Source organism: Bradyrhizobium sp. ARR65, from assembly GCF_000472385.1.
GTDB lineage: Bacteria > Pseudomonadota > Alphaproteobacteria > Rhizobiales > Xanthobacteraceae > Bradyrhizobium.
In genome coordinates this window covers 1-56,325 of the sequence record NZ_AWZU01000008.1, presented here as the reverse complement: position 1 = coordinate 56,325, position 56,325 = coordinate 1, and the positions used below count along the sequence as shown (strand labels likewise).

Here is a 56,325-nt window from a genome sequence, read left to right as displayed (position 1 = left end):
TTACACGATACTTTGGCTCATTTTCGATCGGGCCAGCTTGAATTGGCACGGGATCGTGAGCCTCGCGACGCTGCTCATGACACTGTTTATTCAGCGCTCCGAGCATCGGGACACGCAGGCAATTCACGCCAAGCTGGACGAGCTGCTACGGGTGAATGGCGAGGCTCGAAATCAGCTCGCCAACCTTGATGATAAGGAGCCAGAGCAGGTGGAGGCATTCCGCACCAACGCCAGAGCGGACGATCGAGGTTAGAGCCGCTACTCAATCGCGCCGGTACCGCCTTGAGAAAGGACCTTTAAAGGCACGCGAAACGCCGACGCTCAGCTCCGGCCAACAGACTTCTACCTGGTTGAAAAGTGAGGTCGCCAAGGAGGCGAGAAGGAACGGCCTTATTCCTTCCGGATGATTTCAAAGGTCGCACGCGCGACCATAATGGTGACGGTTTCGTTCCGGACCTCAATCTCAATAGTGCCGTCCATGCCGCGCCGCGTAAAATCGCGGGCGGCCTCACCTAAAGATTGAAAAACTTCATTGCGAGCTGCGTCCAGATTCGGCAGTTCCGCGCCAACCTCGTCGGTGGTGAGACGCTGTCTTCACGATAATCAAAATAATACCTCGGCATCCGTACAAAAAGCTGCGCCGGATAGATCGTTCCTCAAGCCCGACCTCAGCCATCGCGAAACGTTCGCCTCCGCGAGCCAGGCGGCGGTATCACGACCATCATCTGCCAGCCGGATAGCGAAGCGGTGATCGATAATTCGGCGACGGTCTATTTCGCGTTGCGGCGCGCTCAGGGCATGGCGTGCGGCTCATGGGATTCGCGGGCCAAACTCGCTGGTCTAAGCTGCGGGGCGCCAGCGTTGAGAAGCTGCGAACGGCGATAAGAAGTGAGCAGGCGCGAACGGCTTTTGCAGCAGGGCCGCGGGCTCCAGCCGTCATGTAGATGATCGCAAGAGTGGGATCCATCTCCCGTGCCCGACGCGTCGCCAGCCAGCCAGTCATTCCGGCTCTGAGCTTGATATCGAGGACGAGCGCCCGATACTGCTCGCCAGCTTGGAGTAACGTCAGCGCCTCTTCGGCGGGGGCCACTACAACAGATCCACAGCCGCCCCTACCACGGCATCCTCTACGATCGCCTGGATCTCGGCACGTATTAGCGGCAGCTCAGGTAATATGCTCATGCCGGAACGGCCCCAGCCCCTTGGGCAATGGGGTGGGGAGTACTGGGGCCGCCCCCTCCTTCACGTTCAACAAACAATGATCCTACCAATCGAGTTCCACAGTCGGTGGGTGCTGTTGGCCGGTGGCCTCTACACGCCTAGACGGCTAACGGGCTCGCCCAAGGAACGAAATTAACACCCGTTCATTTAGATGAACGCCGTAGTTAATCCTCCTTCGCTACGGCAGCCCCGAAGCAGCCCAGTTCCAGCGCTGGGCTGTTTTCGTTTGGGAGCTAAGTTCAAGCCTGCGCGTTCTGCTGAATGGATGATCGAGAGAGCTCGTATGGACTGGGTGGAACGATTTTTCATCGGCATGGCCGTGGTTGGCGTTGGTGCGTTGGCCACCACATTGGCTCTGATGTAATCACCGCACGCACTTTTCCTGAACTAAGCCTGCCGCAGATCGAAGGTTCTTTGAGAGTCAGAATTCGAAAAACTCAACGTAAGCAGATCGGCTACATCTCGCTGAGCGGATCTCAACGAGGCGTGTCTCTACTTCGCTAATGCGACCAAGACCGCACTAAACAGTCTAGCCCTGGCTGGCTGTGGGCAGCGAATGCTCGAGGAAGAAGCGCAGCATTTCCCTTGTTGCATCCGGTCCTCGCGGATCGGTATACGAGCCCGCAGGGCTGCCTCCCGACCATGCGTGTCCCGCTCCGTGAATGTTCCAGTGCTCAAATATTCCGCGCCCGCTCGCGTCGATGTGGATCGTGCGGGTATAGGCATGCCCTCCGGGTACTCGCCCGCGATGCACCTTCTTTTTTGTGCTCGTCGTTCTCAACGATTGCTCAAGGATTTGATCGCTGTTGTTTGGATGCACGGTAGCGTCGCGATCGCCGTGGAAAACGATGGTAGGGACAGGCCGCCCGTCAGCTAGCGTTGCGTTGCCATCCGACCCGCGACCTTGTCGCATGGCGACAAACGCGGACGGCAGGTCAATCGCGGCCCCGCAGGCGAGGCCAGAATGCACGCCAATTGCTGCGTACAGATCGCTGTAAGTTGTGCCCATGATAGCCGCCGCCGCCGCTCCGGCCGACAGTCCACCAACATAGACGCGCTTTGGATCAACCGAATAGTTGCGCATGATTTGGCGCGTGATCCCCGCGATAAGCGAAGGCTCGCCTCTGCCCCGCTGCTGGTCGGCTGTGCGAAACCAGTTCCAGCATTTCGCCTGGTTTGCCTTGCGGTGCTGTGCGGGATAGACCACAAAGCAGGTTTGCTCTTCTGCGATGAAGTTCATCCTCGTTCCGGCGGCGAAATCTTCCGGCGATTGGGTGCAGCCGTGTAGCATCACGACCAAAGGAAGCGGTTGGCCCTGATAGCGGCTTGGGATGAAGAGCCGGTAGGCACGGCTTCCCGCCGGATTACTGTAGGTATCTTCGATGAAGCTTGCGCCCTCCGGCACCATGTCCGACGTGGTCGGCGGGGCGCGCTTACTCACACCTCGCAGTCGGAGCCTGGAGCGCTCGTTTGTGCGATCCAGGAGGTCGCGGAACATATGCGATTGAGCCGACGCCGCGCGCCCTGGGTGCCGACCATCCGTCTCCTCAGTAGGATTGGCCTTCGCGTCAATGATTGGCGGCTCTCGTCCTGCAGGGGCGAGGGGGTGCAATGTCGCGTCTGGCGCGCTGTCACCGCGAAGCATGCGCTGAAGGAGCACGGTGGCCTCCACCAGTCGGCCGGCGCGTGTGAGACGAGTGGCTTCGCGCATTATGTCTTGGTTCAGCATATTGTTTGTCTCCAAATCTTTCGTTTGCTCTGAAGCTAATGAGGCGCTGTGCGAGAAAAACGCGATCCAATTCCGCTGCGCCCGTCACCGGGTCCTATCGGCCAGTGCAGCCTTGACGGCGGGAGTTGCATGCAAAGCGCCCAGCACGCTGACGGAAGCAATTGTGGCGCGAGCAAGCTCGGGCGTGACGTCTTGGGCGATGCTGGCAAGTCCCAGGACGTTGATGTGCAGCATCTCACCGGTGCGCCGCGCCGCTTCGAGATCCTCGCGGCTGAAATTCCGCAGACCGAGATCCAGGCCTTTTCGGGCTGCGGACTGTTTGACTACATCCGCGTGACGTTCGAGCTGGTTACGGATTGCCGTTCGAATGAAATCGGTACGGTTCGAGTAGAACCCTTCCTGCACCATTAAATCGACGTGCCCAAGGTCGACATAGCCAAGATTAATCGTGATTTTTTCGCTGTCGGTCGGCTTTGGTCGGAGTTCTCGGATATTGCTGCTCATCCTATTCACCATCCGGTCACCATCTGGATGGATGTTATATGGATGGCAAATGGTGCCGCGTCAAGCATGCGCTCCTACCAAGCTCGCTCCCAGCCCAGAACCGGGTCAGACCATACCCGGCCGTCACGGATCATCGGCAATAAGCCCACCGTCCTCAGACAGCCCATATTACCGGTTTGAGTGCTGAGCAGCCGTCTTGGGCCTGACAGGCGACATCGGCCGGCTTGGCCTCAGGCGCGAACTGAAGCGGGGTCTCAATGCGCGAAGATCACCAAGGCGATCGCCTCGCTGAGCGCGGCTAAACCCCACCAGTAAGAGTACTGGATAAGAGGATCGCGCGTCATGGAGGGACGCGTGAACCGGGGTCACTTGCGTTGACTCTTCCCCCCGCCGTTTTCTTGTTGCTCTAGCTTTGACGCACGCTCAAGCCAATCATTTGCCGTCTGGATCAATCTGGCGCGCTCTTCTTTTCCCATGAGCCGGGCGACGCTCATGCAGTGCGCCGCATTGGCGCGCAGAGCGACGGCGCGTTCGTCCACCGGATCATCATCATCCGACGTTGCAGCCTCGCCGCAGCCGCTTCGGCGGACAACATAGGCCGACCGCGTCTTCCCTTAGCGGGCGGCCTTATTCAGTCGCTCCAAAGGACCTTGGCGCAGTTGGGACATTGATAAATCCGGACTTGTCGCGAAAGCCGAAGGTCCTGAACAGTCGTTCTAAAGGTCGCAGGAAGCTCGCAGTCATCACAGCGGGGACGCGCGGCAAAGGTTTCGTCCGACGGGATCTGGATGTGCATTCGGCAAGTATGCCCACCAATCAGACGAGCGGCTATAAGCTACGATAATGGACGCCGCGAATTGAACTTCTTTGTGGGCGCGAGAACACCGGCGGGATCACTCTTGGTGGACAATGTCCCTGCCGTGGAATGCTCTTCATGCTTGCCCTCGATGATCTCGACTGTAGATCACTAGTCAACTGAAAGCGGTGAACAAACCGAGGCAGCCTTAGCGGCGTCTGCAGTTCCTTGGACGCAAGGCCCGATTGCGCTGATCTGAAATCGCGCGCTCCTTTATTTATGCAGCCGGCAGCGCGATCGGTCTCTCAGCCACCGACGCCTGTAGGCCGACGCCGCGCCCTGTTCGCGCTGTCGCCGGCGCAGCGCGAGCTTGAAATCCAGGGGCGTTCAGGCCCCGTTCAGTTGGGCTGATATTCCATACCAATTATGAAAGACATGCAGGCGCAGTTGGAAATTTTGCACGTGCAGATCACCGAATGCCAGCGCCTCCGGCGGGAGGCAAAGAGCAGGATAAAGCGGGACATCTTTGCGCGCCTGGTAGCTCACTACACGCTTCTTGCAGGCGAGCTGGAGCGAGCGATAGAGGAGCAATCCAAAGAGAAGAATAAAGAATAAGAGCCCCAACAACGCTTGCCTACGCGGCCTGCCGCTTCGCCTCAGCCTCGAGCACGCGCTGCACGACGGATGTACCGACTCTGAGCGTCTTGCCGATCTTGAGTATGCCTATGCCCTCGTCATGGAGTTCGCGTATGTGCGCTTCCACCGCCAGCTTGACCGGACGGCGGCCGAGCCTGGAGCCGCGTGCTTTGGCCCGAAGGCCAGCGTTGACGCGCTCTCGGATCATGCCGCGTTCAAACTCGGCGAACACGCCGCACATCTGAAACATACCCTGGCCGGATGGCGTGCTCGTATCAAGCGCCTGCTGATAAAAGTAGAGATCGCAGCCGAGGGCCTGGAGCTCGGTGAGGAAGTCGACGAGGTCTTGCAGGCTGTGGCCAAGGCGGTCGACCGACCAGGCGGCAATCACGTTGACCTTGCGCGCCGTGGCGTCCTTCAGCAGGCGGTCGAAACCATGGCGTTTGCCCCGTCCCTTAGCGCCGATGATGCCCGCGTCCTCATAGAAGCGGACAATCTGCCACCTGGAGCGCGCTGCAACGGCCTTCCAGCTCGCGCCGCTGCTTATCGGTGGTCTGGCAGCCGGTGGAAACACGCAGATATCCTTCGGAAGTCTGCAATCGTCTTGTGATCGGGAGCGAGCCGACCCAGCAGCTAAGTGACCTCGACATTGCGCCCGGCCTCTCGCTCGAGCCGCCGGCTCGACTGGATAACCGTAGATGTAAAGCTTCAGCAGAAGCGAGAGATAATGCGAGGGCCGACCAGTTGCCAGCTCAACCCTTCGAAGCTGATGTCAGCCAGATCGAGCACATCGACAAACGCATCGATCACGCGAACAGCGTTGCTCTCGTCAATGAAATCATCGAGGCATTCGGGCAATAGCGTCCGTTGCCCTCGATCCGGCGCCTCAATAATTCCCCCGCAGAATCACGCAAGAATCATAGCCGCGGTTTGCCGATCTTGCTCTCCGACTTGTCAACGTTGCTGACGGTAATCCACCGGAATTGCTGTTCCACGAACGCTTTGATGGAGTCTTGCGCGAACCAGCGAAGGCGCTCGGAACGTCGCAAACCGTGATACTCGGGTCGAGTTCTCCGCGGATCAGAAATATCGTTTCAAAGCAGTCGATATCGCTCGGACCACGGAGGAGAGTGCATGCACCGAAAGGTCGTGAATGCTCTGACGGTCGGGAGATCCGTCGCCAAGCGGATGACAATGAGCCTGGCTTTGGCCACCGCGCTTTCATTTGCGCTCCCATCGCAAGCTACATTGTCCGCCGACAGCGCCGATAAGCCGGCCTGGGCGTATCCGATCACTCCTCCGGATTTCAAGCTTCCGCCAGACGACGGCAAGGTCCATCATGTGCCGGACAGTTCGGCTGCTTTCACGACAACTCAATTGCGGGATCGTTTCTTCGCCAAGGACTGGCATCCTGACGATCATCCCCCGATGCCGGACATCGTCGCATTTGGCAGGAAGCCCGATGTACTGGCGTGTGGTCACTGCCATCGCGTGGATGGATCCGGCGGCCCCGAAAACTCGAGCCTCGCCGGGCTTCCTGCGGCTTACATCGCGCAGCAGGTGGCCGACTTCAGGGATGGAGCGCGAAAGAGCTCGGTTCCCCAGCGGATCCCGGTGGCGTTAATGCTTTCGGTTTCCCGTGCCGTAACCGATGCCGAGGTGGCGCAAGCGGCGCAATATTTCTCCTCCTTGAAGCTCAAAAAACGCATCAAGGTGATCGAGACTGACACTGTGCCCAAAACCTACGTGGCGTGGCTGATTTATGCTGCTTCGAAAGGCGAAGGGCGGGAGCCGATCCGCGGACGTATCGTCGAGGTGCCCGATGATCTCGACCAGTTCGAGGCATATGATAGTCGCGCCGAATTTACGGCGTACGTTCCAGTCGGCAGCGTTGCAAGAGGAGAGGCGCTGGTCACGACGGGTGGTGCCGGCAAGACTGTCCAGTGCGGAATATGCCACGGTCACGATCTCAGGGGCCTTGGCCCCATACCGGGCATCGCCGGCCGCTCCCCAAGCTACATCGCTCGGCAACTTTACGATTTCAAACATGGCGCGCGCGCAGGGCCCTGGAGCGCCCTGATGGCCGGGGTCATCGCTAATTTGGACGAGGAGGACCGCGTGTCGCTCGCCGCCTATCTCGCTTCTCAAGTGCCGTAGGGTCGAATGAGGTAAGCCAGCAAAATCTTGAGGTGGTTCACGATGCTTCACGTGGCGCTCCTATCGCACGGACTCTCGGTTGGAAATCTCGAAGATGAGACGACGTGAGTTCACCATTCTCTTGGCAGCGTGGTCGTGCAGTCACTATAGGCCTCAGGCAGGCACGCTTAAGCGCGGTGGATTCCTGCGCGTCGAACCACCTCCAAAAAAGTGATCGCGGCCTTCGGGAAGGGTTGCGCAATCGAGGTCTCATCGAGGGAAAGAACTATCCGGTAGAGCTAGCGTAGTGAGGCCATGCCCTAGACTAGCTCAAAAAGCCCGCACGGTCTCTCCGTGTCTGTTGATCGCGACTGGTCAATAGCTCGATCAGCATCGCTGCTTGCGCCGGATTGTCGGCCTGCTTCGCGATGGCCGCCGTATAGGTCGTGGCGAGATCGCAACCCGGTGGCAGTGAGCCTGAGAGCGCAACGCCCGGCGTGCTGATAATCTCCGTTGACTGCGTGCAGCCGATCGGTCTTGCGGCCTCGGACGCCGCAAGATGCCGCATCGCAGTTGCGCCATTAGGATAGACCTGCAGCCTGGCCACCACGGCATCCGCGATGTCGAGTTGCTGCAGCAGCTTGGCGACGTGAATTCCAGCCGTCGAGGCCTCGGTGTCGGGCACGAAGATCGCATCCGCTGCCAGGAACGCCGCGCGCAGATCAGAGGCGTTGCTGATCGACACTTTTGGATCACCGTTGCGCACCGCGAGCGTCGTCTCGACCTTGCCGATATCCGCAATGGAAGAGGCCACCAGCAGCTTGTCCTCCGCCAAGCTCGCCACAAGCGCTGCGGTGAGAATGACGAGATCGGTTGGCGTGCCATTGCGCAACTTGTCGGCCATGCTGCCGACGGCGCCGAACTCGCCGGCGATATCGAGGCCAGTTCGTGCTTTGAATTCGGAGCCGAGGCTCGCGACCAGGCCCTGTGCCGCACCGCCGCTCAAAATCTTCAGACTGCTCATGAGGAAAGATCCATAGCCTTGATCAAACCGTCCCGGGTAATCGGAAGCTGGCGCACCCGCACGCCGAGACAATCGAACACAGCATTGGCAATCGCGGCCGTTACCGGCCCGTGCGCGGCCTCGCCAGCGCCGACGGGATCCATCTCCGGCCGCTGGATGACTTCGACGTCCACGGCCGGCACTTCAGAAAAGCGCAGGATGGGATAATCCGCCCAACTGGTGCTGGTAATGCGTGTCGCCTCGAAGCGGACGCGCTCTCTCAGCGTCCAGCTCGTCGCCTGGATCGCTCCGCCCTCGATCTGGTTGATGACGCCGTCCGGATTGATGGCTTCGCCCACATCGACAGCGACGGTCAGCTTCTTCACGCGAATGTCTTGCTCACCCTCGATCTCGGCGATCACGGCGCAATAAGCACCGGTGTTCTTGTAGCGCGCAAAGCCGATGCCGTGGCCGATTCCAGCCTGAGGTGCGGGCTTCCAGGTGGCGCGGCGGGCAACGGAGCGGATCACGGCTCTTGCGCGCTCGTCCCTCAGATGCCGGAGCCGGAAGGCGAGGGGGTCTTCGCCGCGCTCCGCGGCGATTTCGTTGATAAACGACTCGATCGCGAACACATTGCCGTGCGCACCCAACGTGCGTAGTGCCGAGGTGCGGACAGGCATGGTCAGCAGGCGATGGCTCTCGATGATCCAGGACGGGAAATCGTAAAGCGGCACCGAGTTGCGATCGCCCCCGCCGCCATTGACCTGGGGGGGATTGGTGGAGACCATGCGTGGGAAGGGGTGGGCGAGCTCGGTCGCAGCCAGCAGCGCCGGTTGCGACGCGCGCCCCGGCCGCGCCGCATGCCCGTTGCTCCAGATCGCATGACGCCAGTTCACGACTTCGCCTTGCGCGTCAAGATCGGCCTCGAGCTCGATCGCCATCGCCGCTCCGAACGGCGCATGCGTCATCTCGTCCGCGCGCGACCATTGCACGCGCACCGGCTTGCCGCCAGCGATCTTCGCAAGCAGCACCGCATCGAGCGCGACATCGTCGGCGCCGTTATGACCGTAACAGCCGGCGCCTTCGAGATGCTCCACCGTGATGTTCTCGGCAGGCAGTTTCAGCACCAGCGCGAGATCGGCGCGCAAGAGATAGACCCCTTGGCTGTGCGTCCAGACCCGCACGCGGTCGGCGGTCCATTGCGCGATCGCACAGGACGGCGCGATCGAGGCGTGCGCAATATAGGGGCGAGTATATCGGGCACGGATCGTGCGTGCTTTGCGTCCCGGCGCGGAGGCAGTCTTGTGGTCGACGATGGTCGACTCCACCGGCTGCGCCTTCAAAAAATTCGCCAGATCGTCCTCATCGGGCAGAGCCTCGCCTCCCGACCATGCCGCAGCCTTGCGCAACAGGGCCAGAGCCGCTTCGGCAGCGCGCTCGGTTTCACCGACCACGCCGACAAAACTGCCGTCGCGGCAGATCGCGATTACGCCGGTAACGGCACGTGCGGCGTTTTCGTCCAGTCTGGTAAGTTTGGCGCCCGGTCTTTCCGGCCGCAGCACCCGGCCATGGACAAGGCCAGGCAGAGCAAGATCCTGGATGAACCGGGGCTGCGCAAACACCTTGTCCGGAATATCAAGCCGCTGCACCGAGCGACCGGCTAGCGCACGCCGGACAGCCGGTTTCGGCAAGCCACCCGCCGCATCCCGATCGAGCGAGATGTCGCCGGCGAGCTCCCAATAACTGGTCGTGACATTTCCAGGCCCGGAGATCGTGCCGTCCTCGATCGCGAGCGCATCTTCATCCACTCCGAGACGGTCCGCCGCAGCGACCAAGAAGATCTGCCTGATTTCGGCGCAGGCGAGCCGTAGCGCGCGCCCCGATTGTTGGATCGACAGACTGCCCGAGGTGACGCCCTCGTTCGGACTCGTTGACGTGGTCGCGCGGATCATCCGGACGCGGCCGATATCGACATCGAGTTCGTCGGCGGCGATCTGCGCCAACGCCGTGACGATGCCTTGCCCGATCTCGACCTTACCGGAGGAGACCATCACCTGTCCGTCGGGGGCGAACCTGACCCAGGACGACAGCTTTGGGTTCGCGGCGAGGCTGACCGGCAGGATCGGAGGAGAGGGCGCTCCAGTCATGGAACGGTCATTTCGTTCGCGGCGGCCAGCACCGCTCGGACCATGCGGTTATGCGCGCCGCAGCGGCAGAGATTGCGGTCGAGCGCCGCACGCACCTCCGCCTCGGTTGGTTCCGGTTTTTGCATCAGAAGCGCGGCCGCGCTCATCAACACGCCTGAGACGCAATACCCGCATTGCATCGCCTGCTCGGCGATGAAGGCGCGCTGCAGGGGATGCGGATGCTCCGGACTGCCTAATCCCTCCAGCGTCGTGACGTCCTTGTCCGCGACCGACCACACCGGCGTATCGCATGAGGTTACGGCGTGATCGGCGACGATGACGCGGCAGGCGCCGCATTCGCCTGAGCCGCAGCCGAAATGTGGGCCAATGAGCCCAAATTGTCCGCGCAGGATGTCGAGCAGAGTAGAAGTGGGATCGGCGTCGATTTCTCTCGCAGTACCGTTGAGGCGAAAGCGGATGCTCGGCATGGGACCTCGGCTCTTACGGTTTTTCGAATTTCTTGACGACGTCAGCCCACTTCACAATGTCCTCACGGAGGAATCTATCGAATTCTTCCGGCGACATCGACATCGGAACGGCGCCCTGCTGGGTCCACAATCTGACGATGTCGGGGCGCTTCACGATCGCATTAACCGCGGTGTTGAGCTTCTCGATAATCGGCTTTGGCGTGCCGGCTGGCGCCATCAGGCCGAGCCAGATGGTCGCCTCATAGCCGGGGACGCCGGCTTCGCTTGCCATCGGCACGTCGGGCAGGACGCTCGAGCGTATCTTGCCCGTGGTTGCGAGCGCGCGCACCTGCTTCTCCGCAATATTGGGCGCCATCGTCGGCACTGCGTCGATCATCATCTGCTCTTGTCCGCCGATCACGCCGCTGCGCGCCTCGCCGCTGTTGCGGTAAGGCACATGCACGACGTCGATGCCGGCCATGGTTTTGAACAGCTCGCCGGCCATATGGTAGGGCGTGCCCTGGCCCGAGGAGGCGTAGTTCAGCTTGCCCGGCTGCGATTTCGCAAGTGCAATGAATTCCTGCAGCGTCCTGGCGGGGACGGAAGGATGCACGACGATGACGAGGTCGGAATAATTGACCGGTGCGATCGGCACGAGATCGCGCATCAGGTCATACTTGCGCTGCACCAATGGCAGCAGCGATTCATTCGCAGTCTGGGTGTTGGACATCATGAGCAGCGTATAGCCGTCGGCTGAGGACTTGGCGGCCTCCTGCGTGCCAATCACGCCGCCGGCGCCGGCGCGGTTTTCGACCACGAAGGCCTGGCCAAGACTTTGCTGCAGGATATTACCGAGCAGGCGCGCGGCGACATCGGCGGGCCCGCCGGGGCCGAAGGGGACGATGATCTTGACCGGCCGGCTCGGATAATCATCCGCATAGGATGGCGCGCTCATGACGGGAGCTGCAAACAGCAATGCGAGCAGCGCCAGCACAACCCGCGGGCCCGTCATTTCGGCCTCCCAACAATCGTTGTTCGTTACCCAGCAATCTAGCTGCAATGCAAACAGGCTGTCGACGGTAGACTGGCTGGACCGCGCGGGAATAAAGGCTAATTTGTAATGCCGCGGAGATCGCCGACCGCTGAAGGGAAACGCCCATGAAGACCCCTAAGGTCTCGCGTCGCGACATGCTCAAGTGTACGGGTGCCGCGCTGCTGGGGACGACCTTCTCGACCCGCGTGTTGGCAAACGCGCCGCCACCGCAGGCTGTCACGCCGGCGCTGATCGATGCGGCGAAGAAGGAAGGCCAGGTGGTCTACTATACATCGACCGACCTGCCGGTCGCAGAAAAGATCGCCAAGGCCTTCGAGGCAAAATATTCAGGCATTTCGGTGCGCGTCGAGCGCACCGGCGCGGAGCGGGTGTTTCAGCGCATCGGTCAGGAATATTCCAGCAACATTCACGCGGTTGACGTGGTCAATTCATCCGATGCCGCGCATTTTATCGTCTGGAAGCGGGACGGCATCCTGTTGCCTTACGTCCCCGAGGATGTCGCGAGATTTCCGGCCGAGCATCGCGACGTCGACGGCCAATATGCGAGCTTCCGTGTCTGGCTCTCGATCATCGCCTACAACAGCGAGCTGGTGAAGGCGGAAGAGGCGCCGAGGAGCTTTGCCGATCTGCTCGATCCCAAATGGAAGGGCAAGATCGTGAAGGCGCATCCCGGCTATAGCGGCACCATCATGACCGCCACGTACCAGATGCAGCGCGATCTCGGCTGGGGCTATTTCGAGCAGCTTGCCAAGCAGAACGTCATGCAGGTGCAATCCTCTGCCGATCCGCCGAAGAAACTCGATCTCGGCGAGCGCGCCGTGATGGCTGACGGCAACGAGTACAACATCTTCGAGCTGAAGGAGAGAGGCCGCCCGGTCGAGCCGGTCTATGCAACCGACGGCTCGCCGCTGATCGTGGGTCCCAACGCCGTCTTCAAATCCTCGCCCAACCCGAATGCGGCCAAGCTGTTCCAGTCTTTCTGCCTCGGCCGTGAGGCGCAGCAGCTCATCGTCGATGTCGGCGGCCTGCGCTCGGTTCATCCGGATACGCAGGATAAGCCCGGCCGCAAGTCGCTGAAGGAGATCAAGACCATGAAGGACGACCCGGATGCGGTGGTGAGGGAAGGCGAGGCGATCAGGGCGCACTATACGAAGATCTTCCACGTCTGATCGGTTGGGACAGGAGAGCCCGACTCGGCTGAGATTCGGCCAAGAGTTAGGTCCGCTGCTGGACTGGGAACTGCGGGTTTTTCCACAAATGGCGAGAGCAGAAGGATTCTAAGATCCCTGGTTCGCTGAGCACCGAGGCGAGCAGAAGGGAGGTGAGGGAACATGCCGTCTGCCGGTCCGGTTGGGAGATGTGGCAAGCGCCTGAAAGATTGGACGGGACCGTAGCTCGAGCGCCTTTACATCGGGAACATCAAAACTTGGCCCATGCGACCTCGACGAAAGCTGATTTGCAAGCCAAAAGGCCGAGGCTCGAGGTCGTAGTAGGTCCGCCGCACATCGTCATCAACCAGGGGCATACAGACCTTGTCACCGAGATTGCGTTCTGGAACCGCAATTGCTGCCAGAGATGGAACACCAGGCCAAATGTGTAAAGCGCGCCGCCTATGATGACGAGCCTCAGCTCCCCTGGCGGAAATAATCCCTTCGCTCCCTCATACAGCAGGAGACCACTCCAACCCATCAGAAGACAGAAGCCGATTGAGGTGCGCTCGAAACGGCCGGGGCAGAGGAGCTTTATCAGGATCCCGAGGACGGCAACGCTCCACATGCCGATCAAAAATAGGACGGTAAGAGAACTGTTCCCCAGATCCACGACGAATGGCGTGTAGGTCGCAGCGATGAGGAGAAAAATCGCCGAATGATCAAACCGCCTCTGCAGCCATTTGGTACGGGACACCGGCTACAAATTAAAGGCGGCCGACAGAGAGAGCATCGACAACAGACCCCAGACATATATCACTACGGCGATGATGCTCAGCAGGGTCGCTGAAACCAGGCTGAGGACGATAAGCACGGGGCCGGCGATAAATCCGAGGCACGCGCCGGTGAGATGGACGATACCATCAGCGATTACCTCGAGCGGATCGTAGTCCCAATCGATTGCACCCGGCTCTGCCGCCGTATGGCGGGGGGCCGGGGCCGTGAAATCACTGCTCATATGCTAGAAAGGCGAATGAGCCTTGAACGTTCCACGCTCCGGAAGCAGCAATCGCGCGGGAATAAACAACGTTAAGCTTCGACGCTCGTCAGCATCGAACTGCCGATGTCGTAGGATTTTGTTGAGGGCGAGGGGATCAAGGCGCGCTATGGGAAGATCTTCCACGTCTGATCGTCGTGATTGTCCTCCTGGCAGGCGCCGCGGCTCGTCACCTCGTTCATGGCGCGTCCGCCTCATCATAGGCGAGCAGTGCCGCCTCGAAGAGGCTCGCCGACAGCGCGCATGCATGCATGGCAAGGCCCAAGTAAACCATGGTCGCAGGAATCATGATTTCGAGCAGTGGAAAGCCCGACAGGGGCCGGCGCCGGTAACACTCGTGACCGCAATACCGCCTTCGCGTGGCGACGTCTCGCAAATAGGTTGTTTGAAGCGGATGCCCGCACCTGTCGCAGGCGCAATTTGCGTTGGGCGCTCTGTGGTTGACTAGCACGTATTTCACGACGTCAACTGCTCGGCTCGGCGCGTTTTTCAAGGGCTCGTGCGGGCAGGATCGGGCCGTCCTGCAGGAGGGCCGCGCTGCTCTGGCGCAGAAGCGCGTAGCAGCGGTGATCACAGAACGGGAATCGAGTTCTGATCTCGCGCAGATAGCTCGTTCCGATCGGCGAAAGGCACAGCATACAGAACGTTCGCGGGTGAGGCGTCCTGCCGTTCACGCAGATGAAGTTCATGTCGCGCCTCCCAGGGCAAAGCAGTAAACGATGTCGGGTTGCCCGTACGCGCTCGGCGGCGGAGCGCAGAGGTGATTTCGCCCATCGGGGTTATCCCTGTTCCGCTCGACCTTCTGCGCGGGGATAAGAATGTATTTGCCGTCCTCCCTGCGCTTTGCGTAGATTTTGCCGTCCACATATCTGATCTCGGTCGGATAGCAGTCGGCGTCGTTGCAGCAGCTCAGCGCTGGGTTATCCGGCATGTGCCAGCCCGAATAGAACTTTTGGTGCAGGGCCTGGTCCTGGGGCGGATGATGGCGATGCGCGGCCTCCTCCCCGGTTTCCTCTCGGACCTCCTGCGCCTGGACCGGGACGGCCAAGGAACCGCAGAACCAACTGCACATCATCAAGGTGTAGAGCAGCCTCATGCGGTGCCCCGCCGTCAGACCATTGACGCGGCAAACTCGCTACGAAGATTGCGGCCGTCCTCCTCGTAGGCCTGAAACCGGAACAGCCAGCGCCGATCGCGCTCGCGGCGGGCCCTGAACTGGTCGAGGCATCGGCTGGAGCAGAGCGCCGTGCGCCAGGAGTAGTGGCGGATCAGACCAAACTTACCGCCGCAGATGGCGCAGCGCTCCGATCCGTGGTGGTGAGGACATTCCGAGCTGCTATGCATGTTGGCTCCTGTTGACCTCGCGGGGACGGAAGCTCGGGACCGGCTGTCGCGGTCGCATGGCGCACGCAGAAGAAGCGTTACCTCCGGTTCGTAGCGGGATGTCACGTCTTCCGGCGCTCATGGCGGCAGCGAATGTAGAGCGTCACCCTCTGGGCCGCTTTTCTGCAAGCGACGGGCCCGATTGGCGATCACACTAGCGGGCGCCAAACCGTCTGCTCAATCCTACGGAGGTTGGCGCCTCCCATCGAAAGGCATAAAGGGGCTATACCAAGGTTTGGCAGCCATCACGCGCGCCTGAGGCAGTATTCCTAGTCGCATCGGTTGTGAATGCGGTGCAATGCCAACCTGACGTAAGTAGGGGTTGCGGCGCGCCGACCCGAGCGTTTCGGTTGCCGGAAACGAATTGTAGCGCCTTTCGCAAAGTGCTCTACTTCCTGCACCGGACAGCGCCGGATGGTCTGCTATGAAGCTCAGTCAGGCCACAAGTGTCGGGAATTCGGCCGCGCAATTGCTCTTGGGCAGCGCTGCGCTGGCGGTGGTGACGCTAGGCGTGTTTTCGCTTGGCCTCGCTCCGACCGCCTTGGCCTATCTTCTCGTGATCATGGCTATCTCCGTCATCGCCAGCTTTGCGGTGTGTTCCATCCTGTCCCTGTTCGCCACCCTGGCGCTGACCTTGCTTTTCGCTCCGGAAATCGTTCGGTTGCGGATCGACGATCCACGGCAGATCGCGGCAGTGGTAGCTTTCTTCCTCGCTGCCCTGATGGCGAGCGGCGTGATCGCTCATCTACGCAACGAGAAGAAGAGCGCGCTGGAGTCCGCAGCCAAACGGCGCGAGGGCGAGGCCGATTTGCGCCATGCGGTGAAGCAATGGCAGGAGGTGTTCGAGCACAATCCAGTGATGTATTTCATGGTGGACGCCTCGGGAACGGTCCTGAATGTGAATAGCTTCGGCGCGGCGCAACTCGGCTATTCGGCCGCGGAACTCACGGGTCAATCGGTGCTGAACGTCTTTCTTGCTGAAGATCGCGACTTTATCCGCAAACAAATGGGCGTCTGCCTCGAGTCGGTCGGTCGGTCCCATACCTGGGAGGTTTGCAAGATCAGGAAGGATGGCTCGGTGCTTTGGGTCCGGGAAAATGCGAAGGCGATGCTTCGACCCGACGGCAAGCCGATCGTGCTGGTGGCCTGCGAAGACGTCACTGAGCGCAAGCAGGCCGAAAAAAAGCTCCGCGAGAGCGAGCAGCGCTTCCGCGACTATGCCGAGACCGCTTCCGACTGGTTCTGGGAGACCGGACCCGATCATCGGATAACCCACATCTCCGAGCATCCCGAAGCCAAAGGCATGGCGCCTTCCGGTGTCATCGGGCTGATGCGCTGGGACATCGCGCCAGACCTCGAGCTCGAGCCGGAAAAGTGGCGGGAACATCGCGCGATCCTCGATGCTCACCTTCCGTTCCGCGATTTTGTGTATCGGACCAAGGATCGCAACGGTGTCTCGCTTTACGTTCGCACCAGCGGCAAGCCGTTCTTCGACGCGGACGGCAAATTCCAGGGCTATCGCGGCGTCTCGACGGATATCAGCGCGGCAATGCGCGCCGAGCAGGCCGAGCAGGCATTGCGCAAAGCGCAGGCCGAGCTGGCCCATGTCACGCGGGTAACCACGCTCGGCGAGCTGACTGCTTCGATCGCCCACGAGATCAACCAGCCGCTCGCAGCGGTGATCGCCAATGCCGATGCTTGCATAAGCTGGCTGGAACGCGATCCTCCGGATCTCGCCGCCGCGCGCACATCAGTGGAATGGATCGTCGAGGACGGCAACCGCGCGAGTGAAGTGATCCGGCACCTCAGAGCGCTGGCCAGAAAGACGGACATCGAGAAGGTCTCGCTCGATCTTAATCAGGTCATCGGGGGAGCGATGGCGCTGGTTCAGCGCGAGTTCGTGAGCCATGCGGTCGCGGCGCGAACCGAGCTTTCCCCGGCTCTCCCCAGAATCATCGGCGATCGCATTCAGCTCCAGCAGGTGATCATCAACCTCGTGATGAATGCAATCGAGGCCATGGATGCGGCAACTGATCGGCCGCGTGAGCTCGTCATCCGCTCGAGCGGGGACGAACGGGGCGTGCTGGTCAGCATCGCAGATTGCGGGATCGGGATTGATCCCGGCCTTGCCGAGTCCATCTTCAACCCGTTTTTCACGACCAAGCCTGGCGGCATGGGCATGGGCCTGTCGATCTGCCGCTCGATCGTCGAAGCCCATGGCGGCAAGCTGTCGGCTCGCGGCAATGAGCGCGGCGGCGCCACCTTCGACATCACGCTCCCGCTGCATCAAGAGGATGCGCCGTGAGCGAGCGCCCTAAGTCATCACGTGATCCGGCTGCCGGTGATGATCCCGTCGTGTTCATCGTCGATGATGACCCCTCGATGCGTCGTTCGCTCACCAATCTCCTGCGAACGGTGGGATTGCGGGTGGAGGCGCTCGGCTCGGCTCAGGAGATGTTGCGGTGCGAGCTTCCGGACCAGCCGAGCTGCATGGTGCTGGATATACGCCTGCCGGGGCTGAGCGGGCTTGATCTGCAGGTCGATCTTGCAAAAGCCAACGTTCACATTCCCATCATCTTCATTACCGGCCACGGTGACATCCCTATGACGGTCCGCGCGATGAAGGGCGGCGCCGTCGACTTCCTCACTAAGCCGTTTCGCGACCAGGATCTGCTCGATGCGGTGGCCGCCGCGATCGAACGCGATCGCAAGCGCCGCGACTCCGAGAAATCGCTCGCCGATATGCGCGCGCGTTTCGAGACTCTGACCCCGCGCGAGCGCGAGGTTTTGGCGCTGGTCGCCTCCGGGCTGATGAACAAGCAAGTGGCGGCCGAGCTTGGGCTCGCGGAGATCACGGTCAAACTTTATCGCGGGCAGATCATGAGGAAGATGCGTGCGAGGTCGCTTGCCGATCTCGTCAGAATGGCCGAGACGCTTGGCATTCGTCCGGCCAAGCCCGGCGTACAAACCTAAGTATGGTTTTACAATTGGTCGCGGTGGGCTCAGTTTCCTGCTGGGTTGCGGCGCTTGGCGCAAGGGCTTCCCAGCTCAGGAGCAGTCGTCTTGTCAGCGCCTCCGGTGATCTCGGTAATCGACGACGATGCCGCCGTGCGTGCCGCGACCAGGAATCTGCTGATCGCGCGTGGCTACGTTGTCCATGCCTTTGCCTCTGGCGAGGACTTCCTGCTCTCGCCCGAGCTGAGAGATATTTCCTGCGTGATTGCGGATATCCAGATGCCCGGCATGAGCGGGCTCGACCTGATGGCCCACATGCGCGGAAATGGCAACCACACTCCCTTCATCTTCATGACCGCCTTTCCCGATGACCGGGTTCGCGCACGCGCTCTAAAGGAGGGCGCGATCGGTTTTCTCGCCAAGCCGTTTGCACCGCTCGCGTTGCTGAGCTGCCTTGATCAAGCAATGAAGAGCGAAGGCGGAGGGACGTGAGGGGTGGGCAATATTGGTGCGCCCGTTTCCTTCTGCGTCGAGCGCACGCACGATTCATCTTAAGACGCGGAGGCTGGCGCGTGCCCTCGATACGCTCAGTTCAGTGACTGCTCAGGCGGATCTACTTCGCCTGCGTCGCTTCCATTCATGACTTTGCGCGGGGCAAGTTGCGGTGTGTGCTGGCGCACCTCGCGTGCGGCCGACCGGGCGGGCGTGGCGCGCCCGATCCTTGGTTTCAAATCGGCGAGATCGATGAATGCGTCGGCCTGCCGCCGCAATTCGTCCGCGACCATCGGCGGCTGACTGGCAGTCGTGGAGACAACCGTAACGCGGACGCCGCGACGCTGCAGGGCTTCGACCAGGGAGCGGAAGTCCCCGTCGCCCGAGAACAGCACGATCTCGTCGACACGCTCGGCGAGCTCCATCGCATTCACGGCAAGTTCGATTCCCATGCTGCCTTTCAGCTTGCGCCGGCCGGTCGCGTCGACGAACTCCTTCGCCGCCTTGGTGACGACGGTGTAACCGTTGTAATCGAGCCAGTCGATCAGAGGGCGGATCGATGAATATTCCTGATCCTCGATGATCGTCGTATAAAAGAACGCGCGCAGCATCGCGCCGCGGTTCTGGAATTCGCTAAGCAGCCGCTTGAAGTCGATGTCAAACCCCAGCGCCCGAGAGGTCGCATAGAGATTGGTGCCGTCGATAAAGAGCGCGATCCGGTTGAACGCTGACATTGCGGCGTTGATCTCCAAATCGGGATGCGCGAGCGAAAATGGTCTCTCTGCTCACGTCGCGCTTTCCGGTCGGAAGACACCGAGCTGGAGAGAAGCTGAAGAAAGCCGCATCGACGACCCAGGAGGAAGAGGTCGCCGATGCGACGGTACGTCGATCAAGTTCCATCTTCCCAACGCACCGAATGCCCAAGCCGTAAGCCGGGCGGCCGCCGCGCTCAACTGTACGAACGTAAATGGCCGCCATCGAAACGGTTGGATGGACTATACGAAGGTTTGCCGGTCGGTCCGTCCCGCAGCAGGACCGAGGCCAATTGCCGCCATTGTCCCCTGTCACTAAGTCATGAGCTGACGGGCTTGGCATTGGGCTGTCACCGCGAGCCGCGAGGGCCGATCATGGAAGACATGAAAGTCACAGCCACCGGATACGACTTTCGGCCTGCGCATGCCGCCATGCAGCGGTACGTTGACGGCAATCTTCTTGCTGGATTCTCTTCCGCGATACTCGTCGGGAGAGATCTGGTCGATGTGACATGCATCGGATGGGCCGACAAGGAAGCGCTGATGCCATTGCGGCTCGACCACATCTTCCGCGTCTTTTCAAACACAAAGCTGGTGACGTCCTGTGCCGCGCTTCTCCTGTTCGAACAAGGCCGCTTCCAACTGGATGATCCGATCGAGGAGTTTATTCCGCAGCTAGCGAACCGCCGTGTGCTGCGCTCCGGAGCGACGTCGCTGGATCAGACCGAACCGGCCGTCAGGCCGATCACCATTCGCCATCTGATGAGTCACAGTGCGGGGTTGAGCTACGGACTTTTTGACCCGGGCACGTTGATTTTCAACGCCTACAACGAGCGAAAAGTGATCAATCCCGCCAGCACGCTTGCGGAGATGGTGGATGCGCTAGCCGACCTGCCGCTGCTCTATCATCCCGGAACGTCATGGGAGTACTCGGTGGCTACTGACGTCTTGGCGCGTCTTATCGAAGTGATAAGCGGCCAGCGCTTCGATACGTTCATTCAGTTGCGAATTCTTGGGCCCCTTGGCATGGCGGACACCGGATTTGTAGCGTCGGACCCCGATCGCCTCGTCGCCTACTACAAAGGTGCGGACCTGCTCGATCCCACGAAGCCGGGACTGACGCGCGCGGACGACGCGCCATATCCGGGGGCCTATTTGCGTCCTTTCCCGAGGCAAAGCGGCGGTAGCGGGCTGGTCTCGACCTTGCCCGACATGGTCGCGCTCATCCGAAGCCTGCTTACGGGCGGCTCGAGCTTGCTCAAGCCGCACACGATCGAGCTGATGATGGCCAACCAGTTACCCGAAGGGGTGTGGATGCGCTTTCCTCCTTACGGAGAACTGCAAGGCAAGGGGTACGCCCTCGCAGGCGCGGTGATCATGGAGCCTTCCGACTATGACCATCGGGACGCGAGAGGTGAGCTCTTCTGGGGTGGACGTGGAGGCACCCAATGGTGGATTTCGCCCAACGCGAACACCGCGGGCGTCATCATGGCCCAGCGCGAGATGGGGCATCCATTCGTGATTGAGTTCAAACGGCTCGCCTACGAAGCGGTAAAGCGGAAGAGCTGACAAGAATGGCCTCGCATGACGATGGCAAGCCTGGGTGACTTCGAGCGCCGTGGCGGATTGGCCATCCACCGCCAACGGGCTATGATCAAACTGGACTGGACGAGTCCGTCTGCCTGAACTTCAAAAAATCAAATGGAGGAATGGTAATGTCGGTCCCTTGCAAGTTCGAACGCAGCCTCCTCAGCCACGAGGAATATGAGACGGTTCGCCTGACGCACCATCCCGCCATCTACGACGTCGAGGTGGCAGAGCTTGAGGCCATGCGACAGAGGTTGCGCAAGATGCGTGATAAGGAGCGAACGCTTAGCCGACAAAAGCGGCGAGAGGGGCGCGGAAAAGCCGAGGCTCGCGGAACAAGCTTTCCAGGAAATGCCGAGCATGCATCAGAGCGGAAGCAAGTCTTCGCCGCGGCGCTGAAGCGGGTGAACACGGAGCTCAGGCGTCTTCACAACCTGGCAGCTCGGACCGCACATGTCGAAGCGGCTCGAAAGGCTCTTATGCTGCATCGAGCCGCGAACTTCGTGACTTATCCTCCTGCTGGAGCTACCGCAGACGAAGGCATGGTGCCGAAGGCGAGCAAACGCCGAAGAAAGATCATTACAGGCGCAACAATTGGACGAGTGTCGCAGGCGACGAAAGTCGCTCAGGCGGTGCGAGATGCGCGAGGTGTATGAGCCTGGCATGACCGACGCACCCTGACGAGCGACCGTGTAAGCACAACATTTCCCAAAACAACATTTCCCAAAATGGGCTAGACGCATTGAATATCGCCTCCAGGCCCATAGCGAATGAAAACCACCGCTCATCTCGGCGTCGGCCGTGTGGCGTAGGATGCCTTTAGCGCCGCCATCGGGACACCGTCCTCGCTCTTTCCAGACTGCCGGCATGATCAACGTGCAAATCGCGTGAAGACCAGATCGTGATCTCTGACGTGCGCCTCATGGCAGGGAAGGCAGGTGCGATGTTGCATCTCATCCACGGGCATGCCGTCGACGAAGCGGCCAAATCCCCAGCCGCCGGTCGCTGCGTACTTGTTGGCATCCTTGACCATGACCTGCACAGTCGTCGCGGCGCCGGTAACGAATGCGCCGTCCAGCCCCTCCACCGGCACATGCTTCCAGGCGAGCTTCACCAGGATCGTGCCGTCGGGAAACGGCAGCGTTCCCTGCTGATAGGCCTTCACGGCAACATTATTGCCGAGAACGCCTCTCAGCTCGTCCAGCCCCTCTTCATGGGCGACGGCGATCATTTTCCAGTCGCGGTATCCATCCGGAATGGTGACGCCAAAGATCGGCGAGGCGGCGCGAGCAGTTTGGCCCCGCACCAGCGAGGGACCGAATTGCGCGATCATGAGGAGCAGTACGACGATGAGCACGCCGATCACGGTGATCCTGCGCATGGCAATCCTCGTCAGGCCAGCGCAGCGGCGTCGATGACGGCTTCGGCGAAGGCTTGCGGGGCCTCCTGCGGTAGATTGTGACCGATGCCGCCCTTGATCTCGCGGTGCTCATACTTGCCTGTAAACTTCTTGGCATAGGCTGCCGGCGGCGGATGCGGCGCGCCGTTGGCGTCGCCTTCCAGCGTGATCGTCGGCACGGCGATGAGGGGGGTGGCCGCGATGATCTTGTCGAGGTCGGCATAGCGCGCCTCGCCTTCGGCAAGCGCCAGCCGCCAGCGGTAGTTGTGGATCACGATCGCGACATGGTCGGGATTCTCGAAGGACTTGGCGCTGCGGTCGAAGGTCGCGTCATCGAACTTCCACTGCGGCGAGGCGAGCTGCCAGATCAGTTTTGAGAAGTCGTGGCGGTATTTCTCATAGCCTTGCCGGCCTCGCTCGGTCGCGAAATAGAACTGGTACCACCATTGCAGTTCGGCGGATGGCGGCAACGGGAGCTTGCCGGACTCCTGGCTCGAGATCAGATAACCACTGACCGAGACCATCGCCTTGCAGCGCTCAGGGTATGCCGCGGCGATGATATTCGCCGTGCGCGCGCCCCAGTCGAAGCCGGCAAGCGTCGCCGGTTCGATTTTGAGTGCGTCCATCAGCGCGATAATGTCTGCCGCGATCGCTGCGGGCTGGCCGTTCCGGAACGCATCGTTCGAGAGGAAGCGTGTCGTGCCGTAGCCGCGCAGATAAGGCACGATGACGCGATAGCCGGCCTGTGCGAGCATCGGCGTGACATCGACGAAGCTGTAGATGTCATAGGGCCAGCCATGCAGCAGAATGACGGCGGGCCCATTGGCCGGACCAGCCTCGGCATAGCCGACGTTCAACAGCCCGGCATCAACCTGCTTGAGCGGAGCGAAGGAGGTATTGGTTCCCGGCTTGACCGGGGGCAGCGCCGGTTTCGCCTTCGTTTGCGCGCTCGCAGAGCCGATTGCTCCAAGCTGAGCAGCGGCGAATGTTGCCGCGGCGATGCCAAGAAAATCCCGCCGGCGATGATTGATGTCCTCGGACATGTCGATCTCCCTCTTTGACTCTCCCGGCGCGCTCATGCTCGTCACTTCAGCCGGGACGGGAAAACCATAACTTCACGCCGCGTCTTGCGCTTTCAGAATGCATGGATTTGTGCTTCAGAACACTATGATTTCTGCGGCAGGGGGGCTGTGCTAGGTTGCCAATTCGGTTGGGATGGGCCCGGCAGGATTGACGATTTGCTCTATGTTTTCAGTGACTTCGTGCTTGATTCCGGCCGGCGCGAGCTGCGCCGCGGGCAGGATCAGATTGCCCTCGAGCCGCAGGTCTTCGATCTCCTGGAATTTCTCATTCGTGCGCGCGACCGCGTGGTCAGCCGCGACGAACTTCTGGACGCCATCTGGCATGGGCGCACGGTCTCGGACGCCACCCTCTCCAGTCGCGTCAACGCGGCACGCACGGCGGTCGGCGACAATGGCGAGGCGCAGCGGCTGATCCGCACGCTGCCTCGCAAGGGCATCCGCTTCGTCGGTGAGGTGCATGAGGCTCCGGACTCGCCGTCTGCGGCGCCGGTCGGAGAACCAGCCAGCCCGGCCAAACCGGAGGAGCCGTCGATCGCGGTCCTGCCTTTCACCAACATGAGTGGCGATCCCGAACAGGATTTCTTTGCCGACGGAATGTCGGAAGACATCATCACCGCACTGTCCCGCTGCAGCGGGCTGTTCGTCATCGCCCGCAATTCCTCTTTCCTCTATAGGGGTAAACCCGTCGACATCCGCGAGGTCGGACGCGAGCTCGGGGTTGCTTATGTGCTCGAAGGGAGTGTCCGCCGCGGCGGCAACCGCCTACGGATCACGGGACAACTGATCGATGCAGGCTCGGGCCGGCACCTCTGGGCCGACCGTTTCGAAGGCGATCTGAGCGACGTCTTCGACCTGCAAGACCGCATCACTGAACGCGTGGTCGCCGCGATCGAGCCGACCGTGCAATTCGCCGAGGTCGAGCGTCAGAAGTCGAGCAAGCCGAGCCGGCTCGACGCCTATGATCTTCTGCTGCGTGCCTATGGGTTCGAGCACGCCTTCACCGCCGAGAGCACGGCGGCTGCGCTTGCCTGTCTCGACCAGGCGATTGCGATCGATCCATCCTACGCGCCGGCGATCGCGATGGCGGCCTATTGCCATGCGCTGCGCCATTTTCAGGGCTGGATCACGCCCGATGGTGCACACAGCGCGGAAGGCGTCAGGCTGGCCTGGCGCGCGGTCGAGCTTGCGCCCAATGACGCCCAGGTGCTGTGGATGGCTGCGTTCGCGATCTGGAACATGTCGCGGGAGAAGCGCGACGCCGCGCCCGAATGGTTCGCTCGCTCACTCCTGATCAATCCAAATTCGGTGATGGCGCTTTCGCTCGGCGGCTGGATCGAGATCATGCGCGGCAATCGGAAAGACGGCCGCTCGATGATCGAACGCGCCCGACGCCTCAACCCGCGCGACCCGCGCGGCTGGTTCATCTCGGGCGCCATGGCGATCGCTGCGATCGCCGATGAGGATTATCCGGAGGCCATTCGCTGGGCCGAAAAGGCGCTGACGCAGAACCGGCGTTTTGCCGTCGCCTTGCGGGTGCTCATCGTCGCGCTCGTCAGGCTCGGTCACAAGGATCGCGCAGGCGTAATCGCACGAGAGTTGCTCGACGTCGAACCGGAGTTGACGATCTCCGGTTTCTTCCAACGCATCCCTTTCCCGCGCGACACGATGGCGACAACCTATGCCGAGGCCCTTCGAGCCGCCGGCGTGCCGGAGTGATCACGCGGTGAATGTGTACAGAGAGATCGTTGTGTACAGGGTGATCGTTTTGAACTTCCAGCGCAAGCTGTGCTGAAGCAGAAGCACATCGCTTAACAAGCTACCAGCAAGGAAAGTTCCATGCATTGTTGCATGCGCAGGCGGGCGACCAGGAGGAACGCTGCCCCGAATGCAGTCGTTGTACTGCAAAGGAGTGACGACCATGCAACATTACCGGGCGTTCACGTTGGACGCTGCAACTCTGCGCGAAGATCTTGCCATCATGGAAAAGCAAATTCAGCTCAAGCCCAACGACAACGATCTTATCAACAGATACCTGACATATGCTCGCAAGGTTCGTGAAATTGAATATCGCGAGAACGGTTATGTCAGTTCACGGAACGAGTCGTCGGGGAGCGCAAGCTTGGAACAGACAAGACGATTGCCGGAGGATTGGCCATGCTGTTAGCTTATTTGCCCGCACTAATATTCGAAGCATTTTTGGAAATGCTGAATGAGCCTCCACGACGTGCAGATGCTCAGAGCAAATCTGATCATCCAGAAGCCGACCATCGCCAGGGTGGCTGAAGATGGTCATCATGGTCGGTTCGTCTCCCGGGCGAATCACTTTGGCTGGTTTTCCAAGGACGCTTTGCCCTCGCGTAAGCCGGATGTGCTCAATCCCGTTGCTGCGATAAAGGCCGCCTCAATTGGCGGCCTTTTTAAACTTCGAATGTCACCTATTGCGCGCCCTGAGCTGAACAACGCAAGTCTGCTGGGACGTCGGCTGTCGGGGTTAAATCGGACCTAGCTTGGACTGGCGACGACTTCCGAGTATGATCCAAAGCGGTCACTTGATTTAAAGACCATTTGGTCTATATCTCTCTAATGAGCAACCGAACCTCAATGCCGTTGCCCCGCGGTCGCCCGCGGAGTTTCGATGCGGAAGCCGCTGTCGAACGCGCGATGGGTGTGTTCTGGTCGCGTGGCTATCATGCCACGGCGCTGCCAGACCTTCTTCGTGCGACGAAGCTCTCGCGCGGCAGCCTTTATGCTGCTTTCGGTGACAAGCACTCGCTCTTCCTGCGCGCGCTCGATCGTTACATTGCCGATGCCGTGACGCGGATGGATATCGAGCTTGACCCTCGCAAGGAGCCGGTGGACGGCCTGAGGGCCTACCTTGCTGGATATGTTGACCGTACGAGCGGCGCCCACGGTCGGCTCGGATGTCTGGTGATTGCCACAACCATGGAACTGGCCGGGCGTGACGCTGATGTTAATCGTCGCATCGCGAGCTTTTTCAAAGTCATGGAGGCGCGGGTGGCGGATGCACTTTCCCGTGCGAAGGCGGCGGGCAAGTTAGCCGACGGTGTCGACCCTGCAAATGCTGCCCGCATTCTCGTCTGTTTCGTTGAGGGGCTGCGAGTGATCAGCAAAACGGCGCCGACTGGAACCATAACCCAAGCCGCGGCCGACGCTCTGCTCGATCGTTTCATCAGGTAAGCAAACCCGGGCCCGTCCTCACGATCGGCGCGCCGATATCTGGACCAATCGGTCTTTAAAGGAGAATACGATGTCCGCGATCCAGATTGTTTGCGCGGTGGCCGTTCCTTTGCTCTGGGGTTATCAGTTCGTGGTGATCAAAGTGGGCATTACGGAGTTTCCGCCGTTCTTCTTCCTTGCGCTGCGTTTCCTGGCCACCGCGCTCCTGCTTATTCCGTTCGTCAAAAAGCCCACGCGTGAACAGTTGCGTCCTATCGCAGCTATCTCGCTTTTTCTTGGTGGACTGAACTTCGGGCTCTTCTACGTTGGTCTCGGGCGTGGCTCGGGAAGCACGACGGCTGTCGCATATCTACTCTCCACGCCCTTCACGGTCCTGTTGGCCTGGCCGCTGCTGGCCGAGAGGCCGTCTCTCAACACCGTCTCAGGAGTAGTGCTTGCATTCGCCGGCGTCTTTGTGTTGAGGGCGGAGCCCGGCCTGTCGTCAAACGGGCTACCACTACTGCTGGTGATCGGAGCTGCCTTCGCGTTCGCGATATCCAACGTCTTGACGAAACGCTATGGCCCTTTTGACCCCTTGATGTTGATGGGTTGGTCGTCGCTGTTCACTGTACCGCAGGTGATGTTGATGTCGTTGCTCCTTGAATATGGACAACTGGCGAGCCTCGTTGCTGCGGATGAACGTGGCTGGCTGGCACTCGCCTACACAATTTTTATCGGAGGAATTGTTGGATTTGGCCTTTGGTTCTGGCTGATCGCTCGCTGCTCTATGGGCCGCGTTGCCCCCTTCGGTCTACTGCTGCCGGTGTTCGCCTTGATGTCGAGCGCATTATTTCTTGGCGAGCCGATGACTCCGAAGTTGATTATCGGTGCGCTGCTAGCGATCTCTGGTGTTGCCTTGACACAATTTAGGCCGAGCGCTCGACCGGTTTGAATCCGAAAGCTGCGTCGTAGCGAATTTCCGCTATTGGCCCGTCCGATCATATCACGAGGAATTCTTGAACGTCCTGGACCACCGTAAATCTTTTAACAGGGGCTCGATAACCCAATCCCCAGCCCCACGTCGTCGTGTCCATCACTTATTGGGCGCACTTAGCCTTGCCATTCGGTCTCGGCCAGACTATCTTACTTTTGTCTTACCGGAAAGGCGCCATGTCCGCCAAACAGAAATTGACCACCACCGTCTCGACCAAGGGCCAGGTGATACTGCCCAAGGCGATCCGGGAACGGCGGCACTGGCCTGCGGGAACGGAACTGGTGGTGGAGGATACCCCGGAGGGCGTATTGCTGAAGGCAAAGCCCGCCTTTGCGCCCACGCGGCCGAAAGACGTCTTCGGCTCCCTGCCATATAAGGGGCCCGCAAAGTCGATCGCGGATATGGAGGCGGGGATCGCCGCCGAGGCGAAACGGCGGCATGCTCGCAATCGATACTAATCTCATCGTGCGCTATCTGGTGGGCGACGATCCCAGGCAGGCTGCCCGGGCACGTAGGCTGATCGACAACAATGACGTCTTCGTCTGCACCACGGTCCTGCTGGAGACCGAGTGGGTGCTGCGGAGCGTCTATGGGTTTTCTGCTGTCCAGTGTGTCAAGGCCCTCTCCGATTTCGCGGGGCTGCCGCGCGCGAGTCTGGAAGATGCGACCGCCGCGGCGAAGGCGTTGGGCTGGATGCGGCAGGGTGTGGACTTTGCGGATGGCCTTCATCTGGCGAAGGCGGAAGGCTGTGAGGCCTTCATCAGCTTTGACCAGGATTTCGCCGATGCCGCCAACGCTCTCGGCGGCATCAAGGTGCGAGCGCCCTGACAGGCAGGTACTGCAGCCACTCTCGGTCGGAACAGTCTAAAGGACGCTCGCCGCGTAGCGCGAATCGGCGGCATCGCAGTCCATGCCGCAGCGGTCCTCGGGCGCGAACTGGTCAGCCGCGCCGTGCATAAGTGCGGTTCCGCCGCGGGCGGGTGCTCCTGAGTGGGGGGGAGTGCACCGCGCCGGGCATAGTACGTCCCCGATGTCAGCGGCCCTGCTCGGCCGGGACGCGGTGCAGCGGAAGGAGCGGGTGCGATCCAACCGGACGCAACGGCGGCTGCGCGAGATGATCGAGGTCATCAACAAGGTCGAGCCGCGCTTCGGTTCGGCGTTGATGGCCTATGCCTGGTATCGCTCGGAGCCGCTGCCGGGATTTTCCGGCCAGACGGCCATGCAGCTTGTACGCAGCGGGCGTGCCGATGAGGTGCTCGACTATGTCGACGCAGTCGACGCCGGCGTTCACGCTTGACCGTGGCGATCCGGTTTGAGGGGAAGCTCTACCGGGCACTAAACCCAATCTATGCGCGTGAACCGTTGTCGGGCCGGGGGGCGGAGCTTTACGGCGGTCGCTTCAATCCAAGGGGCATGCCGGCGCTCTACACGTCCCTGTCGATCATGACGGCATTGCGAGAGGCCAACCAGGTCGGCAACCTGCAACCGACGACGGTCGTGTCATATGATGCCGACATCGAGCGCGTGTTCGATAGCCGCGACGACAGCGCACTGTTGAAGTATCACATGGACGCCGCCGCGCCCGCGGATACGACATGGCGCGACCACGTGAAGGCAACCGGAGTGCGGAGAGGCGAAGACGCAAGACTTCGCCCGCCGCCTCATCGAGGCACGGTTTGACGCGTTGCTGGTGCGAAGCTTCGCGCCGGGCGCGACCGTGGAGGATTTGAACCTCGTGCTGTGCGATGGGGCGCGGATGTCCCGCCCCGGCTGGTGGTGATCGACGACGAGTATCGCCTCTCGCGCTAGCGGATCATATCGTCCCAGGTGAAATGACCATGGCCGTATCGAAGACGGACCTGCCGGTCTCCGGAGAGACGCTGCGACGCGGCGTTCGCCCGTTCATCGTCACCTACAAGAACAAGAGCATCGGGGTCGAGTTGCTATCCTGTCCGCCGTGGTCGTTGCGTGCCAGGCAGGTACCGCACCGGCTCGGGCCGGCTTTTTCAAGCGCGTCATTGCCGGTGGTGCGATCGAGCTCGGCGGTGCAATCGCTCTCTCGTTAGCGGCAAAACACACGCGCGCGCCCGACGGTTAGCACGAACCAGATCGCTGTGCGCGCGAGCGAGAGCGGCTCTAAGGGGTAAAGCGGGCGTCGGTTAGATCGATTCGCCACAGCCGGTTTTGACCCACAGCCGACGCGCCGGCTGACTAGCCTGCGGAATCAGTCTGTAGCGGGCACTCAGTGATGCTCGTGCGCAATGCGCCAGTTGCCATCGATTTTGCGCAATCCCACCGAGAGCCTGAAAAGAAAGCCGTCCTTGTCCATGGGGTTGCTTGACGAATCCGGTCCACACCACATGATCGCTACTGCGAAGGCGACGTCCGCGCTCGCGGTTATGGCGAGTTCTCGGAAATCAAAGCCCGCGCCGGGTTTGTGGTAGCGACGCAAGGATCGCGGGAAGATCGTGACGCCGGACAGCGTCTGCCCAGCCCCCAAGAAGGGTTTTGATCAAGGCTTCTTCGGTGTTGGCATGTTCAGGCATTGTTTGGTTGTCCTGTTGCGAACCTAGGACGCAGAAAGGTCAGCCTATCCGACATCGCCTGTGAACTTTTTTCCTACCGCCTGTCGTGAGCTTTGACCCATCCGCCGATAACACAACGGGTGAGAACACTACGGAATGAGCCGTCGTTGATGTCGCCCGTCGGCCATACCGACGAAACTCTAGCGTTTGTCGACATGTCGCCTGCCAGGGGAAGACAAAGGTCTGGCGCGCGGCCGAATCGGCGCAGATGACCCGAAGCCGTCTTTCTTAAGCCATTCGGTACTAGCCATTTGTCGTGCCGGCAATCACTGCAATCTTTTTTACGGGCTGGTCAGCCTCAGATGCAGTGGCACGCGTCCCTTGTCCGAGTCCACGATATACAGCTGGAGCTTGGGCAAGATCTTCTCCATTGTTTCCATATATAGGCGTGTCCTGCTTGTCTCGGGTGCCGTTTCATACTCCTTCTGTAGCGCCGAAAAACGGCTCGTCTCTCCGACAGCATCCGCGACCCGCTGCTGTTTGTAGGCTTCGGCCTCACTTCGTTGCATGCGTGCCTCGCCTCTTGCCTTGGGGATGAGGTTACTCGCGTAGGCGCGCGCCTCGTTAATGACCTTCTCGCGGTCGGCCATGGCGTCCGCCACGTCTTGAAACGCCTGGACAACAGACCTGTCGAGAGTGAGGCTCATAATGCTCGCAGATACGATGCGAACACCACTGTGCCAGCGGTCGAGAAGCTCTTGCGTGTTCGCCTTGACACGTTCCTGCACTGCGACGCGACCGCTGGTGAGCACCTCGTCGATCGGCATGCCCACGACCGTGTCGGTCAACACCCCCTCAGCGACAGCCTCCACGAGCGATTGTGGATCCTCGATCTGAAACAGGAATTCCGCCGGATCGCGAACAACATACTGCAGAACGAGAGCGGCATTGACGATATTGGTGTCGCCTGTGAGCAACTCCATGCCGGTGGGCGCGGCCGAGTCGCCCGTCGGGATGGTAAATCCCACTCCAACCTTCATTACGTTTGTCGCCTTGACGACATCGAGCCGATCTACCGGCCATGGAACGCGATAGTGCATGCCCGGGCCGACCACTGCTTCGATGGCCCCAAAACGGCGTACCACAGCGCGTTGGTCGGCCCCGACGACGTAAAATCCCGAAATCAAATACACTCCTAGCAAAAGCAAAACGACGCCAAAGAACCAGTAACGATAACCTGAGCGCGGCCGCACCTCGGCTCCGTGCGCCGGATCCTTTGCGGCCTGTCTTGGTCCTTGCCCGCGAGTGCGGCCCTGATCGTGCGCGAATATCACCGGACGATTCCCTCGGGTTTCTTGTTCAACAGGAGATGGGCGCCGGTCGTCGTTTCGCCGGTTGGTGCCAGCGACGGCCCGACGTCGCCCGGTCGCCGATCGAATTGGAGCATACGAAGTACCTTGGCATCGGAGGGAAGGAAGAGAGTCGTCTTGTCGTCGAGGATCCTGTCGTAGGCCCGCAAGGTTCGCAGGAATTCGTATAAGTCTGGGTCTTGCCCGAAAGCGGCAGTGTAGATGCGCGAAGCCTCGGCGTCGGCTTCGGCCTTGATTCGTTCGGCCTGTCCGGCAGCGTCGGAGTCGATGCGGGCCTTCTCGTGGTCGGCCGCCGCGATGATTCTCTTCGCCTCCAGCTCGCCCGCCGAGCGGTTCTCCTTGGCGATTTTGGCCCGCTCCGCCTTGATACGTTCGAAGACGTGCTCCCGGTTCACTTCCGGCAGGTGGAGCCGGCTCACGCTGACGCTGACCACATCGATGCCATAGGCCGACCGAGCGCCGTCTGCGAGGCGGCGAACGACTTCCGATGTAATCGCCGGGAAACTAGTTTTGGCCGGGTCAGTGGAAAGGAGAGCAGACGCCGGATATGATCCCAGCACCACACCAATCTCCGCCCTGATGATGTCCGACAGAAGCCGCTCGCCAGCGGCCGTGCTTGCGACTGCCGCGAGAAAGCAAGCTGGGTCGGCGATCCGCCACGTGACTAAGCTATCGACTCCAAGGTTCTTCTTGTCGATCGTCAGATATTCGGAAGATGCCGACCGGAAGAACAGGATGCGCTTGTCCAGCCGCACAACCCGATCCAACGGCAAAGAGACATGAAGACCAGGCTCGGCGATGACCCGGATCACCCGTCCGAAACGCGTGACAACTCCATATTCTGTGGTGTCCACGACGAAGAATGAGGAAACAAGTGGCAATACCGTAAAGGCTGCGGTTACGGCGAGCAGGGAACGCCGACGTAGGATGCTTAATCGTCCGGATGTCGTGGCTTGTTCGGCCATTCTTGCTGCCGTGATTATCAGTTGTTTGCCTGATCGAGAGCGCTCACCATATTCCAGCTCTTTGCTACTTGCTTTGGCCAAAAGGCTGCACGAGCCACATGTCGAGGTCTTTCACCTCTCCACTGGCGGGTCGTACAAACTTCCGCATGCCCGGCAGCACTTGTTCGAGCGTTTCAAGTTGCAGCCGGAACTTGGTAAGCTCGGGAGCGCGCTCATAAGCTTCAAGGCGGAGCGCGAAGGCGTTTGACTCGGCTTGGGCCGTTGCGATCCGCTGCTCCTTGAAGGAAAGGGCACCTTCGGTCATCGCTGCCGCTTCGCCTTTCGCTTGATTGATCTTCTCCACTGCGAAGACATTCGCCAAGTTGATCGTACGTTGTTTGTCTTCTAACGCACTCGCAACGTCCCGGAAGGCATCATGCACCTCGTCCGGAGGGTGGTCGTAAAGCAGGCTGATTGAAAGCACCTCGATTCCGGCCTGATAGCGGTCCAGCATCGACTGGGCGGTCGCACGCGTCTCGCGCTCTATGTCTTCGCGCGCAGTGGTGTAGACAGCGTCAATGGGGCGGGTCGCGACCGCATGCCGTAGCGCTGCCAGGATCGTGCTGCGCACCAGGGCCTCTGGTTCGGCGAGATGATAAGCGAATGCGAGCGCGTCCTTGACTCGGTAGTGAGCCGTCGACCTCAGATTTATGAGGTTGGCGTCCCCGGTAAGCAGAAAGGAGTCGCCCGGCATCATCTCCTTCTGGAACCAGACGCCGCTCGCCGCTACCTGCGGAGCCGGGTTCGCTCCGAACGCAAGCCGGCCACGAAGTTGCGCGCGCGTGGCATCGGCCCGTGACTGTTCCGGTGCAAGTCCGAACTCGATACGTCGCACGCTGTTCAGCACGATGAGGCGGTGACTCTCGACCGGCCAGGGCCACCTGAAGTGCAGGCCAGGCTGGAGATCCGACGCCAATATGCGGCCGAACTGAATCCTCATTCCGATTTGGCCCGGCGCGACCGTGAAGAATCCGCTGCCAAGCCAGAGTAGCGCCGCCGCGATCGCGGCCGTGTAGCCAAGACCGCGCAGGGTAACCACAATGCCCGTTAGACTCGCGGCTCGGTCCCGCAGCCAGCCCCATTCCTCTGGAACGTGCGTCCGACACATGCTGAGGATCAGCAGACAGCTAAGCAGCACAGCTCCCGCGATCTTGACGACATCGGGCACAAAGCCGGCCGCCGCGCCGAACGTTGTTCGTGGATCGAGACTCCACGCATGATATATCGCGTTAAGGCCGAAACCGGCTGCAAGAGTGAAGATAGCGACAGCGATCAGGTAGGCCGCCACTACGCGGCGCCCCAAGACTTTCAACAGGACGACGATGCTGCTGATGTTCGTAGCCGGGCCCGCAAGCAGAAAAACAAGCACTGCGCCCGGGCTCAATCCTTTGAGCGCCAATGCCGCGGCCATAGGCGTAGAGGACGAAGCGCAGGTGTAGAGAGGGATGCTCAAGACAAACATCAGCAACATCGAGATCACGCCGGCGCCCCAGGACCCCTCAAACAACTGCTCTGGAATCGCCACCACGGCCACTGCGGAAAGAACGATGCCCAAAGCGAGCCACCAGCTGACATCGTCGAGCAGTTCGACAAATCCATAACGGATGATACGCCGCGTCGCATTGACGACCGCATCGACGTGCGTGGTGCCAGGATGGGGCCGCAAATCGGGCTCGCAGAGGTGTTCGTGATGGTGCCCCACAGTATCATGTCGTCTTTGAAGCTCCTCGCTCGCATGACACTGGTCGCTGTCCCTACACGCGGTTGTGTCCGGTGTCGGATGCGGTTCGGGCGTTCTGGCGTGCGGCGCACCGAACAAATTTGTGGCGAGGCCAGCAACGATTGCCGTTGCAACCCCGGCCACCGGTCGGAACACCGTCATGAGTGGATCGGTCAGCGCGTACGTCAGGCTGATACTGTCGACTCCCGTTTCGGGGGTCGCGACCAGAAATGCTATGGTGGCACCTGGGGTCGCTCCTTCCTTGCGAAGCCCGAGTGCAGTTGGCAGGACGCCGCAGGAGCATAAGGGTATCGGTGCGCCGAGCACTGATCCCCAGAGCACCGATTTGATCTTTCCGGTTCCGACCAGCCGGGTCAGCAGCGCACCTGGCGCCAGGACGGCCAGCAAGCCGGCAAGCAGGAAACCAAAGAGAAGAAAGACCGAAGCGTCTTCCAGGATCTCCCAGGTTTCGTGAAGGACATCGAACAAAAAGCTGACCATCCCAGTCGCCCGTTTTCAAACGGTTTTCCCGGACCGATGCTCTGTCCAGCTTCGGCCAGCCGCCGCACCTGCGGGCGCGGCCGCTGACACCGTCGTGTCACCTGGGCAGATATTTCTTGTTCAACGCGCAAGCCACAGAAAACTGCGGATCCACAACGTTGGCGATGTAGAGATGAGCCGCCTGACCAAGCAGTTCAACCGCTTCGTACCGATCGAAGCCATAGTCGGTCATCAGCCAGTCGACCATGTCCACGCAGCCAAGCCGCAGCGCGTCGATCAGAGGCCGGGTGCTGCCGATCGACATGATCTCATTGTCGTTCATTAGGCGGGGCCAGTTGATCTTCTTACCCTTGATCAGGTTGACTGTGAATTTGACTTTGAATGGGGTCTCGATCGCGGCACCGTCGATCTCTCCGTCGCCCTGGGCGGAATGCCCGTCGCCCAGCATGAACAACGCACCTGGTTCGAACACCGGAAACTGCATCGTGACCCCGGCGACAACCTCATTGAAATCCATGTTGCCGCCATAAGCCCCCGGATAGAGCGAGCTGATGCACTCCTTGCCTGCCGGAGCCGTGCCGATGGTGCCGAAGAAGGGCCTGATCGGAACCTCTACTTTGCCGATCTTGCTGTTCGGCATGTCGAGCCTGGCGACCTTGCGGCTGTTGTCGAGATGCCAGACGAACAAGCGGTCGGGCACAGGCGGCGTCACCATCGCGGTCTTGTACTCGGGCGCAAGCAGCCCGAAGTTGGGGATTGAGGCGCCCCATCCCCAGTCGCGGTTCAGATCGATGCTGTCGATATGGACCTCCAGAGTGTCGCCGGGTTCGGCACCCTCGATATAGAACGGACCCGTCTGCGGATTGACCTTGGTCAGGTCGAGCTTTGACAAGACGGTATTGTCGGACACCGAGAATACGTCGTTGGAGGCGTCACGCGTGGTGGTGGTCACCGAGTCTCCGGGTTTGATGCGAAGTGCCGGAGGATGGGCATAGCAGTAAGTGAAATAGACCTTGTCGCCAGGATCGTAATTCACCTCGGCCGCAGCAACTGGCCGTGTCGCCGAAACCGCGGCACTGGACAACAGCAATACGACCGGCAACCATCGCCACGTCTCTCTCGACGCCATATGGAGGTTAAGCATTCAGTGCCTCCCTTAAGTTGTTAGTTGCGCTCGTCCGCGCTGGTTTTTTTCAATCCATCTACTTCCCGCGCAATTCCTCGCGCATGGCATTGGTGGCGGGAGCCCCGCCGTTGGAATATCTACTGTCAAGCAGCACTGCGAACAGCGGCGAGTCGACCGGTAACACCATGGTCGTGTTCTTGCGCGCCAAGGAACGCGAGGTCTCCATGGCACGAAGAAAAGCGTAGAACTCGGGCGACCGGCTCACAGCTTTCGCATAAATCCGCGCCGCTTCGCCCTCGCCTTCGCCGCGGCGCTGTTGCGCGAGCTCAATTGCCTTCCCGAGGATGAGCGCCTTCTGCTCCTCTGCGCCGGCTCGCACCTTGAGCCCCTCTTCCTCTCCCTCCGAACGATAAAGCATGCTGATGCGACCGCGCTCGGATTTCATCCTGGCGTACAGGCGGAGCCGATTTTGCTTGGGAAAGTCGAACCCGCGCAGCTGTACGTCGACGACTTCGATTCCGTAGTCCCGCAATGCGATGACGTTACACCGATGGGCAATCTCGGCGGCAATGGCGTCCGCTCGGTAGGCTGAGGCATCCGTCGAGACAAACGCGACGAGGCGATTGCTCCCGATAGCGGCCCCCAGTTCCGCGGAAAGGATGTCGCCTAGTCTGGATTCGGCACCCCGTCTGTCGATGACAGTCTCAAAATATCGCTTCGGATCGGCCACGCGCCACAACACGGTACCCGATGCTACCACTGGCGTTTTCTCAACAGTCAGGAATTCGTTCGGCGAAGAAGCGTAGACAAACAGCCGACGATCGAACCCCCAGACGCTCTGCAATGGATGCTTGAACCCAAGTCCCGGCTCTGTCAGCACTTGCGTGGGCTTGCCGAAGTCGGTGACGATCGCGTACTCCGCACTGTCTACGGTGAATATGCAAAGGCTGGAAACCGCAGCGATCAAACCTATCGCTGCAAGAGCGAAGAGAGCGCGCCGATACGGCCAAGTGCCGAAGAGTTTATGAAGGAATCGAGCCATGACCATTCCGCTGCGCTGAGTCAAAAGCGTTCGGACTAGTCGTCGCCACAGCCCCACGGCGGCTTCTCAAAAGAGTACAGCCCTGCCGCATCAACGGCAAGAGAGCGATTGGCGCCTTGCGCCGATGACACTGGCTTACCTGTGCGGCTTCAGAAGCAGTGTGATGTTACAATGTAACCTTTGGGCAATGTCTTGAACTCGCAAGACGGCCGAGTCGGATCTCACTACGATTGGCTCTAACGTTTGGATATGAGCCACTGGAGTCATCGCGGAAGATCAGATCGCGGCGAAAGTAGTCCGAAAGCGTCGCGAGTGAGGAGTCCTCTTCGAGTCGGGGACCACTTCCGCTTCTGTGCCTGATGCGAAGTCCGGGCCCGCCGATCTATGGCGACGTTGCTAACGGCTCGGAAGGCTCGCACTGCTGGGACGCGGGCGCTACAGGAATGCGCGGCGGTGCGGGCTGCCGATTCGCACCGACCATCAAAGCGCTGCAGGAGGCCGGCGCAACGTCACTGCGCGCCATTGCGGATGGACTGAACGCACAAGGCATTCCCACCGCACGCGGATCAGGCCAGTGGCCGCCGACGCAGGTGGCGCGCCTGATCGAACGCCTGTGACATCGCGTGGCCGCCAATCTATTTTCCTGGGAGGGGCTCCTAGATACTTCCACCGCGCCAAAAGAAGGGTGGCCACCCGACCTCCAAATGTGCTCAGGCCGCAACACGCCAATCCTGAATTTGGTGCTTGCTTCCTAATACTGCAAGTTCGCACTTCTATTCGCGGTCTGCGGCACGAAGAGTTTGAACCATTTGCTCAACGCGGGCGAACCATTGCTCTCCTTGTTCCCGTCGCTTTAGCTGACGCTCCACCACCTCGCGAATGAACGTGCTTGTACGGCTCTTTTCTATGAGAGCCTCCAGAACACTCTCGCCGTCGCTCTTCCGCATCCTCTTTAGTTGTGGGTCAAGATGATCAAGCGTCAGCCGAAGGATGGATAATTGGACGTTTCTTGAAACGCTGCAGCTACTAGCTCCACTGGCGCGATTGCTGTCGTGATCGGTCATTAATTCCCCGCGCTGAGCCGTGTATCATTTGAATGTATCCGCGCAGGTGCTGCGACGTGGCCTAATGTTGACGTTGCTGAGGCTTATAGGTCAGCCTGTCTTGCATTTTTGCATCGAGATAGCATCGCCTCTTGGCAACGCTCGCCCGATCACGATGCGAGACCGAGCCTGACCTGTTCGTAACTGGCGTTATCTTGGTTCCGGTGCCATACTGATCGAGATGCGCTGGCACCCAATTTCGCTAATTGCGGTGGGCGCGATGATCGCGCTGTCGGTGTTCTTTGTGTTCCGACCGCCGCACTACAAGATGGTCAAGCCGCCGCTTGCCGAGTCGATTGAAGACCAGTGCGCAGCCGCTCCCGGCAGGGGTCTGATGCCGCCGGAGTACACTTGTGAGAGGCCTCCTGAATGACGGCCAAAGGAGGCCCCGCCGACCGGGCGGGGCTAGTGCTGGGAGGTAAGCCAATGCCCAACGACGCAATAGCAGCACACAAATTCGACCATGCGGTGACGAGCAATGAAAAAGCCGCCAGACGCGACTCGAATGGCGCGCTGGACAGGCCCCGCTGGCCCGCTTGGCGCTACATTTGAGTGTCGACGGATCCGCAGGGCCTAAGGGTATGGATGATGTGCCCGGGCCTAAGGGTTTTGAGGATGTGCCCACGCCGGCACTCAAGGTGCTCCTGGGCGTAGGCAAGCAAGAACATGAAAATCAAAGCAACCAGGACACATCCGGCTACAATCTTCTTCACCATGGCTGCTACTCCATGGGGTTAGCGAGTAGGCGACCGCGCGTCCCCCGCAACATAGCACACTTGGGCACGTTCGCGGGTGGACTACGCTGCAGTCGCAGAGGGAGGTGGCGCGTTTCCAGTGAGAACGGCAAGCGCGAAGGGACAGACAACTTTCCGCGTTTCTGATGGCGGTCACGCTCGCGTGACAAGCGTCAGCCCCTCAATCGCCTTGCCGAATTCACTGGTGAGTACTGTCAGTATTTAACTGAGTCCCCTAATTCGTAATTCGCCGAATTGGTCGATTAAGTTCGTAATACCAAAACCAGTTAAGGAGGTTTCAGCCATGTGCGTGCAAGCAGGGCGCCGATGGGATTTCGGACCATGGTACGGGTACGGCTGTTGCTTCGGAGGGCCTCCAAGATGGGGACCAAGCCGACGAGAAAGAATCCAGGAGCTTAAGGACTACATCGTGGAGTTGAGGGAGGCGCTTGAAGAGGCCGAGGAGCGGCTAAAGGAACTGGAAAAGTAAGTTGATGCCACCCCGGGAAGCGCCGCAGAGGGTGTTTTCCGGCGCCCGCTGTTTTGACCAGACTAGCCGCAGCGCAAAAACACGCATGGGCGCGGCCACGGTGCGGACTATCGCAACGGGCGCTGCAATAAAATCCAGGCCTACCGGGTTGCCGGTTGCTTTTGTGAGGGCACCGGGCATGCATTGTGACGCGCAGATCGTGTCTGCTTTCAGAGGCTTGCGGACGCGGGGGGGGCGGTGGGACCGCTTTAGGTCGCGGCGAATGAGCCGAACCGGAAGTGCTGCGGCTGGCCATCTGCACAAGAAACCGGCCTCCTAAGCGCTATGAAGCGCAAGGCAACTCGTAGCAGAAGCAACGTCACGCGACGGTGCCGCCGACTTGGTGCGGGCGGTTTCGGAGGTCTGCATCAGAGAGCGCAGACGCGCGGAGTGGCACCTTCTCCATCTCCTGGTTGTTCGGTGCCCCGGTCTGTGCGGCCAATCGGCGGCGGACAACATCGATATGCCCCCGCAGATCATAGACCTGGTTTGCGAAGCCGAGCGGGAAACGGGTGTGGCTCAGCGCTTCTTCGATCTTGTCTACCGCCGCTTGTGTGGCGGCCTGATCCTTGCTGCCTTGGTCACCTTCGATGGAGACTTCCAGCGTCTTGAGCTGGCTATACCAATAGAGCAGGCGCCTCCGGATGTGCCACTCGTATGCTGCGGGCAGGAATCGGAAGAGAGGCAGCCCGATCGCAATTGCGGTCACAAGCACCGCGATCGCTCTTTGCGCGTGAACGGTTAGCCAGAGCGGCAGATGTCTCTGCAGAAAGGAGGGACCATTCTTGTAAAAATGCACAGCGGCAGCGGCGACCGGAAAGTCCGGGTCAGTCGGCATCGGAAACTGGCCGGCGCGTTGAAAGATGCCGGGCGCTCTGTGGATCTCCCGCATAGTCTGGAGAAGCAGGCTGACGATTTCCGGATGCAGGTCGCTACGGACCTGCACGCTCATGGTCGTCGCGAGGAGCGGAACGTCATAGGCCGGGATGTTCTCTGCGATGTCGATGACGCCTTCCGGAAGGTCTAGTCGCACGAGGCTTGGCATTACGCGGGTGAACGCTTCTGCCATGGGGAAATTCATGAGCCGGACGTTCGGGCTGCGCAGCATCGATTGCACGGCCGACGTGTTCGGCGAACCGAGTATCCACACGGCGTCCACTTCGCCGGCCCGCAGCTCCTGCGCGGCTTGGTGAAGCGATACGTCAGCCGTTCACCGGCAGGGCAGTGATAGATATCCTCCGCCGCGGCAATGTCACCGTGAAGCCCGCCTGCTCACAGGCACGGAGCTCTTCATTGTCGTAATAGCCGCGATCAGCAACGACGCTCGAGCGTCTCGACAGCCATCTCGGCACGAGCCTGCTCGGCCATGTTGGCGAGTTGGTGGCGATCGGTGCCAACGTTGGTCACATCATGAGCGACGATAAGATGATGCTGCGTATCAACCGCAATCTGCACGTTGTAGCCAACGATGCCGGTGTCCTTGCCGCTTGTCGCCATGGAACGTGCGTCAAGATCGGAGAGCCAGATCTGCTTGTCCTCGCTCTTCATCATCTCCGCGTTGATCGCGTTGAGCCGGACGATCTCCTCCTTGAGCTTTTCGATCTCTTGCCCTTGAGCCGCTCAACCTTCACCACCGGCACCGCATCGCCATGCCGATCGGCGGTTTCAAGCTGAGAGAGATAGCGGGCTATGCTTTGGTCGATCCGCTCAAAGCGCCTCTTCATCTTGACCTCGGTGAAGTTCTTGTCCCGTGTATTCACAACCTTGAACTTTGATCCGTCAATTGCGACGCTCGCTGCACTGAACTGCTCAAGCTTGCGGCACGGCGCAACGAACTCGCGACAGACCTTACGAATGGCCTCGCCATTGTCCTTACGGAAATCCGCAATGGCCTTGAAGTCCGGCGCCCGTTGCCGGGTCAACCAAATCATCTCGATGTTGCGCTTGCATTGCCGCTCCAGGCGCCGGCTCGGATGGAATCCGATTAAGATAGCCGTAGATGTAAAGCTTGAGCATCGTACCGGGGTGATAGCTGGGTCGACCGGTGTCGAGTGGCTGGACCCCGACGAACCCGATCTTATCGAAATGGAGGCCGTCGACGAACACGTCGACCGCTCGCACCGGGTTGTCTCCGATCACATAATCATCGAGCAACGCTGGAAATAGGGTGCTCCGTCCACGATGCACTCCTTCAACAAAACGCTTCATCGGCTGCCCCGCAAATCGCAGGGAATCTTATCGCGCGAATCACTTCAAACAGAGCGTTTTCACACAGCCTGGTCCCAAGGCGGACAACGTTGCCTTGCTCCCCGAGTCTCCTACCAAGCTCACGCAACATCGCCTTTTCGCAAGCGAGCTTCAATGGGCTCGATGTCAGAGATGCTTCTCGCCGGCGGTGTAGGGAATGCCAGGAGCATCATAATCGAACTGACAACCAAAGCCGCTGCGCATAAGGTGATCCAGGTGACCTGTTCGCCAAGCACCCACCAGCCGAGGAGCAGCGCGACAATCGGGTTCACGAAAGTGTATGTCGCGACGATTGGTGCCGACATGCGGTCCAGGAGCCATAGGTAGGCCGTGTTCCCGACAACGCTCCCAAGCAGCGCAAGGTAGAGCATACCGGTAATCGACATCACCGTGACGTTCTCAATTGCGAATGCTCTCCACTCGCCAGCAAACGCGCTGACGAGTAGTAAAACCACGCCGCCGCAAATGAGCTGCATGGCTGCAAGCTGGTCGCTCGGAATATGGGCGGCTCGTCGTTGTGAATAGACGGTCCCTAAGGCCCAGGACAGAGCCGACGCCAACAACAATAGGATCATCATCCAGGAGAGCGGCCGAGTGGAGCTTGATGTATCATGCCAAGCAAGCAGTGCGACCCCAGCAAATCCCGGAAGGAGTCCCAGCAGTTTTCCCAGTGGCTCGCTGCGTGCGATCACGGTGTTCACAAGGACGATCCAGAACGGAATTGTTGCCAGGAGGACCGCTGCAAGGCCGGATGGCACCTGGCGCTGGGCGTACGCTAGAGCGCCGTGGCAGCCGACGAAAAAAAATGCGCCGCCAACCGCCGCATGGCCCCAGTCGGCGAGAGGACGCAGCCCCGAGCCTCGAAAGTACGCGATCAAGAGAAGCACCGCGCCGCCAACAAGAGAGCGAGACGCGATGAGCATAAAGGCGGGGATTGATAGCAGGCTCAAGGCAATGGCGAGATAAGTCCCGCCCCATAGGAGGTAGATCGCCGCAAACGCTCCCATGATCTTCAACGGGACTGTACGCTCCTCCATGACAGCCTCTGGCAGCATCGAGCAATGTTTTCGCGTGAGTTAACGAGCCCTACGTCGATGCGTTCCTGCTTGGAGGCAGTCGAGATTAGTCAGAGCGTCCTCCGGTTCTTCCGTGTAAACATGCGGATTGCTAAAGGTGCTGTAGTCACCCGTTGGGCGAGGGCGATTTTCGCTGGCAAGGTCGGGTACAAGCTCCCATAAAATTACCTGCCGGTTGATCAACGCTGCACTGTAATTGCCGATCCGAGATCGCAAACTCTGGTGGTAGCGCTATCGGCTATCGCATCGTTCGTCGCAGATAGTTTAAGGTCCGAAGAACGATCCGTTTAACTTTTCCCAGCATAACTGCGGACTCAACGGCAGGTTACTGTGGCATACGTCATCCCGCTCATCGCGGCCGCTGTTGTGGTCGAAGCTGCCGGACAGTTCGTCCACCTGAACAAGAATATTTTCGCCGGCGTTCGCGCACTGTGACCCAAAGGTGACCTTGCGTCGGGTACGCAGGCTTCTGAGCCGCTGCTGTTTCTGTCCTGCCTAAATAGCACATCATTCGCGCAGCTTTTTTGATAGTCACGAGATGCTATCGGACACCTAGGAGCGCACCCGTGTTCCGGCCAACATCTTGCGCGCCTCGTTCAGAGCCTGCGCTTCCGCCTCCGCCCGAGTTGCGCCCTCACCGCGCGCGAGGCGTGTTCCGGGGCTGACATTGTCCACCTCGCAGCGATATCGGTTGCCCAGCTTGTATGAAACCACCCCGATCTCCCAATCACCGAGGCGCTGCTGCCGTCGCTGATAGCCGTCGGCATGCAGCCAAGTCTTTCCTGCATAAAAGGCCGCTTTCTCGACCAGGCCCGCTTGCGACCAATGGTGGGCGAGGATCTCGGGATGCATCTCCACCGTCTTCGGAAACCGATCCTCCAGCACTTTCGCAATCCGTGCGTGGAGCTCCTGCCGTCTGCTCCGCAGCAAGGTCGCATACGCCGCATCCCGGATCAGGGCGTGTTTGAACGTGTAGGTTGCGCCGGGTGGCGTGCCGCGACAGAAGACCAATTCGGAGTGGACGAGGCGCTCCACTGCTTCTTGCAAGGAGCTTTCCGGTAGGGGGACCAGGGCGGCCAGCAAGTCGTATGAAAACTCGCGCCCGATAGCCGCGCCGATTTGCGCGACTTCTCGGATCGGTGCCAACCGATCGAGCCGTGCCATCAACGAGGCATGCAGCGTCGTTGGAATCGCCAGCGGCGGCACCGGACCAGTCAAAACGTATTGATCACCCGCGTCCTTCAACAAACCGCTTTCCAATACCGTCTTAGTCAGTTCCTCGACGAAGAGCGGGACGCCATCGGCGTGAGCGGTGATCTGATCACGGATCGCCGAGGGCAATTCTTTGTTGCCGGTGAGGCGGTTCACCAATTCGGCGCCGTGTCGGGGGCCCAGACGGCTGAGCGTCAATGTCGTGACGTGTGCATCGCCGGTCCAGGGCGACGGAAATGCCGGCCGGCAGGTGATAACGAGCAACATCCGCAAGGACTGAATCCGCTCCACCGTCAGCTCAAGGAGTTCGAGCGAAATGGGATCGATCCAGTGCACGTCCTCAAACACCATCAACACCGGTCGATGCGCAGCGAGCCCGGCAAGCTGGGCTATCAATGCCTCGAGGGTTTCCTCTTTGCGCCTCTGCGGTTCGAGCTGCAGCGCCGGGGAGCGATCGCCGCCGATCGATAGCAGATCCGCCAACAGGCTGGTGGCATGCTTCGTGTCCTTTGCTGACGGAGCGAGGATCGCCTCGAGCTTGCCGAGCCGGCGCTCGGCATTGTCGTCCCGCTCAAATGCCGCGGCGTGCTCCAATTGGCTGACGACGGGGTGAAGCGCGGTGTCCCCATGATGAGGCGAGCAGAAAAAGCGCAGCCGAGTGTGCGGCTCGCCTTTCAACCGTTCTTCTATCGCCTCGGTCAGACGCGACTTCCCGATGCCTGGCTCACCGGACAGCAGCACGACCCGGCCATCGCCTTCCTTCGCCTGCTGCCAGCGGCGCATCAGAAGATCGAGTTCTTCGTCGCGGCCGATCAGCGGTGTGCTGGAGCTGGCGGCGCGAAGCGCCTCGAAGCGGCTCTCGATCGTGCTCAGGCCGACCACCTGCCATGCCCGCACCGGATCGGCGAAGCCCTTGAGCGTCACGGCGCCGAGGTCGCGATATTCAAATAGCCCGCCCGTCAGGCGCCGGGTATCGGCGGCAATCACGACGGTGTTCGGAGCCGCCAAACCCTGCAGCCGGGCAGCCAGGTTCGGCGTTTCGCCAACCACCGCTTCCTCCTGAGCCGCTCCGCTTCCGATGAGGTCGCCGACCACCACCAGGCCCGTGGCGATGCCGACGCGGGTTTGCAGCTTCAGCTCGCCAGGGAACGGAAGCGCGATTGCGCCGACGGTCTCAACCAGAGCCAGACCGGCGTGGACCGCGCGCTCTGCGTCGTCCTCATGGGCGTGCGGGTAACCAAAATAGACGAGGACGCCATCGCCCATGAATTTGGCGACGAACCCTTCGAACCTTTTGACAACGCTGGAGCAGCGATCATGGTAGACATGCATCACCTCACGCATGTCTTCGGGATCAAGCCTCGCCGAGAGCGCCGTTGAGTTGACGAGATCGCAGAACATGACTGCGAGCTGCCGGCGCTCGGCGCATGCTCCAGCTGACACAATGTGCGGAGGCGAAACCGCCGGCGTCGCGGTGGTTGGATCACGGTTGCTCGGCGTCAGCCTTTTACCGCACGCGGAACAGAACTTTGCACCTGGCCGAACCACAGCGCCACAGGATGGGCACCGGCCTGGAAGAGCCGCGCCGCACTCCTCGCAAAACTTACTCTCCTCCGGAATGTCGGCCCGGCAGCTCGGACATTCCATGCGCCCCTCCCTGGCCCCGCCAGTCGCGCGCTGATTTCAAAGTCTAGCACGACGAACTTGCCCCGCACTAGCGGCGCTGGCGCCGCATTGAGGCTGACCGGGGTACCGCCGCCGGAAAGCGAAAGAGCGCGCCTAAATTGGGCGTGGCCAAATCCGATTCTTGCGCAAATCGTTAGCGCAGTGGGTATACCCGTGTCCGCGCCAACAATTCTCTTGCCCTCTTGAGCGCCTCGGCTTCCGCCTCCTCGCGGGTGGTTCCTTCGCCTCGCGCCAGTCGGACTCCCGCGTCAGCATTCTCAACCTCGCAGCGGTACCGACCACCGAGCTTGTACGATGTAATGCCAACGTCCCAGGCTTCGATGTTATGTCGCCGGCGCCGATACTCCTCGGCGCGCAGCGCCGTTTCGCTTTGCATGACGCTTCTCCTTCGAACAATCACGCCGCGGCGCGCTCGATTGGCGCGCGGACGAGGTTGCCCCACTCGGTCCAGGAACCGTCGTAATTCCTCACGTCGGGGTAGCCCAGGAGATATTTAAGCACGAACCAAGTGTGGCTCGAGCGCTCGCCGATGCGACAATAGGCGATCGTCGGACGATCCTGGGTCACCCCCTCACCCTCGTAGAGAGCACGAAGTTCGTCTGCGGATTTGAATGTGCCGTCCTCGTTGCAGACCTTGGCCCAGGGGATATTTCGCGCGCCCGGGATGTGCCCGCCGCGCTGGCAGGTCTCGGGAAGGCCGGGCGGCGCCAGGATGCGACCCGTGAACTCATCGGGGCTCCGCACGTCCACCAGCACGGCGCTCTTTTCCGCCGCGGCCATCTGCGCTTCGCCGAGATAAGCCCGGATAGAGAAATCGGGCTCACCGGGCAGCGTGTAGCTGCTGCGAGCGATTTGCGGCACGTCCGTCGTCAGCTGTCGCCCTTCCTCGAGCCATTTGCGGCGCCCGCCGTTCATCAGGCGAACGTCCGAGTGGCCGTAGATCTTCATCTGCCACAGCGCCCAGGCGGCGAACCAGTTGTTGTTGTCGCCGTATAGGATCACGGTCGTGTCGTTCGCAATCCCCGTCTCCTCCATCAGGCGTCGGAAGTCGTCGGGCGGGATGATGTCACGCTGCAGCGTGTCGCAGAGCTGTGTCGTCCAATTCCAGGCAAGCGCACCTGGAATGTGCCCTTGGTCGTACCCACCCGTGTCGACGTCGACTTCGGCGAGACGGATGTTCAGATCGCTCCGGTGCGTCGCTACCCAGCCGGTATCAACCAGCATTTTGGGATCAGCATACTGGGTCATGAAAATCCTCCCTGTTGGTCTCCACGGACATCGGCGCCCGTGCGGCGCGTGCTAGTGTGGTCACTCGGCTCGAACGGATCGCCCACTAACGGGGTCTGTCCATAAGCGCGCACGTGAACGCCATCCATCGGGGATGGCTCCCTGGCCTCATCGGCCGCCGCCGGGGCGCGGCCTCGGTCGACGAGCAGCAGCCCACCTAGTCCTTGAGTGAGAAGCTCGCAGCGTCTAACGCAGCGCGAAAATTCCTGCGCGAGAAGCTGACAGCATAGGGAGCCACGATACATCTCCAGCCCGCTAAGGTATTGGATCGCACTTTACGGCGCTTGTCGAGGGGGTGTGAAGGTCGGCTGGGCAGCGCCTTCCCGCATACTTCAGAGCAGCCTGCGTGCTCCACCGCAATCATTGTCGGTCGACTTTCGGCGGATGGCGCCTCATCGAGTACGCCATTCGCACCTGCAGTCTGTCTCTTACGAAGAAACGAGCCTTAAGCCGTCAGGTCCGTGATGCCTATGATCACGCGTGCCTTGTGAGAACGTGCCTGCCGATGGCATCAGCGCTGCTCGCTCGCTCCAGACGCCGATTTCGGCACGTCCCGTTTCAAGGGCAACTACGTTCCACGCGACCTGACGCGCCTGAAAAATGACCGCACCTAGTGTCGCCAGCTTCGCTCCGGCACTGATAGAGCAAGTCAGCTTGACTGACCCGCCCCGCGGCTCGGTCGGCGGTAAGTACGCCGCCCCGACCTGATTGGCAGCCCGTCCGAAGGCGACGACTGCGGCTCCGAGAATTTCCGGAGGCCAATCGCGACAGATTTAGCAGGTCTCGCTGAGGTCTTCTGTCGGAGGCAAAGCCGACTGGATTTGCTCGCCGCAAGTATTACGGCTCGCGTGCCTTAGCGGTCCTCAGTCCTTCGACGAATCCGGTCTAAGATCGTCCGGTGTCGTTCAAACTCTTCTTCGCGGTATTTGGATCGTCTCGTTCCTTGATCTTAGCGACCGGAAGCCGCCAACCGCGCCTGATCGACATGACGCGAAGTAGGAAGCATGAAATCAGCGCCACCGCCGTGACCGCGGCGACCGGTAGCTGTAGCATGTGGCCGATCACCACGATGGCTGCCGCGGCCAATGCGGCGACGGCATAGAGTTCCGCGCGCAGCACCGTGGGAATTTCGGCCAGCAGCACGTCGCGCACCATGCCGCCGCCGATGCCGGTCACCATGCCGAGTGCCGTCGCCATCACGGGATTCAGTCCGTGGGCCAGTGCCTTCGAAGAGCCCGTAACGGCGAAGAGCGCGAGGCCCGCCGCGTCGAAAATGAGGATCGGATTCGACATCCGCACGATGAGGGGCGAGCAGTAGAAGGTGATGATGCCGGCCAGGAGCGACACGCCGAGATAGCGCCAGTCGCCGACCGCCCCGGGTGGAACGGCGCCGATCAGGAGGTCGCGCGTGATCCCTCCCGAATTTCCCGCCGCAAACGACAACACCAGAACGCCGAACAAATCCAGCTCTCGCCGGGCACCTGCCAACGCCCCGCTGAGCGCGAAGACGAAAGTGCCGCTCAGATCGAGCACAAGCGGAAGCTTGTCCATGATGCCGCTTTCCTTGCCTTAAGAGAGGACGAACATGCTTCGATCGGCTAGCAGGCCGGCTCGCATTCCTATGCCGGTAGCCAGGCCCGGGCCGCGACGACCAGCGCTTCGACGCCGGTTCGTAGCGTCGGATGGAGAAGGGGCGCGAATTTCGGACTGTGGTTCACCGGAAGTTCGTTGATTTTGTTCGCCTCCTTGGCCTGCGCGTACGTCTTCGGATCGGTGCCGCCGACGAACCAGAAGACCGATGGCACGTGCCACTCGGATCCGAACGATCCGAAATCCTCGCTGGCGGGAGCCGGCCCCGTTTCCCGGACTCGCTCCGCTCCGAAATGTCCGCGAAAAGCATCTGCCACTCGCTTGGCGGCATCTTGGTTGTTCACGTTGAGGGGGTACTGATCGATCGTCGTGATTTCCGGCGGCTGAGGCGCCCCGGAAGCAGCCGCCTCGGCGTTGGCGATCCGCTCGATCGCGGCCAGGACGCGCTTGCGCACGCCCGCATCGAAGGTCCGGACATTCAGTTTGATGATGGCCTCGTCCGGAATGACGTTTTCCTTCGTTCCGGCCTGCAGGACACCCACTGTCAAAACCGCAGCTTCGGCCGCAGCCACCTCGCGCGAAATGATCGTTTGCAGTCGCAGCACGGTCGAGGCCGCCATGACGACGGGATCGATGCTGGCCTGGGGCATCGATCCGTGTGCGCCCCGCCCGAACAGGCGGATTTGCAGGCTGTCCGCCGCCGACGTGATCGCGCCGGCGCGCCCGGCGACCGTTCCCGCAGGGCCTACCATGACGTGCTGACCTAAAATCACGTCGGGCTTTGGAAAGTGTTTGAAGAGGCCATCGTCGATCATGGCTTGCGCGCCTTCGCCCGTTTCTTCTGCGGGCTGGAAGACCGCCATCAGCGTGCCGCGCCACGAGGTCCGGGCATCCGCCATTAGCTTGGTAGCGCCCGCGAGCCAAGTGACGTGCATGTCGTGGCCGCACATATGTGAGACGGGGACCGTCTTGCCTTCGCGGTCCATCGCTGTCGCTTTGCTGGCATAGGGAAGAGCCGTCGCCTCCTGGATCGGCAGCGCGTCCATGTCGGCGCGCAACATGACTGTCGGTCCTTCGCCGTTGCGGAGTAGACCTACGACACCGGTTTTGCCGACCCCGGTAGTTACTTCGTAGCCGGCGGCTCGAAGCCGGTCGGCCGCGAGGCCCGCTGTGCGCGTCTCCTGCATCGAGAGCTCTGGATGCGAGTGAACGTCTCTGTAGAGGGCCTCCAGATCAGGAAGCATTCCATCGAGGTTGCGCAGTGCGGGATCGGAAGAAAGCGCCTGAGTGTTGACCATGAGTCAACCCCTGCAGTTTAGGGCATTGATGGCGTACGACTGAATAAACGCCCGTGGATGAACTCAATTAGGAAGCCTCGCGCCCATTTTCATCAGGCGCAACTCATATAAGATTTCTTCAAGCGAAGTTGACGCCCTTTCCGCGAGGAATGGCTCGAGGGGAATAATCTCTGTAGGCAGCGTCGTCCCAAAATACCGGCAGTCCGCCGGTCGTATGCAGCTTGATCGGGGCTGGCTTCGTGGCGAGGAATGACATTTCCACACGGCGACCGCAGGCAATCCATGTCGCGTCATTCGCGAATCACGGAATGAACCCTTTGCATCGTCGATCTTGCCCGTGTCGCCTGTTGTGCCATCCCGAAAGCGACGTTCATGTCCGCTTTCGGTACACAGGGGACAACGCACGCGAGGGATGTGCGCATTCCCTGCAGTGGACGAAGCAGATAACGCCGCAGCATCAAGTTCGTCTCTGATCGCCCCTTCGCCGATCCAGAAGCCACCGCCCGCAAAACTGAGGCTGGCCAACGCCGTCGAGCCGGCACAGGACGGCCGCATCTACATCGAGAAGATCAAGGGTGACTTTTATCCATCAGCTCAATGGTACGCGTGCAGAATGCAAAGCTGGTTTTGATCTCGCGATCGCGAAAGGGCTCGACTCTGGATGCACGAGAGTGGGACTTCTGTGAAGATCAAGGAGCCTGGCACCGCGTTCACCTACTAAAGTTTAGGCAGTTCTCTGTTCGCGACAAAAGACCTTTGAGCCCCATCCGACCCCGCACTTGATGACTTTCACCTGATACTCAAGTTCGTCTCTCGCGAAGCGGCTTTGGATTAACTACCCGCTTCGTCGGAGCCGACAATGGAGCTTTCTCGGAACGGCGGAAGTGCAGCTCGCGGAGCGGACAATTCCTGACAGTACATGCGATCGATTCTGCGTTGCATCAGCGCGTAGCAGTTGCATGCCACAGCTTCGAGCCGCGCTCGGTCGATCTCGACGAAGCCGCGCCGGTAGGACGCAATGGCGCCCGCCCCTCGAAGATTGTTCATAGTCAGCGTCACCGTCGTCCGCCGCACCCCGACCAATTGGGCAAGCGCCTCCTGCGTCAGCGGAAGGAGATCATCGGGAACGCGGTCGTGGAGTTGCAGCAGCCACCGCGCCATGCGGCCATCCACCCGATGCAGCGCATTGCAGGCGGCCACGTGCTGGAGCTGCAACAACAGCGCGCGGGCGTGGACCTGCACGACGTGCCTGATGGCCGCGCTTCGGGCATAGGCGACCCGGAATTTCGCTGCGGAAATCACTGACGCGGTGCCGGCCAGGCGAGCAGTCGCGGTGACGGACGAAAGCGAGGGGCCGAGCACGGAGAGCGATGCCAATGCGCCTTCCCGCCCTACCAACGTGGTGGCGACCGTTAGTCCGTCTGGCATATCGATCATGAAGGCGATGGCGCCACTATGGGGAAAATAAACCTGATCGAGCTCATCGTCCGACCGCACCAAGACGGTGTCGGGTTCGAACAAGACTTTGTGGAAGTGGGGCGTGAGCAAGCCCAAATCTGTCGGCGGCAAGGCTGCCAGAAGCCGATTTCCAATCGCGACCAATGAACCTGCCCCAATGAAAAATGACCCAACCGGCCACTCAATAGCACCCCAAGCATGGGTGGAAGAAAAATCACATGGTTTAAAGACTGCACCCGTAAAACACCGGATGGCTAGCGAGCCCAAACCCAGAAACGGCTGCATGAGTCCTCGGGCCCGGCGACCTCGGCTCTAAACCGGGGCCATTTTGAACGTGCGGGATTACGATTGATGCCGAAGATGGGCTGGCATCGCGCCTTGGACGATCCGATTCCCGCTGCCCGCGGCCGCTGCGAGCTGAATACGCTCGTGATATCGCCAACCACATCACCGAGCTGCCGACGCGCGAGCATGAACTACAACTGCGCCTTCTTTGAGCAGCGGCGATGCATCGGTACGACTGTCTCCTCGTCTCCTCTGGACGACAAGGAAGAGACGAAATCGGTGTTTCTTGCTGCGGTGCGTCTAAACCGGCCTACACAAGTACGGCGCCGAAAGTATCAGGTATTCATTCACCTTTTACCGGCGCGAGGAGCGGGACTTTCTCCATGTGCAGGAACACAGACTCATGATTTTGCATTGTGTTGGTTTGTGAGGCGATCATGCATCTTTTTTCAAGAATAGTCGCGATTGCGACAGTCCCGGCGTGGTTGGGGATACATGTGGACCCTGCTGCAGCACAAACCTTCAATGAGAGATGGTCCATCATTCCGAAGGCACACGCAGAGCCAGCTCCCGAGGCGCCCGGCCACGATCAGCAGGATTCGCAAACGCAGGCTCCGATTGGAGCAGAGCCCACACATGGTTCAGGAGATCGCTCAGCCACTCGAACCTTCAACCGAGTTTTTTCCGGAAAGGCCTCATACTATTCGTATCGGACCGGAAAAACAGCGAGCGGTTCGTCGTTCAATCGGAATTTGCCAACCGCAGCCCACCGCAGTCTGCCGTTCGGCACAAGGGTTCGCGTCACTGATCTTGCGACCAGGAGGTCCGTAGTAGTTCGCATAACCGACCGCGGACCGAGGGTTCGCGGCCGCATCCTCGACCTTTCGCTCGGCGCGGCGCGCAGCTTGGAGATTACGGGTCGTGGCGTGGTCCAAGTTCGCGCTGAGGTGCTTTAGCTTGTGCTGCTAAGTCCCACCACAGCTTGTGCTGCTAAGTCCCACCACGAATTTCTCCGCCGCAGCGGGGAATGGAAAGGCATAAAGAATCCGGAGATGAACCGCGAGCGCGTCATCCATCGATAGCAGGCCCACCATCGAGCGCGAGCGGCTAAGCCCCAATTTTGCAGCAGCAATTCAGAGTCGAGCATGTCTCTTGGGGATCAAAAGCGCCGGTTGAAGGCCGGCCAGTCGTTTACGGTCTATTGCGATAAGCTGACTGTTCGTAAGCCTTGCCGGATTTCGCGTTCGGGCCAACATCCGACATCGGGTCTGTCTAGCCGTGTCGGGGTGAGTCAAATAAGCTGGTCGCCGATCTTGATCGACACAAGCGCGGGACAGGCATATCAACCGGGGCATTGCATGCGAAATCGATCCATGACGGCGCGATCCACGGTGGAGATGCCGGGTTGGGTGACTTCCGCCGTAGTATCGCTCGCCGCGATGGCCGCATTGATTGTGCTGACCGCTGGCGCCACCGCCAAAGAGGCGCGCCCCGCGACGCCCACCGAGGCGACGGCGCCGCGCTGCTGGCGAGCCGATCATGGGGATCGTGTCGATCAAGTCCCAGCGGATCACTTCTCCCGTTGGCGAGATGTGGCGTCCACATAGGACGACGTCGCAGCGGAAGCGGCGGGCGATCACCAGGAGCTCTACGACCCGCCCGGACAGCGGCAGATCGGTCACGCGTCGCCGACACCGGCTATGGATACGCCGCGAAACTGTTGCGCACGATGGACACAGGCCGACACTTCCGGACGGCGCTGCGGTCCGGAATGACCGAGCCGCAGGCGTAGCGGCCATTTCTGTGCGCGTCGCATTGGTCCCCGTTTCACGTTGACGACTTCGGCATCGGCCGCGACCAGCGTCTTGTGGTGGACGCCGCGTCCTTCGCCACGCGTGCGCCCGTCAAGTCAAGTGTCGTGGACCGCTCGTTGGCACGGATGCGCGGTCACGGGCTGCATCATGCGGGCGCGCAACTTGTGCGAGATCGGCGCGCGAGCGGTCAGTTCCCCGGCGCGGCCTGACCGTGCGGGCCGGGCTAGCCCCGCCGCACTGCTTGTTCTACGTTCTGGCTCGAGACCGTGCGGCCTGGGTCCCGTTTTCCCACGCAATCGTTCGACAAGCCCCATCTCCTTCGGATCAGAGCGCCCCCTGACATGTTCGTTTCGTTTTTCCCCCGCCCCAAACTGTTCCTTCTAACGGCTCTGCTTTGGACCGCCCTATCCATGGCGATTTGGTACGGTTTCGCCAGCGCTCTCGTCCATGGCCCCAAGCCGGTCGGGATTTCGGTCTTCTGGTCGCCTTCCGAGCTCTGGTTCGATCTCTACTTCGCGCTTTGCGTCGCTATCTTCGCCGGCGCCTGGACGCTGTTTGCTCCGCATCCCTGGGCGGGCTGGTCCATTCTGGGCTCTGCACTGATCCTGTTCGCCTCCTATTTTCAGGTCCAGGTGAGCGTGGCCATCAATGCCTGGTTCGGTCCGTTCTATGATCTTATCCAAGCCGCGGTATCCAAGTCGAGGCCGGTTACTGTCGATGAGTTCGTCGCCCAGCTGTCGATCTTTGCTGGTGTTGCGTTTGTGGCCGTGATCGTCAGCGTGCTGACAAGCTTCTTCACTAGTCACTATATCTTTCGCTGGCGTACTGCGATGAACGAGTTCTATACCCGAAACTGGCCGCGGCTCCGCAGCATCGAAGGCGCCTCGCAGCGTGTGCAGGAAGACACGATGCGATTCGCCAACACTCTGGAAAACCTTGGCGCCAGTCTCATCCGATCGGTGCTGACGCTGATCGCCTTCCTGCCGATCCTGATGAAGCTGTCCGACGTCGTCACCGAGCTGCCGCTGGTCGGCGCGATCCCGTACCCGCTAGTTTGGGCGGCTGTGATCTGGTCACTGTTCGGCACCGGCGCGCTCGCATTGATCGGAATTCGACTGCCGGCAATCGAATTCTTTAACCAACGGGTCGAGGCCGCCTATCGCAAGGAGCTCGTGCTCGGCGAGGACGATCCTGTTCACGCCGACCCGCCAACGCTCGGCGTTCTATTCAGCAATGTTAGGCGAAACTACTTTCGGCTTTACCTGAATTTCGTCTATTTCAATATCGGCCGCATCGTCTATCTGCAGGCCGACGTCATCTTTCCGTACGTTCTACTCATACCTACCCTGGTTGCGGGCAAGATCACGCTCGGCCCGATGAACCAAATCCTGAGAGCGTTCAGTGAAGTACGAAGCTCGTTCCAGTATCTCATCACCTCCTGGACCACAATTATCGATCTGATATCGATCTATAAGCGCTTGCGCGGCTTCGAGGCGGTCATCTATCACGAGCCGCTACCATCGATCGAGGCGGAGAAGGAGCCGGCGTGATCATCGCCACCACACGCTCCGAAAGAGCAGCCGGCGCGGCCGGAATATGCTTTTCGGAATTTGCGAACCGCAAAACGTGGCAAACGCAAGCTCGAGCGGGCCGACCATCTGGATGCGCTCGACTGCAATAAACTTTCAAAACCTGTCGGTTCGGCTAAATACGCGGGGCCGCCGCGCGGAGTATGTTCGCGCGGCGCCTTCGGCGGAGGGCCGGTAGAGAGGCAATTTCCGGCAGACCGATCCTAGGTTGCGCGGGCGAAGTCGCAACAGAAGCTGCTTGTTAAGGTTGATACGCGCGAGCGGAGTTAAATGGGGAACCGAACAGATCGCTTCAGGTGAAGCTTACGCCGATGCGATCCGCCTGCCGCCAGATCAAGCAACATTCAAAGCTGTTTCGGAAACCATCGAACGACAACTTGAATGCGGCCGGCACGACCGTGAGCCCGTCCAGCCAAAGGCCGGCCCCAAAAACGGTCAAATCTCGGAGCAGGTAGGGCTTGTAAGCGGTTTGGCCGGGAAGCGAAACTAGGACCGTTTCGTTTAGAAGCTTGCGCTTTGCTCTACGCCGCTCAGTGCCTTTCCATTCATTGCCGTTTGCGTTCGCGGACTTTGGAGACATCGGCGTTCTCAACGTCAGAGATCATCAAAGCCAGTCAGGCGCTTGTAAATCCACCGGCGATCATCACGCCGCCGCCAGACGTTGCCCCAGGCAATGCCGCCGTCGATCGAGCGCCTGCGGATAATTACCCGCCAGACATGCCAAACGCGAGCCCATGCGGGCATCGTGCTGGCATCGAGATCATCCTCGGGATCGCTCAAAGCGTTCGACCGCATTTTCAAACTGTTAGTTCGGACGGAGCAGCCGCGCGGAGTATTTTCGCGCGGCAACTTCGCTAGAGAGCCGGCCGTGTAGGCGATTTCCGGGAAGTCATGCTAGGCCGATTCCGCAAAGCCGCAACGTAAGCCGCCTATTAAGCTTGATAGGCGTGATCGGAGTTAAATCTGGAACTAACAGGTCGCCTTTCGTCGGCAATTGCGAGCTGGGGCAGTCAGTTTTCTTCTCCCACCGCTCGGTTGGGTTGTCCTACGATCCTCTCAATGGTGCGCTCGGCATGAAGACAGCATGCGCCCGCGTTGATGAAGCCCGGTCCGCGTCCTATTCGCATCAACAAACATGATCCATTTCCAGCCAGGTGGATAGCAATCTGCAGAAGGTGGTACTCGAAATCCTTGTGCTCCATCACTCGCCTGCCTTGGAAAAGAGGGAGGAATTGCTGTTCCCGGTTTCCACTCCAACTTCACGGATTGTGTTTGTTTTAGGAACGAACCGCGCGTTGGCCACTTGTAGTCAGAACCAGAAGGCCGTCGCCCGCCGTTAGCAAAACGGCGCCTGTCGCGGATAGCCAAAGGCAGAAGTGCCCGCTGTTCAAAAACAAGCGCTCGCGTTGGATAGCCAAAGGCGACGGCCGT

At 60.5% G+C, this 56,325-nt stretch carries 53 protein-coding genes and 6 pseudogenes (1 of these 59 only partly in view); 24 read left to right on the top strand and 35 right to left on the bottom strand.

Annotated elements, in window-relative coordinates; genetic code table 11:
- Positions 1-253, top strand: the 3' portion of a protein-coding gene (locus F758_RS0111750; RefSeq protein ID WP_024508042.1) for a low affinity iron permease family protein. 80 nt of this gene lie to the left of the window's left edge; 253 of the gene's 333 nt are visible here — the last part of the coding sequence; the start codon falls outside the window, past its left edge; its stop codon occupies positions 251-253.
- Positions 254-390: 137 nt separating this feature from the next.
- Here the strand turns inward: F758_RS0111750 and F758_RS53225 are convergent.
- A pseudogene (locus tag F758_RS53225) lies at positions 391-576 on the bottom strand (DUF6894 family protein); the annotation flags it as partial.
- Positions 577-646: 70 nt separating this feature from the next.
- Here F758_RS53225 and F758_RS51725 point away from each other — a divergent pair.
- Positions 647-804: pseudogene (locus F758_RS51725) on the top strand (dihydroorotase); the annotation flags it as partial.
- Positions 805-1,750: 946 nt separating this feature from the next.
- Here the strand turns inward: F758_RS51725 and F758_RS0111730 are convergent.
- The 3 genes from F758_RS0111730 to F758_RS49465 all read right to left on the bottom strand — a co-directional run bounded on the left by F758_RS0111730 (position 1,751) and on the right by F758_RS49465 (position 3,993).
- Positions 1,751-2,950 (bottom strand): extracellular catalytic domain type 1 short-chain-length polyhydroxyalkanoate depolymerase, encoded by a 1,200-nt coding sequence (locus F758_RS0111730; RefSeq protein ID WP_024508041.1) that lies wholly within the window; start codon positions 2,948-2,950, stop codon positions 1,751-1,753.
- 84 nt (positions 2,951-3,034) lie between these two features.
- A complete protein-coding gene (locus tag F758_RS0111725) occupies positions 3,035-3,454 on the bottom strand; it encodes a ribbon-helix-helix domain-containing protein (protein WP_024508040.1) in 420 nt (139 codons plus the stop codon).
- 365 nt (positions 3,455-3,819) lie between these two features.
- Positions 3,820-3,993 (bottom strand): hypothetical protein, encoded by a 174-nt coding sequence (locus tag F758_RS49465; protein ID WP_157449968.1) that lies wholly within the window; start codon positions 3,991-3,993, stop codon positions 3,820-3,822.
- A 683-nt stretch (positions 3,994-4,676) separates the two neighbouring features.
- Here F758_RS49465 and F758_RS0111720 point away from each other — a divergent pair.
- On the top strand, positions 4,677-4,865 hold the full coding sequence (locus F758_RS0111720; protein ID WP_024508039.1) for a hypothetical protein: 189 nt from the start codon (positions 4,677-4,679) through the stop codon (positions 4,863-4,865).
- A gap of 19 nt (positions 4,866-4,884) precedes the next feature.
- On the opposite strand, the gene F758_RS43730 is transcribed toward F758_RS0111720, so the two are convergent.
- On the bottom strand, positions 4,885-5,460 hold the full coding sequence (locus F758_RS43730; RefSeq protein ID WP_245286470.1) for a recombinase family protein: 576 nt from the start codon (positions 5,458-5,460) through the stop codon (positions 4,885-4,887).
- 62 nt (positions 5,461-5,522) lie between these two features.
- Positions 5,523-5,780, bottom strand: a pseudogene (locus F758_RS51720) (transposase); the annotation flags it as partial.
- Between the two features lie 312 nt (positions 5,781-6,092).
- Here F758_RS51720 and F758_RS0111700 point away from each other — a divergent pair.
- A complete protein-coding gene (locus F758_RS0111700; RefSeq protein ID WP_245286469.1) occupies positions 6,093-7,043 on the top strand; it encodes a c-type cytochrome in 951 nt (316 codons plus the stop codon).
- A 304-nt stretch (positions 7,044-7,347) separates the two neighbouring features.
- Here F758_RS0111700 and F758_RS0111695 read toward each other — a convergent pair whose 3' ends face one another.
- Genes F758_RS0111695 through F758_RS0111680 form a run of 4 tightly spaced genes read right to left on the bottom strand, consistent with a single transcriptional unit; the run spans position 7,348 to position 11,630 of the window.
- On the bottom strand, positions 7,348-8,046 hold the full coding sequence (locus tag F758_RS0111695; protein WP_024508037.1) for a molybdate ABC transporter substrate-binding protein: 699 nt from the start codon (positions 8,044-8,046) through the stop codon (positions 7,348-7,350).
- The gene (locus F758_RS0111690; RefSeq protein WP_024508036.1) at positions 8,043-10,172 is read right to left on the bottom strand and encodes a xanthine dehydrogenase family protein molybdopterin-binding subunit; all 2,130 of its coding nucleotides are present in this window, start codon (positions 10,170-10,172) and stop codon (positions 8,043-8,045) included. The genes F758_RS0111695 and F758_RS0111690 overlap by 4 nt, the downstream gene beginning before the upstream one ends.
- Complete coding sequence (locus F758_RS0111685) at positions 10,169-10,639, bottom strand: (2Fe-2S)-binding protein (RefSeq protein ID WP_024508035.1); 471 nt, start codon at positions 10,637-10,639, stop codon at positions 10,169-10,171. Before F758_RS0111685 ends, F758_RS0111690 begins: the two co-directional genes overlap by 4 nt.
- 13 nt (positions 10,640-10,652) lie before the next feature.
- Positions 10,653-11,630, bottom strand: a complete 978-nt coding sequence (locus F758_RS0111680; RefSeq protein WP_024508034.1) for a tripartite tricarboxylate transporter substrate binding protein — start codon at positions 11,628-11,630, stop codon at positions 10,653-10,655.
- 146 nt (positions 11,631-11,776) lie between these two features.
- Between F758_RS0111680 and F758_RS0111675 the strand changes: the two genes are divergently transcribed.
- Positions 11,777-12,841 (top strand): ABC transporter substrate-binding protein, encoded by a 1,065-nt coding sequence (locus tag F758_RS0111675; protein ID WP_024508033.1) that lies wholly within the window; start codon positions 11,777-11,779, stop codon positions 12,839-12,841.
- Positions 12,842-13,091: 250 nt separating this feature from the next.
- Here the strand turns inward: F758_RS0111675 and trhA are convergent, their stop codons facing one another.
- The 5 genes from trhA to F758_RS0111650 all read right to left on the bottom strand — a co-directional run bounded on the left by trhA (position 13,092) and on the right by F758_RS0111650 (position 15,221).
- Positions 13,092-13,577 (bottom strand): PAQR family membrane homeostasis protein TrhA, encoded by a 486-nt coding sequence (gene trhA / locus F758_RS46440; RefSeq protein WP_051386840.1) that lies wholly within the window; start codon positions 13,575-13,577, stop codon positions 13,092-13,094.
- A 3-nt stretch (positions 13,578-13,580) separates the two neighbouring features.
- Complete coding sequence (locus tag F758_RS46435; RefSeq protein WP_051386839.1) at positions 13,581-13,838, bottom strand: hypothetical protein; 258 nt, start codon at positions 13,836-13,838, stop codon at positions 13,581-13,583.
- Positions 13,839-14,341: 503 nt separating this feature from the next.
- Positions 14,342-14,566, bottom strand: a complete 225-nt coding sequence (locus tag F758_RS0111660; protein ID WP_024508032.1) for a hypothetical protein — start codon at positions 14,564-14,566, stop codon at positions 14,342-14,344.
- Positions 14,563-14,973: a hypothetical protein gene (locus tag F758_RS0111655; RefSeq protein ID WP_024508031.1), complete on the bottom strand. Its 411-nt coding sequence runs from the start codon at positions 14,971-14,973 to the stop codon at positions 14,563-14,565. The genes F758_RS0111660 and F758_RS0111655 overlap by 4 nt, the downstream gene beginning before the upstream one ends.
- Before the next feature lie 14 nt (positions 14,974-14,987).
- The gene (locus F758_RS0111650) at positions 14,988-15,221 is read right to left on the bottom strand and encodes a hypothetical protein (protein ID WP_024508030.1); all 234 of its coding nucleotides are present in this window, start codon (positions 15,219-15,221) and stop codon (positions 14,988-14,990) included.
- A 463-nt stretch (positions 15,222-15,684) separates the two neighbouring features.
- Between F758_RS0111650 and F758_RS0111645 the strand changes: the two genes are divergently transcribed.
- The 3 genes from F758_RS0111645 (at position 15,685) to F758_RS0111635 (ending at position 18,707) form a co-directional block, all read left to right on the top strand.
- Positions 15,685-17,565 carry a PAS domain-containing sensor histidine kinase gene (locus F758_RS0111645; protein ID WP_024508029.1) on the top strand — a complete coding sequence of 627 codons (1,881 nt, stop codon included), beginning with the start codon at positions 15,685-15,687 and terminating at the stop codon, positions 17,563-17,565.
- A complete protein-coding gene (locus tag F758_RS0111640; protein WP_024508028.1) occupies positions 17,562-18,233 on the top strand; it encodes a response regulator transcription factor in 672 nt (223 codons plus the stop codon). Before F758_RS0111645 ends, F758_RS0111640 begins: the two co-directional genes overlap by 4 nt.
- Before the next feature lie 90 nt (positions 18,234-18,323).
- Positions 18,324-18,707, top strand: a complete 384-nt coding sequence (locus tag F758_RS0111635; protein WP_024508027.1) for a response regulator transcription factor — start codon at positions 18,324-18,326, stop codon at positions 18,705-18,707.
- Between the two features lie 95 nt (positions 18,708-18,802).
- Here F758_RS0111635 and F758_RS0111630 read toward each other — a convergent pair whose 3' ends face one another.
- Positions 18,803-19,441, bottom strand: coding sequence for a LabA-like NYN domain-containing protein (locus tag F758_RS0111630; RefSeq protein WP_024508026.1), 639 nt, complete (start codon positions 19,439-19,441; stop codon positions 18,803-18,805).
- Positions 19,442-19,579: 138 nt separating this feature from the next.
- Between F758_RS0111630 and F758_RS0111625 the strand changes: the two genes are divergently transcribed.
- Together F758_RS0111625 and F758_RS0111620 are read left to right on the top strand one after the other, a co-directional pair.
- Entirely contained in the window at positions 19,580-21,028 is a 1,449-nt protein-coding gene (locus F758_RS0111625) for a serine hydrolase domain-containing protein (RefSeq protein WP_245286468.1), read from the top strand.
- A gap of 146 nt (positions 21,029-21,174) precedes the next feature.
- Positions 21,175-21,702, top strand: a complete 528-nt coding sequence (locus F758_RS0111620) for a hypothetical protein (protein WP_024508024.1) — start codon at positions 21,175-21,177, stop codon at positions 21,700-21,702.
- A 215-nt stretch (positions 21,703-21,917) separates the two neighbouring features.
- Here F758_RS0111620 and F758_RS0111615 read toward each other — a convergent pair whose 3' ends face one another.
- Together F758_RS0111615 and F758_RS0111610 are read right to left on the bottom strand one after the other, a co-directional pair.
- Positions 21,918-22,379: a cytochrome P460 family protein gene (locus F758_RS0111615; RefSeq protein WP_245286483.1), complete on the bottom strand. Its 462-nt coding sequence runs from the start codon at positions 22,377-22,379 to the stop codon at positions 21,918-21,920.
- Positions 22,380-22,438: 59 nt separating this feature from the next.
- On the bottom strand, positions 22,439-23,488 hold the full coding sequence (locus F758_RS0111610) for an alpha/beta fold hydrolase (protein ID WP_024508022.1): 1,050 nt from the start codon (positions 23,486-23,488) through the stop codon (positions 22,439-22,441).
- 195 nt (positions 23,489-23,683) lie between these two features.
- Here F758_RS0111610 and F758_RS0111605 point away from each other — a divergent pair, with 195 nt between their 5' ends.
- From F758_RS0111605 to F758_RS51715, 10 genes and pseudogenes are all read left to right on the top strand, one after another.
- On the top strand, positions 23,684-25,243 hold the full coding sequence (locus F758_RS0111605; RefSeq protein ID WP_024508021.1) for a winged helix-turn-helix domain-containing protein: 1,560 nt from the start codon (positions 23,684-23,686) through the stop codon (positions 25,241-25,243).
- 202 nt (positions 25,244-25,445) lie between these two features.
- A complete protein-coding gene (locus tag F758_RS49460; protein WP_157449966.1) occupies positions 25,446-25,691 on the top strand; it encodes a hypothetical protein in 246 nt (81 codons plus the stop codon).
- A 45-nt stretch (positions 25,692-25,736) separates the two neighbouring features.
- The gene (locus F758_RS0111595) at positions 25,737-26,033 is read left to right on the top strand and encodes a hypothetical protein (protein ID WP_024508020.1); all 297 of its coding nucleotides are present in this window, start codon (positions 25,737-25,739) and stop codon (positions 26,031-26,033) included.
- 155 nt (positions 26,034-26,188) lie between these two features.
- Positions 26,189-26,725, top strand: a complete 537-nt coding sequence (locus F758_RS0111590) for a TetR/AcrR family transcriptional regulator (protein ID WP_502689133.1) — start codon at positions 26,189-26,191, stop codon at positions 26,723-26,725.
- A 70-nt stretch (positions 26,726-26,795) separates the two neighbouring features.
- The gene (locus F758_RS0111585) at positions 26,796-27,656 is read left to right on the top strand and encodes a DMT family transporter (protein WP_024508018.1); all 861 of its coding nucleotides are present in this window, start codon (positions 26,796-26,798) and stop codon (positions 27,654-27,656) included.
- A 218-nt stretch (positions 27,657-27,874) separates the two neighbouring features.
- Positions 27,875-28,156, top strand: a complete 282-nt coding sequence (locus F758_RS0111580) for an AbrB/MazE/SpoVT family DNA-binding domain-containing protein (RefSeq protein WP_024508017.1) — start codon at positions 27,875-27,877, stop codon at positions 28,154-28,156.
- The gene (locus tag F758_RS0111575; RefSeq protein ID WP_024508016.1) at positions 28,137-28,526 is read left to right on the top strand and encodes a type II toxin-antitoxin system VapC family toxin; all 390 of its coding nucleotides are present in this window, start codon (positions 28,137-28,139) and stop codon (positions 28,524-28,526) included. The genes F758_RS0111580 and F758_RS0111575 overlap by 20 nt, the downstream gene beginning before the upstream one ends.
- Before the next feature lie 217 nt (positions 28,527-28,743).
- Positions 28,744-28,995, top strand: a pseudogene (locus tag F758_RS0111570) (MbcA/ParS/Xre antitoxin family protein); the annotation flags it as partial.
- A gap of 8 nt (positions 28,996-29,003) precedes the next feature.
- Positions 29,004-29,507, top strand: a pseudogene (locus F758_RS43715) (RES family NAD+ phosphorylase).
- 29 nt (positions 29,508-29,536) lie between these two features.
- The gene (locus F758_RS51715; RefSeq protein ID WP_245286467.1) at positions 29,537-29,764 is read left to right on the top strand and encodes a hypothetical protein; all 228 of its coding nucleotides are present in this window, start codon (positions 29,537-29,539) and stop codon (positions 29,762-29,764) included.
- A 176-nt stretch (positions 29,765-29,940) separates the two neighbouring features.
- On the opposite strand, the gene F758_RS53220 is transcribed toward F758_RS51715, so the two are convergent.
- The 6 genes from F758_RS53220 to hflC (F758_RS43700) form a co-directional block, all read right to left on the bottom strand.
- The gene (locus F758_RS53220; RefSeq protein WP_051386835.1) at positions 29,941-30,198 is read right to left on the bottom strand and encodes a nuclear transport factor 2 family protein; all 258 of its coding nucleotides are present in this window, start codon (positions 30,196-30,198) and stop codon (positions 29,941-29,943) included.
- 366 nt (positions 30,199-30,564) lie between these two features.
- A complete protein-coding gene (gene hflK / locus F758_RS0111550) occupies positions 30,565-31,557 on the bottom strand; it encodes an FtsH protease activity modulator HflK (protein WP_024508013.1) in 993 nt (330 codons plus the stop codon).
- Entirely contained in the window at positions 31,554-32,558 is a 1,005-nt protein-coding gene (gene hflC / locus F758_RS0111545; protein ID WP_084305270.1) for a protease modulator HflC, read from the bottom strand. Before hflC (F758_RS0111545) ends, hflK begins: the two co-directional genes overlap by 4 nt.
- Before the next feature lie 64 nt (positions 32,559-32,622).
- Positions 32,623-34,818, bottom strand: coding sequence for an SO_0444 family Cu/Zn efflux transporter (locus F758_RS46430; protein ID WP_024508011.1), 2,196 nt, complete (start codon positions 34,816-34,818; stop codon positions 32,623-32,625).
- 97 nt (positions 34,819-34,915) lie between these two features.
- A complete protein-coding gene (locus F758_RS0111535) occupies positions 34,916-35,962 on the bottom strand; it encodes an acetamidase/formamidase family protein (protein WP_084305268.1) in 1,047 nt (348 codons plus the stop codon).
- 58 nt (positions 35,963-36,020) lie between these two features.
- Entirely contained in the window at positions 36,021-36,986 is a 966-nt protein-coding gene (gene hflC / locus F758_RS43700) for a protease modulator HflC (protein ID WP_198026463.1), read from the bottom strand.
- Positions 36,987-37,345: 359 nt separating this feature from the next.
- Between hflC (F758_RS43700) and F758_RS43695 the strand changes: the two genes are divergently transcribed.
- The gene (locus F758_RS43695; protein WP_035721787.1) at positions 37,346-37,603 is read left to right on the top strand and encodes a recombinase family protein; all 258 of its coding nucleotides are present in this window, start codon (positions 37,346-37,348) and stop codon (positions 37,601-37,603) included.
- A gap of 156 nt (positions 37,604-37,759) precedes the next feature.
- On the opposite strand, the gene F758_RS49450 is transcribed toward F758_RS43695, so the two are convergent.
- From F758_RS49450 to F758_RS0111455, 8 genes and pseudogenes are all read right to left on the bottom strand, one after another.
- Positions 37,760-38,050: a hypothetical protein gene (locus F758_RS49450; RefSeq protein ID WP_157449965.1), complete on the bottom strand. Its 291-nt coding sequence runs from the start codon at positions 38,048-38,050 to the stop codon at positions 37,760-37,762.
- 1,621 nt (positions 38,051-39,671) lie between these two features.
- A complete protein-coding gene (locus tag F758_RS43685) occupies positions 39,672-40,421 on the bottom strand; it encodes a hypothetical protein (RefSeq protein ID WP_157449964.1) in 750 nt (249 codons plus the stop codon).
- Between the two features lie 172 nt (positions 40,422-40,593).
- Positions 40,594-41,560, bottom strand: a pseudogene (locus F758_RS47525) (transposase); the annotation flags it as partial.
- 119 nt (positions 41,561-41,679) lie between these two features.
- On the bottom strand, positions 41,680-42,636 hold the full coding sequence (locus F758_RS0111485; RefSeq protein WP_024508003.1) for an EamA family transporter: 957 nt from the start codon (positions 42,634-42,636) through the stop codon (positions 41,680-41,682).
- A gap of 591 nt (positions 42,637-43,227) precedes the next feature.
- The gene (locus F758_RS43675; RefSeq protein WP_084305264.1) at positions 43,228-45,534 is read right to left on the bottom strand and encodes an adenylate/guanylate cyclase domain-containing protein; all 2,307 of its coding nucleotides are present in this window, start codon (positions 45,532-45,534) and stop codon (positions 43,228-43,230) included.
- Between the two features lie 435 nt (positions 45,535-45,969).
- Positions 45,970-46,821, bottom strand: coding sequence for a sulfurtransferase (locus tag F758_RS0111465; RefSeq protein WP_024508001.1), 852 nt, complete (start codon positions 46,819-46,821; stop codon positions 45,970-45,972).
- A 924-nt stretch (positions 46,822-47,745) separates the two neighbouring features.
- Positions 47,746-48,411: a trimeric intracellular cation channel family protein gene (locus F758_RS0111460; RefSeq protein ID WP_024508000.1), complete on the bottom strand. Its 666-nt coding sequence runs from the start codon at positions 48,409-48,411 to the stop codon at positions 47,746-47,748.
- Positions 48,412-48,479: 68 nt separating this feature from the next.
- Positions 48,480-49,748, bottom strand: a complete 1,269-nt coding sequence (locus F758_RS0111455; RefSeq protein ID WP_024507999.1) for a M20 family metallopeptidase — start codon at positions 49,746-49,748, stop codon at positions 48,480-48,482.
- Positions 49,749-50,178: 430 nt separating this feature from the next.
- On the opposite strand from F758_RS0111455, the gene F758_RS49445 reads away from it, so the two are divergent.
- The gene (locus tag F758_RS49445) at positions 50,179-50,379 is read left to right on the top strand and encodes a hypothetical protein (RefSeq protein WP_157449963.1); all 201 of its coding nucleotides are present in this window, start codon (positions 50,179-50,181) and stop codon (positions 50,377-50,379) included.
- Positions 50,380-50,579: 200 nt separating this feature from the next.
- Here F758_RS49445 and F758_RS0111450 read toward each other — a convergent pair whose 3' ends face one another.
- Positions 50,580-51,491 (bottom strand): Crp/Fnr family transcriptional regulator, encoded by a 912-nt coding sequence (locus F758_RS0111450; protein ID WP_084305262.1) that lies wholly within the window; start codon positions 51,489-51,491, stop codon positions 50,580-50,582.
- A gap of 437 nt (positions 51,492-51,928) precedes the next feature.
- Between F758_RS0111450 and F758_RS53215 the strand changes: the two genes are divergently transcribed.
- Entirely contained in the window at positions 51,929-52,447 is a 519-nt protein-coding gene (locus F758_RS53215; RefSeq protein WP_084305260.1) for a septal ring lytic transglycosylase RlpA family protein, read from the top strand.
- Positions 52,448-52,624: 177 nt separating this feature from the next.
- On the opposite strand, the gene F758_RS53210 is transcribed toward F758_RS53215, so the two are convergent.
- Positions 52,625-53,290 carry a transposase family protein gene (locus tag F758_RS53210; RefSeq protein WP_157449962.1) on the bottom strand — a complete coding sequence of 222 codons (666 nt, stop codon included), beginning with the start codon at positions 53,288-53,290 and terminating at the stop codon, positions 52,625-52,627.
- A 356-nt stretch (positions 53,291-53,646) separates the two neighbouring features.
- On the opposite strand from F758_RS53210, the gene sbmA reads away from it, so the two are divergent.
- Positions 53,647-54,855 carry a peptide antibiotic transporter SbmA gene (gene sbmA, locus F758_RS0111440; protein ID WP_024507996.1) on the top strand — a complete coding sequence of 403 codons (1,209 nt, stop codon included), beginning with the start codon at positions 53,647-53,649 and terminating at the stop codon, positions 54,853-54,855.
- A gap of 633 nt (positions 54,856-55,488) precedes the next feature.
- Here sbmA and F758_RS0111425 read toward each other — a convergent pair.
- Complete coding sequence (locus F758_RS0111425; protein ID WP_157449961.1) at positions 55,489-55,674, bottom strand: hypothetical protein; 186 nt, start codon at positions 55,672-55,674, stop codon at positions 55,489-55,491.
- Positions 55,675-56,325 lie beyond the last annotated feature (651 nt).

Excerpts from the sequence above, each read along its gene's own strand:
- F758_RS51715 (WP_245286467.1), top strand. The coding sequence starts at position 29,537 with ATGGCCGTATCGAAGACGGACCTGCCGGTCTCCGGAGAGACGCTGCGA.
- F758_RS0111730 (WP_024508041.1), bottom strand. The coding sequence starts at position 2,950 with ATGCTGAACCAAGACATAATGCGCGAAGCCACTCGTCTCACACGCGCC.
- F758_RS0111645 (WP_024508029.1), top strand. The coding sequence starts at position 15,685 with ATGAAGCTCAGTCAGGCCACAAGTGTCGGGAATTCGGCCGCGCAATTG.
- sbmA (WP_024507996.1), top strand. The coding sequence starts at position 53,647 with ATGTTCGTTTCGTTTTTCCCCCGCCCCAAACTGTTCCTTCTAACGGCT.
- F758_RS0111675 (WP_024508033.1), top strand. The coding sequence starts at position 11,777 with ATGAAGACCCCTAAGGTCTCGCGTCGCGACATGCTCAAGTGTACGGGT.
- F758_RS0111630 (WP_024508026.1), bottom strand. The coding sequence starts at position 19,441 with ATGTCAGCGTTCAACCGGATCGCGCTCTTTATCGACGGCACCAATCTC.
- F758_RS0111590 (WP_502689133.1), top strand. The coding sequence starts at position 26,189 with ATGGGTGTGTTCTGGTCGCGTGGCTATCATGCCACGGCGCTGCCAGAC.
- F758_RS0111465 (WP_024508001.1), bottom strand. The coding sequence starts at position 46,821 with ATGACCCAGTATGCTGATCCCAAAATGCTGGTTGATACCGGCTGGGTA.
- F758_RS0111535 (WP_084305268.1), bottom strand. The coding sequence starts at position 35,962 with ATGCTTAACCTCCATATGGCGTCGAGAGAGACGTGGCGATGGTTGCCG.
- F758_RS0111720 (WP_024508039.1), top strand. The coding sequence starts at position 4,677 with ATGAAAGACATGCAGGCGCAGTTGGAAATTTTGCACGTGCAGATCACC.
- F758_RS53215 (WP_084305260.1), top strand. The coding sequence starts at position 51,929 with ATGCATCTTTTTTCAAGAATAGTCGCGATTGCGACAGTCCCGGCGTGG.
- F758_RS0111580 (WP_024508017.1), top strand. The coding sequence starts at position 27,875 with ATGTCCGCCAAACAGAAATTGACCACCACCGTCTCGACCAAGGGCCAG.
- F758_RS0111585 (WP_024508018.1), top strand. The coding sequence starts at position 26,796 with ATGTCCGCGATCCAGATTGTTTGCGCGGTGGCCGTTCCTTTGCTCTGG.
- F758_RS0111680 (WP_024508034.1), bottom strand. The coding sequence starts at position 11,630 with ATGACGGGCCCGCGGGTTGTGCTGGCGCTGCTCGCATTGCTGTTTGCA.
- F758_RS43685 (WP_157449964.1), bottom strand. The coding sequence starts at position 40,421 with ATGGCAGAAGCGTTCACCCGCGTAATGCCAAGCCTCGTGCGACTAGAC.
- F758_RS49460 (WP_157449966.1), top strand. The coding sequence starts at position 25,446 with ATGCAACATTACCGGGCGTTCACGTTGGACGCTGCAACTCTGCGCGAA.
- F758_RS46435 (WP_051386839.1), bottom strand. The coding sequence starts at position 13,838 with ATGAGCAGTGATTTCACGGCCCCGGCCCCCCGCCATACGGCGGCAGAG.
- F758_RS0111725 (WP_024508040.1), bottom strand. The coding sequence starts at position 3,454 with ATGAGCAGCAATATCCGAGAACTCCGACCAAAGCCGACCGACAGCGAA.
- F758_RS0111595 (WP_024508020.1), top strand. The coding sequence starts at position 25,737 with ATGAGCCTCCACGACGTGCAGATGCTCAGAGCAAATCTGATCATCCAG.
- F758_RS0111625 (WP_245286468.1), top strand. The coding sequence starts at position 19,580 with ATGCGACGGTACGTCGATCAAGTTCCATCTTCCCAACGCACCGAATGC.
- F758_RS0111620 (WP_024508024.1), top strand. The coding sequence starts at position 21,175 with ATGTCGGTCCCTTGCAAGTTCGAACGCAGCCTCCTCAGCCACGAGGAA.
- F758_RS0111615 (WP_245286483.1), bottom strand. The coding sequence starts at position 22,379 with ATGATCGCGCAATTCGGTCCCTCGCTGGTGCGGGGCCAAACTGCTCGC.
- F758_RS0111455 (WP_024507999.1), bottom strand. The coding sequence starts at position 49,748 with ATGGTCAACACTCAGGCGCTTTCTTCCGATCCCGCACTGCGCAACCTC.
- F758_RS53210 (WP_157449962.1), bottom strand. The coding sequence starts at position 53,290 with ATGGCCGCTACGCCTGCGGCTCGGTCATTCCGGACCGCAGCGCCGTCC.
- F758_RS0111610 (WP_024508022.1), bottom strand. The coding sequence starts at position 23,488 with ATGTCCGAGGACATCAATCATCGCCGGCGGGATTTTCTTGGCATCGCC.
- hflC (WP_084305270.1), bottom strand. The coding sequence starts at position 32,558 with ATGGCCGAACAAGCCACGACATCCGGACGATTAAGCATCCTACGTCGG.
- F758_RS0111660 (WP_024508032.1), bottom strand. The coding sequence starts at position 14,566 with ATGAACTTCATCTGCGTGAACGGCAGGACGCCTCACCCGCGAACGTTC.
- F758_RS43675 (WP_084305264.1), bottom strand. The coding sequence starts at position 45,534 with ATGGAATGTCCGAGCTGCCGGGCCGACATTCCGGAGGAGAGTAAGTTT.
- F758_RS46430 (WP_024508011.1), bottom strand. The coding sequence starts at position 34,818 with ATGGTCAGCTTTTTGTTCGATGTCCTTCACGAAACCTGGGAGATCCTG.
- F758_RS43695 (WP_035721787.1), top strand. The coding sequence starts at position 37,346 with ATGCGAAGTCCGGGCCCGCCGATCTATGGCGACGTTGCTAACGGCTCG.
- F758_RS0111575 (WP_024508016.1), top strand. The coding sequence starts at position 28,137 with ATGCTCGCAATCGATACTAATCTCATCGTGCGCTATCTGGTGGGCGAC.
- F758_RS0111460 (WP_024508000.1), bottom strand. The coding sequence starts at position 48,411 with ATGGACAAGCTTCCGCTTGTGCTCGATCTGAGCGGCACTTTCGTCTTC.
- F758_RS0111650 (WP_024508030.1), bottom strand. The coding sequence starts at position 15,221 with ATGCATAGCAGCTCGGAATGTCCTCACCACCACGGATCGGAGCGCTGC.
- hflC (WP_198026463.1), bottom strand. The coding sequence starts at position 36,986 with ATGGCTCGATTCCTTCATAAACTCTTCGGCACTTGGCCGTATCGGCGC.
- F758_RS0111690 (WP_024508036.1), bottom strand. The coding sequence starts at position 10,172 with ATGACTGGAGCGCCCTCTCCTCCGATCCTGCCGGTCAGCCTCGCCGCG.
- F758_RS49450 (WP_157449965.1), bottom strand. The coding sequence starts at position 38,050 with ATGACCGATCACGACAGCAATCGCGCCAGTGGAGCTAGTAGCTGCAGC.
- F758_RS0111685 (WP_024508035.1), bottom strand. The coding sequence starts at position 10,639 with ATGCCGAGCATCCGCTTTCGCCTCAACGGTACTGCGAGAGAAATCGAC.
- F758_RS0111485 (WP_024508003.1), bottom strand. The coding sequence starts at position 42,636 with ATGGAGGAGCGTACAGTCCCGTTGAAGATCATGGGAGCGTTTGCGGCG.
- F758_RS0111655 (WP_024508031.1), bottom strand. The coding sequence starts at position 14,973 with ATGAGGCTGCTCTACACCTTGATGATGTGCAGTTGGTTCTGCGGTTCC.
- F758_RS0111695 (WP_024508037.1), bottom strand. The coding sequence starts at position 8,046 with ATGAGCAGTCTGAAGATTTTGAGCGGCGGTGCGGCACAGGGCCTGGTC.
- F758_RS0111450 (WP_084305262.1), bottom strand. The coding sequence starts at position 51,491 with ATGCAGCCGTTTCTGGGTTTGGGCTCGCTAGCCATCCGGTGTTTTACG.